A 42782-nucleotide genomic window follows, 5' to 3' on the forward strand; every position below is an offset into this window, starting at 1 on the left:
AGGCCGGCGCGGACAAGATCCAGGAGCTGCTCGGCTGGTGCGCCGAGACCGACGTCGAAGTCGTCACGCTCTGGATGCTCTCCACGGACAACCTGAACCGGCCCGAGGAGCAGCTCGTCCCGCTGCTCGGCATCATCGAGAACGCCGTGCGGGCGCTCGCCGCCGACGGCCGCTGGCGCGTCAACCACGTCGGCACGATGGACCTGCTGCCCGCACGTACGCAGTCGGTGCTCAAGGAGGCCGAGCAGGCCACCCACGACAACACGGGGATACTCGTGAACGTGGCCGTGGGCTACGGCGGCCGGCAGGAGATCGCCGACGCGGTCCGCTCGCTGCTCCTGGAGCACGCGGAGCGCGGCACGAGCTTCGAGGAGCTCGCCGAGATCGTCGACGTCGAGCACATCTCGGAGCACCTCTACACGCGCGGTCAGCCCGACCCGGACCTGGTGATCCGCACCAGCGGCGAGCAGCGGCTGTCCGGATTCATGCTGTGGCAGAGCGCCCATTCCGAGTACTACTTCTGTGAAGTGCACTGGCCGGCCTTCCGCAAGGTCGACTTCCTGCGGGCGCTGCGCGACTACGCCGCCCGGCACCGGCGTTACGGAACCTGATCCACGGCACCCCTCAGGGTCCCCGGAACACCCCGGGGACCCGATCGGAACCGATCACCTCGTGTTCACGAACACGTCGTCATATGCCATGGCATGGCAGAGCCTGTTCGAGGGCATATCCCTGGTGAAGTGAGCGGCACGGAGACCGCCACCCGGGAGGCCCCTTGCACCAGGACGACCGTGCGGGACACGCGCGGGAGAAGCGGAGGGCCGTGGTTCGGCCCGTGCACGGCGGCCCGAACCCGGTCCCATTCCGCAGCGACACCGGTTCCGTCGCACCCCGACCTCACAGGGGTCTTCCGAGGGGGTCTGTCCATCCGTGGTGACAAGCACGAAGCGCCGCCTTTCCGACCGGCGCACCTATGTTCTCGACACCAGCGTCCTGCTGGCCGACCCCAACGCCGTCTCCCGGTTCGAGGAGCACGAGGTCGTGCTCCCGATCGTCGTGGTGACCGAGCTTGAGGCCAAGCGGCACCATCCCGAACTCGGGTACTTCGCCCGGCAGGCCCTGCGCCTCCTGGACGACTTCCGGGTCCGGTACGGACGCCTGGACGCCCCGCTTCCCGTAGGGGACCTGGGCGGCACCCTGCGTGTCGAACTCAACCATTCCGACCCCGGCATCCTGCCCGCCGGTTACAGGTTGGGGGACAACGACTCACGGATCCTCGCGGTCGCGCGCAACCTCCAGGCGGAGGGGTACGACGTCACGGTCGTCTCCAAGGACCTGCCGCTGCGCATCAAGGCCTCGTCGGTCGGACTCCTCGCCGAGGAGTACCGCGCCGAACTGGCCATCACGGACGCCAACGGCTGGACCGGGATGTCCGAGCTGGCGCTCTCCGGCGAGCAGGTGGACCTGCTCTACGACCAGGAGTCGCTGTACGTGCCGGAGGCCGCCGAGCTTCCGGTCCACACGGGCCTGGTGCTCCAGTCCGAGCGCGGCAAGGCGCTCGGCCGGATCACCGCCGAGGGGAACGTACGGCTGGTCCGCGGCGACCGTGAGGCCTTCGGGCTCCGCGGCCGCAGCGCCGAGCAGCGGATCGCGCTGGACCTGCTCCTCGACCCGGACGTCGGCATCATCTCCATGGGCGGCCGGGCCGGCACCGGCAAGTCCGCGCTCGCGCTCTGCGCGGGCCTGGAGGCGGTCCTGGAGCGCCGTCAGCACCAGAAGGTGATGGTCTTCCGTCCCCTGTACGCGGTCGGCGGCCAGGAGCTCGGCTACCTGCCGGGCAGCGAGGCGGAGAAGATGAGCCCGTGGGCTCAGGCCGTCTTCGACACGCTGTCCTCGGTCGCGAGCCGTGAGGTGGTGGAGGAGGTCCTCGGCCGCGGGATGCTGGAGGTCCTGCCGCTCACCCACATCCGGGGCCGTTCGCTCCACGACGCGTTCGTCATCGTGGACGAGGCCCAGTCCCTCGAGCGGAACGTCCTCCTGACCGTTCTGTCCCGAATCGGGGCGAATTCGCGGGTCGTTCTGACCCACGATGTCGCCCAGCGGGACAACCTCAGGGTCGGCCGGTACGACGGAGTCGTCGCCGTGGTCGAGAAACTGAAGGGGCATCCGCTCTTCGCCCACGTCACCCTCACCCGCTCCGAGCGCTCCCAGATCGCGGCGCTCGTGACGGAGATGCTGGAGGACGGTCAGATCTGACCCGATTCGTACGCGTCCGTACCCGTACGGAAGTTGGCGCCGCCCGGCAGAGCGCAGGAGCTTAGCCGGGCGGCGCCCCCATGTCCCCCTCATCGTCGAAAACACCTGCCCCCGCCCAGGTGTGAGCTTTCACACGCAGCGCAGAATTGCCTTGCGGTGTAGCCGTCCGGCAGAGTCTTGCTTCCGTCAGGCCCCGCATACGGCACCCGTGCACCTTCAGGCGCACAAGCACCACATAACTCCACAGTCGTTCGCCGTATGCCGCCCACAGCACCACGGGCCCGTGTCTTCTGTGACCGAGTACGTCGAAGACCAGCGCCAGGGGCACGATTTCGGCCGCGTGGTCACCTGTGCGGGCGTGCTGGAAGGAAACCGTGTGAGCCGGATCTCGGTCCGGGGATTCGCGGTGGCTTCGGCCACTGCGGTCACCACCGTCGGCGCCGTCATGGGCGTTGCGTCGGGTAACGCCGCTCAGTCCTCGGACGACAACTTCGAGGCCACCGCGGCCGACACGACGCTGCTCGCGGACATTCCCGTGGGCGAGCAGGCCCAGGTACAGGTCTCGTCCCTCTCGGAGCAGGCCGATGTCCAGGCCGCCGCTGCCGACTCCGTCGCCAAGAAGTCCGCGGAGGAGACGGCTCGTCTCCGTGCCGCCAAGGACGCCGAGGCGAAGAAGGAGGCGGCCGACAAGGCCGCCGCCGAGGAGAAGGCCGAGAAGGAGCGCAAGGAGGCGGAGGAGGAGCGCGCCAGTCGTTCCGCCGTCCGCGACGCCTCGTCCTTCAGCGCGCAGGGCTCGTACTCCGTCTCCGAGGTCAAGGCGATCGCTCGCCAGATGGTCCCGGCCTCGCAGTTCCAGTGCTTCAGCAACATCGTGGACCACGAGTCCACCTGGAACTACAAGGCAGTCAACCCGGGTTCGGGCGCCTACGGTCTCGTCCAGGCGCTCCCGGGCAACAAGATGGCCAGCGCGGGCGCCGACTGGCAGACCAACCCGGCCACGCAGATCAAGTGGGGCCTCAACTACATGAACGAGCGCTACGGCAGCCCGTGTGGCGCCTGGTCGTTCTGGCTGTCCCACCGCTGGTACTAGTACGGCGTGCTCAACTTCGGGGAGCCCCTCACCGTCCTACGGTGAGGGGCTTCTTGCGTGTAGTTTCGAAGGTCCACGGCCTCCGGGGGGAACGGTGGGGAAACGGTGGGAAAGAGCGAGCGGGGGATGAGGAAAGCGATGTCGAGAGTGCCAGGGTGGCTGGGCCGGCTGGGCGAGAGTCTGAGCCGCATGGGTGAACGCCTCGACGAGCGCCGAGCCGAGGCGGAGCGCGTGGATCCGCTCGATCCGCTCGATCCGCCGTACGAGGACCCGCAGGAGCGGCATCCGGCCGACGCGGCCCCCGCCGCCCGGGACACGAGCGGAACCGGAAACGGAACCGCAGCCGGAGCCCGCACCGGAGCCGGTACCGGAGCCGGAGACGGCTCCCGTACCAGTACCGGAGCCGGGGCGGTCGCCGTCGCCGTGCCCGCCCGCCCCGACGTGGACCCGGACCTGGCCGCACCCCTCCCGGAGCAGGCCGCCGGCCCGGCCGGCGAGCCCGGCCGCTCCGTTCCCGCGCCCCCCTCGTACGCGCCGGCCGTCGCCGCCCGGCCCGACCCCGCCGCCGCGATCCCGTGGGGCATGCGGGTGGCCGCCGAGGCGAGTTGGCGCCTGCTCGTCTTCGCCGGCACCGTCTGGGTGCTGATGAAGGTGATCAGCTCCGTCCAGCTGGTCGTCCTCGCGTTCGTCGCCGCGCTCCTCATCACCGCCCTGCTCCAGCCCACCGTGGCCATGCTGCGCAGGAAGGGCCTGCCGCGCGGGCTCGCCACCGCCGTCACCGCCGTCTCCGGGTTCGTCGTGATGGGTCTGGTCGGCTGGTTCGTGGTCTGGCAGGTGATGGACAACATCGACAACCTGACCGACCGCGTCAAGGACGGCATCGAGGAGCTCAAGCGCTGGGCCCTCGACAGCCCGTTCCATGTGACCGAGCGCCAGATCAACGACATCGCGAAGAACCTCAGCGACACCATCGGCGCCAACGCCGAGCAGATCACCTCCGTCGGACTGCAGGGCGTCGCCGTCTTCGTCGAGGCGATGACCGGCATCCTGCTCGCCATGTTCTCGACGCTCTTCCTGCTGTACGACGGGAAGAAGGTGTGGGAGTGGACGCTCAAGCTGGTCCCCGCCCAGGCCCGGCCCGGTGTGGCGGGCGCGGGACCGCGCGCCTGGCGCACCCTCACCGCCTATGTGCGGGGCACGGTGCTGGTCGCCCTCATCGACGCGGTCTTCATCGGGCTCGGACTCTGGTTCCTCGAGGTGCCGATGGCCGTACCGCTCGCCGTCTTCATCTTCCTCTTCGCCTTCATCCCGCTCGTCGGCGCGGTCGTCTCCGGTGCGCTCGCGGTCGTCGTCGCCCTCGTCACCAACGGGCCGTTCACCGCGCTCATGGTGCTGGTCGTCGTCCTCGCGGTGCAGCAGATCGAGGGCCATGTGCTCCAGCCCTTCATCCTCGGACGCGCGGTACGGGTCCACCCGCTGGCCGTCGTCCTCGCGGTCGCGGCCGGCGGCCTGACCGCCGGCATCGGCGGCGCCGTGGTCGCGGTCCCCCTGGTCGCCGTCGTCAACACGGTGGTCGGCTACCTTCGGGCGTACAGCACGGAGCAGGCGCTGCGCAGCGCGCCGGAACCTCGTGGGGCGACCGCCTACGAGATCGCGCCGACCCCGGCCCCCGGCACGCTCGCAGCCAAGGGGGAGAACACATGATTTCGGAGCCGGAGCTCGACGGTGACACGTCGTACGAGACCACCGAGGTACTGACGGAGGAGCAGGCCCCGCGCCCGCCCAGGGCCCGCCGCCCCTGGCTGTGGGCGCTCGGCGGCGCGGTGGTGGCGTCGGCGGTGTGGGGCGGGGGGCTGTACGCGTTCGAGCAGCGGAAGGAGCCGGGCCCGGACCTCGGCGGGTACGCGACCCTGCCCGGCGAGCAGGAACTCTGCAAGGTCGCGAAGCTCAGGGCGCTGGGCGGGATCCTCGGCAAGCGGAACGTGGACGGATACGGGCCGTTCCTGGACGAGACGGCGATCAGCGAGTCCTCCTGCTCGGCCTCCTTCGGTCCGGAGCAGGCCAGTCAGGCCGTCGACGTGACGTACACGCTGCACAAGGCGATCGACCCCGCTCACGAGTTCGAGGCGAAGGCCCGGCAGGCCGGCCTCCTGCGGAAGATCGACGGCATCGGCGAGCAGGCCTGGTTCGACGACGCCGGCGGGCAGGGTGGAAACCTCTGGGTCCTCGACGGCCAGGCCGAGATCCACCTCCAGCTGTTCTGGTCGACTTCCGTCGACGAGAGCGGGAACCCGATCGAAGGCGCCGCCGAGCAGCCCGATCTCTCCGGGATCGACGTCCCGATGACCCAGGACGCGCTCGCCCTCATGGCGGCGCTCAAGAAGTGACGGACCGGCAGTCACGAAAGGGCCCCGGGGCGCGAAGCCCCGGGGCCCTTCTCGTACCGTGACGCCCTACTCGGCGGAGGCGAGGACCGCTTCCGCGTCGAGGGTGACGCCGACCGCCTGGATCACCGCGGCGATCTTGACGGCCTCCTGGATCGTGGCGCGGTCGACACCGGCCTGGCGCAGGACCTGCTCGTGCGAGTCGAGGCACTGGCCGCAGCCGTTGATCGCGGACACCGCCAGCGACCACAGCTCGAAGTCGACCTTCTCGACGCCCGGGTTGCCGATGACGTTCATCCGCAGACCGGCGCGCATCGTCCCGTACTCGGGGTCCGACAGCAGGTGCCGGGTCCGGTAGAAGACGTTGTTCATCGCCATGATCGCGGCGGCGGACTTGGCCGCCTGGTACGCCTCGGGCTTCAGGTTGGCCTGGGCCTCGGGCTCCAGCTCCTTGAGGACCTTCGGCGAGCGCGAGGCGATCGCGCAGGCGAGGACGGTGCCCCAGAGCTGCTGCTGGGGCAGCTCGCTGTTGCCGATGACCGAACCGAGGTTCAGCTTCAGGTCCTTGGCGAAGTCCGGTATGGCGGACTTCAGTTCGTCGAGAGCCATGTCAGATCACTCGCCCGACAGGAGCGCGGCGGCGTCGAGGGTGCCCTCGCCCTTGTTCCAGTTGCAGGGGCACAGCTCGTCGGTCTGCAGGGCGTCGAGGACCCGCAGGACCTCCTTGGGGTTACGGCCGACGGAGCCGGCGGTCACCATGGTGAACTGGATCTCGTTGTTCGGGTCCACGATGAAGACGGCACGCTGGGCGAAGCCGTCCTCGCCGCGCACGCCGCAGTCGCTCATGAGCTCGTGCTTGGAGTCGGCCAGCATCGGGAAGGGCAGGTCACGCAGGTCGGCGTGGTCCTTGCGCCAGGCGTGGTGCACGAACTCGGAGTCGCCCGAGACGCCGAGGATCTGGGCGTCGCGGTCCGCGAACTCGTCGTTCAGCTTGCCGAACGCGGCGATCTCGGTGGGGCAGACGAAGGTGAAGTCCTTCGGCCAGAAGAACACCACGCGCCACTTGCCCTCGTAGGCCTTGTGGTCGATCTGCTCGAACTCCTTGCCGCTCTCCAGCGACACGCAGGCGGTCAGGTCGTAGGTGGGGAACTTGTCACCGACAGTGAGCACGCGCTCTCCTTGCGAACGGGAAGGGCCCCTTTTGAGGTCTTCCGTGGGGGTTGGACGGCTCACAGCATGGCACGGAGTGCATTGATCAGTGAAATAGCTAGAGTGGGTCGTGTTGATCGAAGGTGGTTATCAGTGATCCCGGCACGACGTGTGAAACAGCCCAGCCTGTCCCAGCTCAGAGCATTCGCGGCGGTGGCGGAACATCTGCACTTCCGCGATGCGGCGGCCGCCATCGGCATGAGCCAGCCCGCACTCTCGGGCGCGGTTTCGGCACTCGAAGAGGCACTCGGTGTCCAGCTCCTCGAGCGTACGACGAGAAAGGTGCTGCTCTCGCCCGCGGGGGAGCGGCTCGCCGTCCGCGCCCGGGCGGTCCTCGACGCGGTGTCGGAACTGATGGAGGAGGCGGAGGCGGCCCAGGCCCCGTTCACCGGGGTGCTGCGGCTCGGGGTGATCCCGACGGTCGCCCCGTATCTGCTGCCCACGGTGCTGCGACTCGTCCACCGGCGCTACCCGGACCTCGACCTCCAGGTCCACGAGGAGCAGACCTCCTCCCTCCTGGAGGGGCTCGCGGCCGGGCGGCTCGACCTGCTGCTGCTCGCCGTGCCGCTCGGCGTGCCCGGCGTCACCGAACTGCCCCTCTTCGACGAGGACTTCGTCCTCGTCACTCCGCAGGGTCATCCGCTGGCGGGCCGGGACGACATTCCGCGCGAGGCCCTCAGAGAGCTGCGACTGCTCCTCCTCGACGAGGGGCACTGCCTGCGCGACCAGGCCCTCGACATCTGCCGGGAGGCCGGGCGCACGGACGGCGCCGAGGTCACCACCACCGCGGCGGGGCTCTCCACCCTGGTGCAGCTGGTCGCCGGCGGTCTCGGGGTGACGCTGCTGCCGCGTACCGCCGTCACGGTCGAGACCGCCCGGAACAACGCCCTGTGGACCGGGCTCTTCACCGAACCGGCCCCCGCCCGGCGGATCGCCCTCGCCATGCGGACGGGCGCGGCCCGGCACGCCGAATTCGAGGAACTGGCAGCCGAGTTGAGGGGTGCGATGCGAGGCCTTCCGGTACGGGTCCTCGACGCCGCCGCCTGAGCTCCACCGGTGACGTGGTGGGCGCGGGCTCCCGAGACCGCCGGCTCCTGAGACCGCCCGGTACGGCAGTGCGCGCCGGTTCCTGAGACCGCCCGGTACGGCAGTGGGTGGCGGTTCCTGAGACCCCCCGGTATCAGGAACCGCCGCCCATCTCCGTACATCCGCTCGGAGGGTTACTCCGTGCGCAGCCCGTCCGCCCGCATCAGGCGCCAGAGGACGGGCATGCTCAGCAGCGTCACGGCAGCGATCAGGCCGAGACCGATCCCGACGACGGGCAGGAAGGCCCACCAGTCCTGGACCCGCTGCCCGCCCATCTTCAGCAGGACGACGCCGAGGCCCGTCCCGCCCGCGACGGCGAGGACCAGACCGAGGACGATCGGCACCGCCGTCTGCCACAGCACCGACCAGCTCAGGGTGGAGCGCCGGGTGCCGAAGGCGACCAGCGAGGAGAGCAGCCGCTTGCGGTCCCTGAGCTGCTCCAGGGTCGCCACCAGGAGCGAGGCCGCCACCAGCAGCATCGTCAGGGTGGAGCCGACCAGGATGCCGGTGCGGACGCTGCTGAACGCGGCGTCCCGCTGGGTGTCCGCGAGCGTGCGGACCCACGACGTCGGCGAGATGGCCTCCGCCGTGTTCCGTACGAGGTCGGCGGCGTCCGGCACGGCGGGGTCGAGCCGGACCAGGGCCTGCGCGTCGGGATCGTCGAGCCGTGCGGCGTCGATCGCCGACGGGGTGGCGAGGACGCCGTACTGGTACATGCCCGTCGGGTCGGGGCGGGAGTCCACGATCCGGGCGCCGGCGGGGATGCGCCACTGCGGCAGCGGGCCGTCCTCGGCGCGCTTCGGCTCGTCCGGGTGCGGATACGGGTCGCGCAGGGCGACGGTGGCGCCGGGCCGTGCCGTCCTGGTGACGTACGTGTCGCCCGGGTTGCCCTGCGCGCCGTGGGCGAGGAAGACGAAGACGTCGCCGTCCTTGCAGGAGGGCAGGGTGGCGAACTCCGCGAGGGAGGCGCAGTCGCCGACCCGGAGCGAGGTCGTCGGGGCGAACTCCTCGCCGCCCTTCAGGGGGCCGGGACGCCACACGTGCGATTCGACGATGCCGGTGACGCCGGTGACGCCCTTGGTCCTCTCGAAACGGTCGATCATCCCGCGGGCCTCGTCGGCGGTACCGGCGTCGACGCCGACGGCGATCTGGGCGCGGGACACGTCCTGTCCCGTGAACTCGGTGAAGTCGTTCTCCATCGCCTGGAAGAGCATCTGGAGCGCGATCGCGCCCGTCGCCGCGACGACGATGCCGCTGACCGCGCGGGCCGCCGTGCCGCTGCTCAGCTGGAGCCGCCGGACGGCGAGCTGCCAGGCCACCGGGCCGGCGTGCAGCCGCTTCACCCCGGCTTCGACGAGCCAGGGCAGCAGCGTGGTCAGACCGATCAGAGCGAGGGTGGTGCCGGTCGCCACACCCACGGTGTCGATGCTCGTCCGGGTCACCTCGACCTCGCCCATGAGCGGGACGAGGAGGGCCACTCCCGCGGCGAGGAGCAGCAGGCGCCACCACAGCCGCCGGCGGCGGGGGGTGGAGGTCCGGACGACGCCGAGCGGTTCGATCACCACACCGCGCAGCGCGAAGAGGGTGACCACGACGGAGGAGACCGGCACGGTGACGAGGGCGAGCGCGGCGAGCGCGGGCATCGGCACGACGTCGGAGGGGTAGGCGTTGACGTCCCAGATGGTGAACGCCCCGGCGAACTGCCGGGCCACCGCGAAGAGTCCGAGCCCGACGAGGAGACCGAGCAGTGCGCCCGCGAGGGACTCGCCGGCCGCGATCCGCCGGGTCATGGCGGTGTCGGCGCCGACGAGGCGGAGCGCCGCGAGACGCCGGTCGCGCTGTTCGCCGCCGAAGCGGACTGCGGTGGCGATGAAGACGAGCACGGGCAGCAGCAGGACGACGCAGGCGACGACGACGAGGAGGATCAGGAACGCGTTCATCGGTTCCTCGGGTACCGACCAGCCGTAGCGCACGCCGCGCCCGTCGAGGTTGTCGGTGGTGAGGAAGCCGACGTGGGCGACGTACCGCAGGTCGGCGGGGCCGATGAGTCCCTCCGGCGAGATCGTCCCCGCGACCTTGTAGGGGAGGCGCTCCTTGAGGAGGGCCCCGTCGGGTGAGTCGAGCAGGTCCCGGAGCGCGGGGGAGACCAGCATCTCGCCTCGGGCGGGGAACGCCGCCGCGCCCGGCGGGACCGCAGGGCTGTCGCCCTCCGGGGTGAGCAGCAGGCCGCTGATGACGTCGTCCCGGTAGACGGTGGTCCTGCCGAGGTGGAGGAAGGAGTCGTCCCGGGGCGCGGTGATCTGCTCGCTGCCGTCGACGGCGCGGACGGACTCGCGCACCTCCCGCTGGAAGAGCATGTTCGGCAGGGAGGAGGCGAGCAGCAGCAGGGCCACGCCGAAGCCGACGCCGGTCGCGGTCAGCAGGGTGCGGAGGAGGCCCGACCGGCCTCCGGTGACCGCGAACCGGGCGCCGAGCGCCAGGTCGCGGATCCAGGTGCGGAGCGTCATGCGGCCCACTCCGCGTCGCGTACGGCTCCGTCGCGTACGACGATCTCGCGGTCGGAGTAGGCGGCGACGCGGGCCTCGTGGGTGACGAGGACGACGGCGGCGCCGGTGTCCCGGGAGGCGTCGGTGAGCAGGTGCATGACCCGCTCGCCGTTGAGGGAGTCGAGTGCGCCGGTCGGCTCGTCGGCGAAGATCACCCGCGGGGCGGTGACGAGCGCGCGGGCGACGGCGACGCGCTGGCCCTGGCCGCCGGATATCTCGCCGGGGCGCTTGTGCGCGGTGTCGTCGACCTCCAGGCGGGCCATCCACTCGGCGGCCCTGGTCTCGGCGGCCTTCCGCTTCTCGCCGTTGAGGCGGAGCGGGAGGGCCACGTTCTCGACGCAGGTCAGCTCGGGGACGAGCTGGCCGAACTGGAAGACGAAGCCGAAGTCGGCACGGCGAAGGGCGCTGCGCGCGGTGTCGGACATCGCGGTCAGGTCGCGTCCGTCGTAGGTGATCGTGCCCGCGTCGGGGCGCACGATGCCGGCCAGGCAGTGCAGCAGGGTCGACTTGCCGGAGCCGGAGGGTCCCATGACGGCGACGACCTCGCCGGCCCGGAGCGCGAAGGAGGCCTGGGCGAGCGCCGTGGTCGGGCCGTAGGTCTTGTCGAGGCCGGTGGCGGTCAGGAGGGGGGTGGAGCTCATCGGCGGATCTCCTCGGCGAGCCGGTCGAGGCGGGCGGCGGTCAGTTCCAGCCAGCGCAGGTCCGCTTCCAGGTGGAAGAGGGCGTGGTCGCAGATGAGCTGGTCGGCGAGGTCGCCGTCCTTCTTGCGGCGGGTGAGCTCACGCATCAGGCGCAGGTGCTCGGCGCGCTGGGTGTCGAGGAGCTCGGCGGCGCCGCGGCCGGTCAGCAGGGCCAGGACGACCTTGGTGTAGAGCGTGGACTGGAGGTACGGCTCGGGCTTCTCGGGAGTGGTGAGCCACTGGGCGACATCGGTGATGCCGGCCTCGGTGATGGCGTACCGCTTCCGCTCCGGGCCGCCGCCCGCCTCGATGCCGTCGACGACGACGAGGCCGTTCTTGAGGAGCCGGGACATGGTCGAGTAGACCTGGCCGTAGTGGAGCGGCCGGTCGTGGCCGAACTTCTCGTCGAAGGCGCGCTTGAGGTCGTAGCCGTGGCGCGGGCCGGACTCCAGGAGTCCCAGAAGGGTGTGACCGATGGACATGGCGGTCACTGTACACGGGGTGTATACCCACGATGTATAGCGCTCGGCGTGGGGTGGGGAAAGTCGGTCACGAAACGGAAGCAATCCCTCACGCAACCATCGGTCCTGCCCGAGCGTCGGTTCCTCTGGGCATGGGTGCTGATTCTCACGTCCGGAAAAGGCGTGATCGGTTGTCCTTTGTCTGCATCGTCGGTGTTAGCTGGCTAGCTGACCCGATCCGGCGCGGGGACACGGGCCGAGGCACGCCGGGACACACGACGAGCGGAGCGACAGGACACATGGGCCGACCGGACAAGAGCAAGGTGAAGAAACGCGGCCTGCGCCGCTTCTTCTCCTGGAAGAAGCTCCTGGGCACCTTCTTCGTGGTCTGCCTGCTCGCCATGGGCGCCCTGTACGTCGTCTACCTCCTGGTCCCGGTGCCGACGGCCAACGCCGAGGCGACGATGCAGAGCAACATCTACAAGTACGCCGACGGCAAGGTCCTCGCCCGCACCGGAGAGGTCAACCGCGAGATCGTCGGCCTCGACAAGATCCCCCTGAAGGTCCAGAAGGCGTTCGTCGCCGCGGAGAACAAGACCTTCTACAAGGACAACGGCGTCGACATCAAGGGCACCACCCGCGCCGCCTGGTCCACCATCACCGGCAAGGGCAAGCAGGGTGGTTCGACCATCACCCAGCAGTACGTCAAGAACTTCTACCTGAGCCAGGACCAGACCGCGACGCGCAAGCTCAAGGAGATGGTCATCGCCATCAAGGTCGACCAGCAGTCGACCAAGAGCGAGATCCTCGCCGGGTACATGAACACCAGCTACTACGGCCGCAGCGCCTACGGCATACAGGCCGCCGCCCGCTCGTACTACGGCGTCGACGCCACCCAGCTCACCACCGCCCAGGGCGCCTACCTCGCCTCGCTGCTCCAGGCGCCCAACCAGTACGACTGGACCTCCGCGAGCAGCACCGGCCGCAAGCTCGTCGAGGAGCGGTGGAACTACGTCCTCGACAACATGGTCGGCGAGGGCTGGCTCCCCGAGTCCGAGCGCGCCACCATGAAGTTCCCCGTCCCGCAGAAGCCCAAGCCCCTCCCCGGCATGGAGGGCCAGACCGGCTACATCGTCGAGGCCGCCAACCAGGAGCTGATGCGCCAGGGCGTCAGCGAGGAGGACATCAAGGCCGGCGGCTGGACGATCACCCTCTCCATCGACGAGAAGCGGCAGAAGGCCCTCGTCAAGGCCGTCGACCGGCAGCTGGAGGCCAAGCTCGACCGCAAGGGCGACAAGAAGGACGCCACCGTCCAGGCCGGCGCCACGTCCGTCGACCCGAAGACCGGCGAGGTCGTCGCGATGTACGGCGGCGTCGGCGCCACCGAGCACTGGACGTCCAACGCGACCCGCCGCGACTACCAGCCCGCCTCCACCTTCAAGCCGATCGTCCTCGCCTCCGCCCTCGACAACCGCTCGGTCACCCAGGACGGGCGGGAGATCGGCCTCGGCACGGTCTACGACGGCACCAGCAAGCGCAAGGTCGTCGGCAGCGACATCGCCTTCGCTCCCGAGAACGAGGACGACCGGAGCTACGGCCCCGTCAGCGTCCAGAAGGCCACCAACAGCTCCATCAACTCCGTCTACGCACAGATGATCGTGGACGTCGGCGCCGCCAGGACCAAGGAGACCGCCCTCGCCCTCGGCATGAAGGACGGCGCGGACTTCGGCACGACCCCCGCCATGTCCCTCGGCACCATGGGCGCCTCCACGATGGACATGGCCGGCGTCTACGCCACGCTCGACAACCACGGCAAGAAGGTCACCCCGACCCTCGTGAAGGCCGCCGCGCACAAGGACCGCACGCTCTCGCCCGCCAAGGGGATCGGCGGGCAGGTCATCAGCCGCGAGGCCGCCGACACCGTCACCCAGGCCATGACGGGCGTCGTGCAGAACGGCTCCGGCTTCCGCGCCGCGGGTGAGTACGAGGCCGCGGGCAAGACCGGCACCTCGGAGAACAACCGTTCCGCCTGGTTCGTGGGCTACACCCCCGAACTCGTCACCGCCGTCGGCCTCTTCGGCGAGGACGCCAAGGGCAACCAGGTCACCCTCACCAACACCATCAACGAGGGCCGCGCCAACGGTGGCCGTACCCCCGCCCAGATCTGGGGCGACTACACCACCCGCGCCCTCGACGGCGGCTCCGACGCCTCCTTCGACCTGGAGACCGACGGCTCGACCGGCTTCGACCCCGAGCCGACGTCCAGCGGCAGCACCGAGCCGACGGAGGAGCCGACGACCGAGGAGCCGACGCAGGAGCCGACCACGCGGTCCCCGGACCCGACGCCCCCGCCGACCTCCACGGCCACCACGCCGCCGGAGCCGACGCGTGACCCGGCCACCACGCCCCCGGAGCCCACGACCGCGCCGCCGGTCACCGACGAGCCGTCCCCGCCGCCGTCGATCGAGCCGCCGAACCCGGACGACAGCCAGGGCGGCACCGACCGCCCGCTGCGGTAGCGAGCGGCCGCCTCATCGGCGTGACGAAAGGGCCGGACCCCACCGGGGGTCCGGCCCTTCCCGCTCTCACCAGATCTCGCGACGTCCACGTCCGCGGCCTCGCCACGTCCGCGGCCTCGCCACGTCCGCGGCCTCGCCACGTCCGCGGCCTCGCCACGGCTACGACTGACTCGGCGTCGCCAGCTCGAACCAGACCACCTTGCCGCCCGACAGCCGGGTCGCCCCCCACCGCCGCGCCAGCCGGTTCACCAGGAACAGGCCGCGGCCGCCCTCGTCGGTGTCGCGCGCCCGCCGCTGCCGGGGCAGCTGCGGCGAGTCGTCGCCGACCTCGCAGCGCAGCACGTCCGTCCGCAGCAGCCGCAGCGTCACCGGCCGTTCCGCGTACCGCACGGCGTTGGTCACGACCTCGCTGATCAGCAGCTCGACCGAGTCCGTCAGCTCCTCCAGGTCCCAGCGGGCGAGCGCCCGCCGGGCGAGCCGCCGCGCCCGCCCCGGAGCCGCGTCCTCCGGGTCCAGGAACCAGTACGCCACGTCGCTCGGCGCGATGCCGTCGAACCGCGCCGCGAGCAGCGCGATGTCGTCGTCCCGGTCACCGGGACCCAGCATGTCCAGCACGTCGTCGCAGAGCGCCTCCAGGGGCGGCGAGTGGTCCGGCCCGGTCAGCTGCGCCGTCGCCGCGAGGCGCTCCCGCAGCTGCTCGATGCCGGTCCACACGTCCCGCAGCCGGGACTCGACCAGACCGTCCGTGTACAGCAGCAGCGTGGCACCGGCCGGAGCGTCCAGCTCGACCGCCTCGAAGTCCACGCCGCCGACGCCGATCGGGGCACCCGGGGGCACCCGCAGCACCTCGGCACGGCCGCCCAGGTGGAGGAGTATCGGCGGCGGATGGCCGGCGTTGGCCACGGTGATCCGGTGCGAGACCGGGTCGTACACCGCGTACATGCAGGTCGCCATCCGGTTCTCGCCGAGCCGCTGCGCCTGCTCGTCCAGATGGTGCAGGACCTCCTGCGGGGGCAGGTCGAGCCCGGCCAGGGTCTGCGCGGTCGTGCGCAGCTGGCCCATGATCGCCGCCGAGGTCATCGAGTGGCCCATGACGTCACCGACGACCAGCGCGACCCGGCTGCCGGGCAGCGGGATCGCGTCGTACCAGTCGCCGCCCACCCGGGCCGTCTCCGCCGCCGGCAGATAGCGCGAGGCCAGCTTGACGCCGGTCGGCTGCGGCAGCGAGTCCGGCAGCATCGTCCGCTGGAGCTCGTCCGCGATGTACGCCTCACGGCCGTACAGCACGGCCTTGTCGATGCCGAGCGCCGTGTGCGTGGCCAGCTGCGCCGCGACGAGCAGGTCGTTCGGCTCGAAGCCGGCCCGCTCGGGGCGCCGCAGGAACACGGCGGCGCCGATCACCCGGCGCCGGCCGCGCAGCGGCGCGAGAACGGCCCGCAGCCCGCCGGGCAGCGGATGCTCGGGGCCGAGGAGTTCGGTCAGCGCGGTCTTGGCGGCGGCGGAGTCGCCGAACACCGGCCGCACCCCGCGCAGGACCTCGGCCAGCGCCCCACCGGACCGCACCTCGCAGAGTTCGGCCGCGGGGGTCGGATCCGGATCGGGCACGAGGACGAGCTCCTCACCCTCCAGATCGCTTAACCGCAGCCGGTCCGTACGGCGCAGTCGCAACACGAACGGCGCGACCGGCCGCTCGTCGCCCACCGGCAACGGGTCGCGGAGGTAGACCAGGATCTCGTCGGAGAAGGTCGGCACGGTCGCCCGGCACAGACCGAGCACGATCTCGTCCAGGTCGATGCCGCGGGCGATGCGCCGCGTCGCCGCCCCGACGAACCGCAGCTTCTCGCCCTCGCGCCGCGCGACGGAGTCCCCGCCGCGGCCGCCGCCCTGGAGCTGCGCCGACACGGCGACCGCCATGGTTCCGGGGCCGCCGGGCGCCGTGGGCGGCAGGGGCGTGGGCGTGTCCGCGCCCGGGGAGGCGGCGGCCGCCGGGCCCGCCGGCCCGCCCGGCTGTGCGGGCACGTCGGAGGGCAGGCCGGCCGCTGCCTCCTGGCGAGGGCGCGCGCGTTCCTGCGACCGGGCAGCCAGGGGCTGCCGGCCTTCGTGGGAGGTGGGATGCTCCGTCACGCGTGGGATTCCGTCCGTCCGGGCCGGTGGTGCGATGCACTCGCTCTTCTCGCCGATGCCGCGCCTTCGGCGGGGCTAAACCCCTTGTGTGCGGTGGATGTGAAGGCTCCGCGAGCGGCGGCACCAGCGGGGGTCGGAACACCCGGGCAGACGTCCGGCACTGCTCTCCCCCTCGTGGATGACTTCTGGTCAGGTCCTGCGCTGAGTTCGGTCGTTGACGTGCTGCTCGGTCGGTCTGACGTGCCGTTCGGTCCGCCCCTGCCGCGCGGAGGACGATCCTACGTTTGAACCCCGGGGGCGCATCAAGGGTCTCACGGTGCCGTGTGCGCCGGAGTGCGGTCCCAGTCGGCCGGCAGCTCCGGAACCCGCCATGCCGGATCGGGCCGCCAGTTCTCCCAGCCGTCCGAGAACGGCGCCCCCCACTCCTTGATGCGTTCGACCGCCCGCTGCCCGGCGCCACGCACGCGTGCGGCCTGTTCCGGACCCATCAGGCCGGACCGCTGCGCCTGCGCGAACTCGTCCTCGTCCCGCCACAGCCAGCTGTGGTCGGGATAGACGGAGATGTCGAGGAAGTGGTCCTCGGAGTCGAAGCCGCCGGCCCAGCGGACCCGCGGCTCCTCCAGGTTCACGTACCAGCTGCGGAAGCGCCAGCCGCGTTCCCAGAACAGCCACACCGACCACGGGTCGCCGGGCCGCGCCAGCTTCAGGACGCCGCTGCCGGCCCACCGCGCGCGTTCCGTGGTGCGCGGCGCGGTGTAGCGGGTGGCGAGGGGCTCCTCGTGCACGGGAGTGCCGTCGGCGAGCACCGGGCGGACGCACTCCGTGCCGGGTGCCATCCAGACCGCGAGGAGGTCCGACGTGTCCTGGACGACCGTCACCGGTCGGCAGATGTGCACGTCTCCGGTGCCGTTGCCGCGGTAGCGCCAGAGGATGTGCTCCCCCGGCGCCCAATGCTGAGAGCCGACCGATCCTGTCATGCGCAGATCTTAGGGGCGCGCTCCCACGACCGCAGCGGCATGGATCACGGATGAGTCATACGCGTACGTCTGTCACGGTCGCGTCATCCGCAGGACGTCCAGCGCCTCGTCCAGCTGCTCGACCGTCAGGTCGCCGCGCTCCACGTACCCGGACTCCAGCACCACCTCGCGGATGGTCCTCCGCTCGGCCAGCGACCTCTTCGCGACCTTGGCGGCCTCCTCGTAGCCGATGTACTTGTTCAGCGGGGTGACCACGGACGGCGAGGACTCGGCGTACTCGCGGGCCCGCTCGACGTTGGCCGTGATCCCGTCGACCGTGCGGTCGGCGAGCAGCCGGGACGCGTTGGCCAGGAGGCGTACGGACTCCAGGAGGTTCTTGGCCATCACCGGCAGCATCACGTTGAGCTCGAAGTTCCCGGCCGCGCCCGCCACCGCCACCGTGGTGTCGTTTCCGGTCACCTGCGCGGCGACCATGAGGACCGCCTCGGGGATCACCGGGTTCACCTTGCCCGGCATGATCGACGAGCCGGGCTGGAGGTCGGGGAGGTTGATCTCGGCGAGGCCCGTACGGGGTCCGCTGGCCATCCAGCGCAGATCGTTGGCGATCTTGGTGAGGGAGACCGCGACGGTACGGAGCTGCCCGGACGCCTCCACCAGGGCGTCCCGGGCGCCCTGCGCCTCGAAGTGGTCGCGGGCCTCGGTCAGCGGCAGCCCGGTCGCGCGGGCGACCTCCGCGATGACGGCCGCCGAGAAGCCGGCCGGGGTGTTGATGCCGGTGCCCACCGCCGTACCGCCGAGGGGCAGTTCGGCGAGCCGGGGGAGGGCCGAGCGCAGCCGCTCCACGCCGTACCTCACCTGCGCCGCGTAGCCGCCGAACTCCTGGCCGAGGGTGACCGGGGTGGCGTCCATGAGGTGGGTACGGCCGGACTTCACCACCGACGCGAATTCGGCCGATTTTCGCTCAAGGGAGGCGGCCAGGTGATCGAGGGCGGGGATCAGGTCGCGGGTGACGGCGCCGGTGGCCGCGATGTGGATCGAGGACGGGAAGACGTCGTTGGAGGACTGCGAGGCGTTCACATGGTCGTTGGGGTGGACCTCGCGGCCCTCGGGGAGCCGCTCGGTGGCGAGGGTGGCGATCACCTCGTTGGTGTTCATGTTGGACGAGGTGCCGGAGCCGGTCTGGAAGACGTCCACCGGGAAGTGCTCGTCCCAGCGTCCTTCGGCGACCTCCTCCGCCGCCGAGGCGATGGCCTCGGCGCGGTCCCGGTCGATCACGCCGAGCTCCGCGTTGACCTGGGCGGCGGCGGCCTTGATCCGGGCGAGGGCCTCGATGTGGGCGCGCTCCAGGCGCTGCCCGGAGACCGGGAAGTTCTCCACGGCCCGCTGGGTCTGGGCCCGCCACTTGGCGTGTGAGGGGACCCGCACCTCGCCCATGGAGTCGTGCTCGATCCGGTAGCCGTCGGCCTGGTCGGTGTCGTTCATGTTCCTCAACCTCCTATAAAAGATGAGCACTTGTCTTGTTCGATGTATTCCCATCGGGCGTACCGGCCAGTAAAAACCGTGGGTAACCCCACTTCCAGGAGGCGCAATGACGCGCACCAGGTACAGACACCGCTGGCCCATCGCCGTCGTCGCCGCGGCCGCCGCCGCGCTCGGCACGATGACCGCCGCCGCCCCCGCCGGAGCGGCCGGCCCGGGCGCCGCCGCCGACACCACGGCCGGCACCGCCGCCACGGCGGTCACCGCCGCCGTCCCGCTGCCGCCCGAGCTGGAGGCGATCCGCGCCGCCGAGGCCACCACGATCTACGGCAGCCCCGAGGAGCGCCCGCTCGCCCAGCGCAGGACCGGCCTGATCTCGCTCGGCGACAGCGAGATCTCCGGCGAGGGCGTCGGCACCTACGAGTCGCCCACCAACGGTCCCACCAACTGGTGCCACCGCTCGCCCGACGCCGCCATCCACCGCACCGGAATCCCCGCGGACCTCACGTTCAACGTGTCCTGCTCCGGCGCGTACACCGGCAACATCAAGATCGGCGGCTCGAAGCAGTACGCCGACGAGCTCGTCCAGAGCGACAACCTGGCCGTCAAGGCGCGCAACACCCGGATCAAGATGATCACACTCGTCGCCGGGGCCAACGACGACCTGCAGTTCGGGCCCGTCATGACCGACTGCGTCACCCGCTACCTGCTGCTGCAGGGCGCCTGCGAGCCCAAGTACGCCCCCGGCTGGCAGGCCCGCGTCGACGCGCTCGTCCCCAAGGTCGAGCAGACCGTCCGCGACCTCAAGACCGTGATGCGCGACGCCGGTTACGCCGACGGCGACTACAAGCTCGTCGTGATGGGCTACCCCAGCCCCATCGGCCCGGACTTCCGTGACAACCCCGGCTTCCCCGGGAAGCTGATCTGCGGCGGCCTCGGCTACGACTCCGACACCGTCTGGGGCCGCAACACCGCCGTCCCCGCCTTCGAACGCGGGATGCGCGCGGCGGCCGCCTCCACCGGCGCCGTCTACCTCGACAACTCGCGGCTCTTCCACGGCCACGAGGTCTGCATGGAGGACGCCTGGGCCCGCGGTCTGTACATCGACCTCTCCAAGCCCGGGACCCCGGACGAGAACTCCGTACGGCAGTCCTTCCACCCCAACGCGCGCGGGCACGCCGCCTTCGCGTCCTGTCTCACCCAGATCTACAACTCGGGTGCGCGTGAGGCCGGTTGCGCCGACGTGAACTCCTCGGGCACCCCGACCCTCTTCCCGCTCGCCTGGGACGACGCGTACAAGCCGCTGAAGAACCAGGCGACCGGCAACTGTCTGGACGTCGACGCGGCCACCTCGGCCAACGGCACCGCCGTCCTGGGCTGGGACTGCCACGGCGGCCGCAACCAGGGCTGGTGGTACGACTCCACCCGCCGCACGGTCCACACCCAGCTGACCCAGGACCGCTGCCTGGACGTCCCCGCGTCCGGCTACCAGGCGGGCAAGGCGCTCGTCCTGTGGAACTGCCACGGCGGCGCCAACCAGAGGTTCGTCCGCGACGGCGCCACGATCCGTCCGGCCGACGCGACCGGCCTCTGCCTCACCCAGAGCGCGGCGAAGCAGCCGATCAGGCTCCAGACCTGCGACGGCTCGGCGAACCAGAAGTTCGCGTAGCCGACGTCCCCGGCCTCCGTACTCCGGTACGGAGGCCAGGGGGTGCGCTGTACCCCGTACGGAGGCCAGGGGCGTGCGCTGTACCCCGTACGGAGGCCAGGGGGTGCGCTGTACCCCCGTACGGAAGTCAGGCCGTGTGCTGAACCCGCGCGGGATCAGAGCGTCTTGAGCGTGGTCCTGGCCAGCTCGTAGGCCGGGAGCATCGCCCGGTGCTCCGCGGTGTCGAGTCCACCGAGGTGCACGATCACCGTCCCCTTCGGTGTCGAGACGGCGAACGCGCGCTCCTCCTTCGACTCCTCCATCAGCGTGTCGTGGACGGTGTACGTCACCTCGGTGACGGGGCCCGCGCCGGACCCGCTCTCCTTGTAGGCGACCTCGGAGGTGTTCTGCTCGGCCTTCACGAACCCTTCGAGGACCGTCCTGGCCGAGCCCTTCCCCGCCGTCCACACCCGCAGGTAGCCCACGTGCCCGGCCGGCTTGGCGTCGACCTCGCAGCGGACCGTGGCCGGACCCTGCTTGGTGAGCGCCGCGAACTCCGGGTCCTCGGGGTCCTCGATCGCCTCCGGCGTCCACTTCTCCGCCAGCCCGAAGGAGACGGGCAGGGTGGCGCAGGCCGTCCCCGGACCGCCGACCGTCGCGCGGGACGCGGCCGCCGCGGGCGCCCCGGTGGTGCCCGAGGACGTACCCGTCGCGGGCGCCGCCGTGGGCCGTGCGCCCTGCGTGACCTCGGGCGACGGCTCGACGTCGCCGCAGCCGGCGAGCAGCAGCCCCGCCGCCAGGGTGGCGGCGACCGGGGCCAGGGTCCGTATCGGGTGTCTCATGCGCGTCAGCGTAGTGGCGGCCCGATGTCCACCGGACGGGCGTACCCGGGGAGGCCGTCGCACAATGTGAAGCAGGTCCGAAGATCCCCGGGGGCTCCCCGCAGGAGGCAGGACATGTCCCACAGCTTCAGGAGGATCGGCGTGCTCGGGGTCACCGCCGTGGCCGCCGGTGCCTTCTCCGCCGTCGCCGCCGTCCCGGCTTCCGCCGCCGAAGGGTTCGAGTTCACGCTCTACGCGAAGGAGGTCCCGACCGGCCAGGGCGACGACACGACCGGCCCGCCGCCGAAGCTCGGGAGTTCGTTCGCCTTCGCCGACGACCTCTTCAGGGAGAAGGGCGGAGACACGGTCGGCCGCGACGGAGTGACCTGCACCGTGGTCCGCACCGGCAGCCCCAACGACCTGGTGTGCGTGGGCACCTTCGTGCTGAACGGCGGACCCGGCGGCCAGATCATGGGCCAGACCCTGCTGTCGGTCGACCCGGACGCCGAGGAACAGGCCGCGTTCGACATCGCCGTCACCGGTGGGACGGGTGACTTCGAGGACGCGCGCGGCACCATTCGCTCGACTCCGGACGGGGACTACTCACGGCTGGAGTTCCGCATCACCGGGTGAGCTCCCGGACGGAGTCCGGGCCCGGCCCACCGCGGTGTTCAGGACAGCTTGCCGCCGTAGTCCGGGAGCTTGAACGTGCGCTCGGCGTGGCCGCCGACCAGGTCGGTGGTGTTGTTGCCGATGTTCGCGATGATCGTGTAGCCCTTGGCCTCGATCTTGGCGCGCTGCTCCGTCTTGTACGCGCTGACCTCGGCGAACAGGTCGGGGAGCGAGCGCACGTACAGCCCGTCGACCGGGTAACCGACCTGCTTGAGGTTCCAGTCCGTGAGGGAGTGGATGATGCCCGGGCGGGCGGTGACGAAGAAGACGTCGACCCCGCGGTCGTGGGCCTCGCGGACGAGGGTGCGGACCTCGGAGATGGCCGGGGTCGGCAGCTCCCAGAAGGGGTGGAAGTCCGTCTCCAGCGAGCTGTTGTCGATGTCGAGGACGATCGCCTGCTTCTCGTCGCCGGCGTCCTCGGAACGCTTCTCGATGTACGGGCGGGCCTGCGCGATCACGGCGGCCACGTCACGGCGCCAGGTCGTGTAGTCGACGTCCTTGAAGGCGGCGGTCGACGTGCTGTGGCCGTCCGGGTCGGAGGCGGAGGCGGTGGGCGCGGGCCCGACGACGAGGAGGGCGGTCAGCGCGAGCGTGGCGGTGGTTCCGGCGGCGGCGCGCCTGCGGAGGGGCGTGACGGGCATGGGGGGCTCCTTGGTCGACCAGCTCAGGACTTTGGCATGCTCGCGCTCAATACTGGACAGTAGGCAACGAGATGGCTACCGGTCGGTAGCGACTTTCTGAGCGGACGGCGAAACCCCCCGGTCCGAGAGGACCGAGGGGCCTGCGCGCATGCCGGGTGATCAGCCGAGACCGGGACCCCGCACCGGGATGTGCGTGAACGTCGGCTCCGGGGCCGGATTCTGGAAGAAGTCGTTGCCCTTGTCGTCCACCACGATGAACGCCGGGAAGTCCTCGACCTCGATCTTCCAGACCGCCTCCATGCCGAGCTCCTCGTACTCGACGACCTCGACCTTCTTGATGCAGTCCTGCGCGAGCCGCGCCGCCGGGCCGCCGATCGAGCCGAGGTAGAAGCCGCCGTGGCTGCCGCAGGCGTTCGTGACCTGCTGCGAGCGGTTGCCCTTGGCCAGCATGACCTTCGAGCCGCCCGCGGCCTGGAACTGCTCCACGTACGAGTCCATCCGGCCGGCCGTCGTCGGACCGAAGGAACCGGAGGCGTACCCCTCGGGGGTCTTCGCCGGACCCGCGTAGTAGACCGGGTGGTCCTTCAGGTACTGCGGCATCTCCTCGCCCGCGTCCAGGCGCTCCTTGATCTTGGCGTGCGCGATGTCGCGCGCCACGACCAGCGGGCCGTTGAGGGAGAGGCGGGTCTTGACCGGGTACCTGGTCAGCTCGGCGAGGATGTCGTCCATCGGCTGGTTCAGGTCGATGGTGACGACGTCGCTCTCCTCGGAGAGGTGCTCGTCGGTGGTGTCCGGCAGGAAACGCGCCGGGTCCGTCTCCAGCTGCTCCAGGAAGACGCCCTCGGCGGTGATCTTCGCGACGGCCTGGCGGTCCGCCGAGCAGGAGACGGCGATCGCGACGGGCAGCGAGGCGCCGTGACGGGGGAGGCGGACGACGCGGACGTCGTGGCAGAAGTACTTGCCGCCGAACTGCGCGCCGATGCCGATCTTCTGCGTCAGCTCGAAGACCTTCTCCTCCAGCTCCTTGTCGCGGAAGCCGTGGCCGGTCTCGGCCGAGCCCTCGGAGGGCAGCTCGTCCAGGTAGTGCGCGGAGGCGTACTTCGCGGTCTTGAGCGCGAACTCGGCGGACGTGCCGCCGACGACGATCGCCAGGTGGTACGGCGGGCAGGCGGCCGTGCCGAGCGAGCGGATCTTCTCCTCCAGGAACTTCATCATGCTCGCCTCGTTGAGGACGGCCTTCGTCTCCTGGTAGAGGAAGGACTTGTTGGCGGAGCCGCCGCCCTTGGCCATGAAGAGGAACTTGTACGCGCCGCCGTCGGTCGCGTACAGCTCGATCTGCGCGGGCAGGTTCGAGCCGGTGTTCTTCTCCTCCCACATGGTGACCGGGGCCATCTGCGAGTACCGCAGGTTGAGCTTGGTGTACGCGTCGTAGATGCCCTTGGACAGGGCCTCCTCGTCGCGGCCGGAGGTCAGCACGTTCTGGCCGCGCTTGCCCATCACGATCGCGGTGCCCGTGTCCTGGCACATGGGCAGGACGCCGGCGGCGGCGATGTTCGCGTTCTTGAGGAGGTCGAGCGCGACGAACTTGTCGTTCGACGAGGCCTCGGGGTCGTCGATGATCCGGCGCAGCTGGGCCAGGTGCGCCGGACGCAGGAAGTGCTGGATGTCGCGGATCGCCTCGGCGGCCAGGGTGCGCAGCGCCTCCGGCTCGACCTTGAGGAACGTACGGCCGTCGGCCTCGAAGGTGGATACACCTTCGGAGGTCACCAGGCGGTAGGGCGTGGTGTCCTCTCCCAGGGGGAGCAGATCGGAGTACGCAAACTCTGGCATGGGGGCCATTCCTCACTCGGCAAGACGGCGCACCGCCTCCGTTGGCAGTGCGCCCTCCAGCGTAGAACGCGGGCCGGGGCGCAGTCCTGTGAGGTAAGGCTCACTTGGGACCGGGACCGTGCCGGAGTGGCGTGTTTCCGCGGGGCCGGCCGCTCTCGGGGGTCGGGGCGGGCCGTCGGGCGCAGGCCGCTCGGTTCGAGACGTCGTCCACAGGTCACGGCCCGCCCTCTGGTCGCGATCTATCGCGTTTCGCTAGGCTGGCGACGTGGACCTCGAAAAGAAGCCCGAACCCGAAAAGCAGCCGGAGCCGCAGCGGCAGGCCGCACCTGCCGAGCCCGCCCCCGCGGAGACCGTCTTCGCCGACCCGGAGGGCTCGTTGCGGGCCTCGGACGCGGACCGGGACCGGATCGCGGACATCCTCAGGGACGCCCTGGCCGAGGGGCGGATCGACGCCGAGGAGCACTCGGACCGGATCGACGCGGTGTACCGGGCGAAGACCGTCGGGGAGCTGGAGCCGATCGTCCGCGACCTGCCGGGCGCCCGGACGCGCCAGGAGCCCGCGCCGGACTACGGGTACGGCCCGGAGGACGCCGACGGCCCCCCGGCCAACCTCGTCGCGATCTTCTCCAGCACCACCCGCAAGGGGCGCTGGCGGGTGAGCCGCCGGACGAACGCGTTCGCGCTCTTCGGGAACATCGAGATCGACCTGACCGAGGCGATCTTCGCGCAGCGGCTGACCACCATCAACGCCACGTCGATCTTCGGCAACGTGGAGGTCCGGGTCCCGGAGAACATCAGCCTGCGGGGCAACGGCAGCGGGATCTTCGGCAACTTCGAGGTCGTGACCCTGGAGGGCGTCGACCCGCATGCCCCGGTCGTCGTCATCAACGGCTACTCGGTCTTCGGGAACGTCGAGGCGAGGCCCAAGCGCGGCAAGTGGATCACCGACCTCCAGGACAGGATGCGCAAGCACCTCGGCCACTGACGGGGCGTCGCGCGGGGTCCCGGCGCGAGGCGCGTGAGGCTCCGGCGACCGCGCTCCGGCAGCGGTCTCCGACACCGGTCTCCGACACCCCGCTCCGACCTGCGGTTCGGGCGGCGGTTCGAGCAGCGGTTCGGGGGTGACCGGAATTCGCCCTCGGGTATCCGCAGTGCGGAACGACGCGGCACGCAGTGCATAGGCGCGCGCACAGCGGGTAGGGCTGGTGCATCGCCGCTCGCTCGCGAAGCCGTCGTCAGGAGTAGACCGTGCTGCAACTGCCGCATCAGCCCCTCCAGGTCGCCGCCGTGCCCCCTCAGCGCGCCCCTGCACGGGAGGACGAGGCCGGTCCTTGGCACGCGGAGGCGGTGTGCCGCCGGGACGAGGCGGGACTGTTCTTCGCCCCCTCCAAGGAGCCGACCGCCGCGCGGCTCGCGCGTGAGGCGGCGGCCAAGCGGGTCTGCGGCCGCTGTCCCGTGATGGTCGAGTGCCGGGAGCACGCGCTCCTCCAGCCCGAGCCGTACGGGGTGTGGGGCGGGCTCACGGCAGCGGAGCGCCGCGTCGCCCTGGCCCGCCGCCGGCGGCGCGAGGTGGAGCTCCGGAAGGCGGCCGCGGCCGACCGCATCGCCCAGGCGGGCTGACCGGGACGCACAGCCTCCGCGGCTGACGAGCGCGGCCACCGCCGTCGTTCCGTACGGGAAGGGGCGCCCCCACCGCACATGGGGGCGCCCCTCTTCGTGCCGCTTCGTGGTGAAGCGGCGGTGCTCCTTCGGCCGTCGCGACTACTTCGCGCGGTCGAAGTCGATCTTGCTGTACGCGCGCAGCTTCGAGAGCCGGTGCGTGGAGTCGATCTGGCGGATCGTGCCGGACTTCGAGCGCATGACGAGCGACTGCGTGGTCGCCGTCTCGGCGCGGTAGCGCACCCCGCGGAGCAGCTCGCCGTCGGTGATGCCGGTCGCGACGAAGAAGACGTTGTCGCCGCCGACCAGGTCGTTCGTGGAGAGCACCCGGTCCAGGTCGTGACCCGCGTCGAGGGCCTTCTGGCGCTCGGCCTCGTCCTTCGGCCACAGCTTGCCCTGGATCACACCACCGAGGCACTTGATGGCGCAGGCGGAGATGATGCCCTCGGGGGTGCCGCCGATGCCCATGAGCATGTCGACGCCGGTGCCCTCGCGGACGGCCATGATCGAACCGGCGACGTCGCCGTCCGAGATGAACTTGATGCGGGCGCCGGTCTCGCGGATCTCCTTGACGATGCCCTCGTGACGCGGGCGGTCCAGGATGACGACCGTGATGTCCTCGGGGGAGGAGTTCTTCGCCTTGGCGACCCGGCGGATGTTGACCGAGACGGGGGCGTTGATGTCGACGAAGTCGGCGGCCTCGGGGCCGGTGACCAGCTTGTCCATGTAGAAGACCGCGGACGGGTCGAACATGGTGCCGCGGTCGGCGGCGGCCAGGACGGCGATCGCGTTCGGCATGCCCTTGGCGTTCAGCGTGGTGCCGTCGATCGGGTCGACGGCGATGTCGACCTCGGCGCCGGTGCCGTCGCCGACCCGCTCGCCGTTGAAGAGCATGGGGGCTTCGTCCTTCTCGCCCTCGCCGATGACGACCACGCCGTTCATCGAGACGGTGGAGATCAGGGTGCGCATGGCGTTGACCGCCGCGCCGTCCGCGCCGATCTTGTCGCCGCGGCCGACCCAGCGGCCGGCGGCCATGGCGGCGGCCTCGGTGACGCGGACCAGCTCAAGGGCGAGGTTGCGGTCGGGAGCCTCGGGGGAGACCACGAGCTCGGGCGGCAGATTCTGCTGCTCGGTCATCGGAACGCACCTTTCTGTACGGCGACGGCCGGTTAAGGGAGGGTGCTGCGACTCTATCGGTACGTCGACAAAATGAGCAGAGGGGCCCACGTATGAGCACGGACCCTTGATGCGACCATGGTGCGCGTGGCAGGTATGCGAGGCAGGCAGACGGTACGCGGGATGTTCCAGTCCCTCGGGGTGATCTTGGTCGCCGCGGGAGTGATGTATCTCTTCATTCCGCATGATGAGAGCGCCGAACCGGTCAAGGCGAAGGACTACCGGGTCGAGCTCCTGACGGCCCAGCGGGCGGCACCGTACCCGGTGCTGGCCCCCGAGGGCCTCGGCGAGGGCTGGAAGGCGACGGTCGTCTCGTACAAGCGCGAGGAGTCCGACGCCTGGCAGCTCGGGTTCCTCTCCCCGGACACCCAGTACGTGGCGATCCACCAGTCGACGGCGGCGCCGAAGACCTTCGTGCCGGACGTCACCCAGCGGGCGAAGAACACCGGGAGGACCGAGACGGTGGCCGGCCAGGTCTGGCAGCGCTGGGAGGGCCCGAAGTACGACGCGCTGGTCCGGGTGGACGGCGTGGCGACGACGGTGGTGACCGGCACGGCGTCGTTCGAGCGGCTCACCGAGATGGCGGGCTCGCTCCGGTCGAAGAAGGCCTGAACCGGCGAGAGCCCGAGCGAACGCGAGGAAGGCCCCGCACTCCACGAGTGCGGGGCCTTTCCGTGTCATCGCCGCGTCATCGGACTCAGACGGTGGTGACGACCTCGTCGAAGGAGAGGCGCGGGGAGCGCGGGAACCAGGCGTCCTCGCCCGGCTTGCCGATGTTGATGACCATCAGCGGGGTGTGGTCGGCGTCCAGGAACTCCTTCTGGAGGCCGGCGAAGTCCAGACCGGTCATCGGGCCCGCGGCCAGGCCGGCGGCGCGGACACCCACGATGAAGTACGCGGCCTGGAGGGCGGCGTTCAGGACGGCGGACTGCTCGCGGACCGGACGCTCGGCGAAGAACATGTCCTTGGCCTGCGGGAAGTGCGGAAGCAGGGCCGGGAGCTCCTCGTGGAACTCGTTGTCGGCGGAGAGGATCGCGACGAGCGGGGCGGTGGCGGTCTTGGGCCGGTTGCCCTCGGCCATGTGCTTGACCAGGCGCTCGCGGGCCTCGGGGGAGCGGACCAGGGTGATGCGCAGCGGGGTCTGGTTGAAGGCGGTCGGGCCGTACTTCACCAGGTCGTATATCGCCTGGACCTGCTCGTCGGTCACCGGCTCGTCGGTGAACGTGTTGGCGGTGCGGGCCTCGCGGAAAAGGAGATCCTGAGCGGCGGCGTCAAGGGCGAGAGACATGCTGCGTACCTTCCGGACTGCAAAGGGGGTTCGCTCGTAGGGGGTTCAAGCGATGTCCTCGACAGTACGCCCATGATTGGTGAAAGTTCAACTAACCCATCCGGATAGTGATCCGCTTCACTCGCCGGTGTACGCCGCGCCGACGAGCCGCCGCGGGCCGTCGGTCTGCGGGCCGTCGAACTACTCGTCCCCGTCGCCGCCCTCGGCCGCCTCCGCCGCGCGTTCGGCGGCGAGCGAGGCGTCCAGTCGGGCCCGCGCGCCCTCGAGGCGGCGCCGGCAGACCTTCGCCAGCTCCTCGCCACGCTCCCAGAGCGCGAGGGACTCCTCCAGGGACGTTCCGCCCGCTTCGAGCCGCCTCACGACCTCGATCAGCTCGTCCCGCGCCTGCTCGTACCCGAGCGCCGCCTCGTCCGTACCCGATCCCGCCGTACCCGTTCCCGCTGCCATGTCCCGCTCCACCCTCCGTAACCGATTCCTTGCGTTCCGCGTGGTCCCGCGTCGTCCTGTGCGGGCCTGCTCCGTGTCCCTGCCCAACGGTCCTGCCGCGTGGTCCTCCTGCTCAGGCGGGGTCGGCCACGCGCCGGACCGCGAACTCGCCCTCCGCGACCCGGGCCCGCAGCTCCTCGTCCGCCGCGACCTCCTCGGGGGAGCGGACCACCGAGCCGTCGGCCCGCTGCAGCACCGCGTACCCCCGCTCCATCGTCGCGGCGGGCGACAGCGCCCGGACCCGTGCCCGGGTGTGCGACAGCTCCGAGTCCGCCCGGTCCAGGAGGTGCCCGAGGACCCGACGGCTGCGCGCGAGCAGCGCGACGAGCTCGTCCTCGCGGCCCTCGACCATCCGCTGCGGATGCTCCATGACGGGCCGGGCGAGCGTGTGGGCCAGACCGCGCTCCTCCCGGTCGAGCAGCCCCCGTACGGTCCGCAGGGCCCGGTCGCGCAGCCCGCGCACCCGGTCCAGCTCCTCGCCGACGTCCGGGACGACCTTCTTGGCCGCGTCCGTCGGCGTCGAGGCGCGCAGGTCGGCCACGAGGTCGAGGAGGGGCGAGTCGGGCTCGTGGCCGATCGCCGACACCACCGGCGTACGGCAGTCGGCGACGACCCGGACGAGCTGCTCGTCCGAGAACGGCAGCAGGTCCTCGACGCTGCCGCCGCCCCGGGCGACGATGATCACGTCGACGTCCTCGTGGGAGTCGAGCTCCTTGACGGCCTGGACGACCTGGGGCACGGCCTTCACGCCCTGCACCGCCACGTTCCGCACCTCGAAGGCGACCGCGGGCCAGCGGCGGCGCGCGTTCTCCAGGACGTCCCGCTCCGCCGCGGAGGCGCGGCCGCAGACGAGGCCGATGCGGTGCGGCAGGAACGGCAGCGGCTTCTTCCGGTCGAGGGCGAAGAGCCCCTCGGAGGCCAGGCTCCGCTTCAGCTGTTCGAGGCGCGCGAGCAGCTCGCCGATCCCGACGGGCTTGATCTCCACCGCCCGCAGCGACAGCTGGCCGCGCGGCGCGTACCACTCGGGCTTGGCGCGTACGACGACCCGGGCACCCTCGGACACGACGTCCGCGACGGCGTCGAAGACCTGGCGGTAGCAGGTGACGCCGATGGAGATGTCGTGCGAGGGATCCCGCAGCGTCAGGAAGACGACCCCGGCGCCGGGGCGCCGGGACAGCTGCGTGATCTGCCCCTCGACCCAGATCGCCCCGAGCCGGTCGATCCACCCCCCGATCAGACGGGAGACCTCACCGACGGGAAGCGGTGCTTCGGCGGACGTAGTCAGAGCCATGGACCGAGCGTAACCGCGCGGTACGACAACGTCAGGGGCACGCGTACCCCGACCACGCAGGGGACCGCACGTGTGGGGCCTCGCGCGGCCGCACGCGACTGCCCCGCACGCGACTCCCGCGAGGCTCAGCGTCCCGCCGGTGTTCTCGACGCGCCCTGGACCGCCAGGACGATCAGACCCACGCCCAGCCACACCACGCCCACCACCTGCGCCGCCACCGAGGCCTCCACGATGACCGCGACGAGGATCGCGGCGCCGACCACGGGCAGGACGACGTGCTTCAGCCAGTGCGGCGGCCCCTCCGCCCTCTGCACCGCGAACCAGCCCACCACGCTCGCGTGCAGCAGGACGAAGGCCGTCAGGGCGCCCACGTCCACGACCGACACGAGGTGGTCGAGGCCGTCGTCCCGACGGGCCGCCCACACCGCCGCGATCATCGTCACCGTCGCCGACACCAGGAGCGCCACCCGCGGCACGCCCCCGTCCGTCCGGGCCAGCACGTGCGGCAGGCGCCGGTCGCGGCCCATGGCGAAGAGGAGCCGACTGCCGGCCGCCTGCCCCGCGAGCGCGGCGAAGGCCGCGCCGATCGCCTTCGACACGGCCACGAGGTCGTGCAGCCAGCCGCCGACCGCGCTCTCGACGGCGTCGTAGAAGGCCGACCCCTGCTTCCCCGGGTCGGCCGCGAGCTCGGCCGAGGAGACCGGTTCGAGCAGCGCCACCAGCCAGGTCTGCGCGATGAACAGGACGCCCGCGAGGGCCAGGCAGAACAGCAGCGCCCGCGCCACCTTCGCCGACCCGCCCGTGACCTCCTCCGCGAAGGAGGCGATCGCGTCGAAGCCCAGGTAGGACAGGACGGCCACGGACACCGCGCCGACGACGGCGGCCAGTGAGAACGACGCGTCACCGGTGAGCGGCGACCACCAGTCGCGCCGCGCCCCGTCCTGCGCGAGCGCCACGATCGCGGAGACGACGAAGACGAGCAGCACCACGATCTCCATCGCGAGCACCGCGAAGCCGACCCGGGCCGCCGCCCGTACGCCCCAGAGGTTGAGCAGGGTCGTGAGGACGACGGCGATCCCCGTCCACACCCATCGGTCGACCTCCGGGACCAGCGCCTCCATGGCGATGCCCGCGAAGAGATAGGCGACGGCCGGGATCAGCAGGTAGTCGAGCATCGCCATCCAGCCGGCGATGAAGCCCGGCCCGTCGCCGAGGCCCTTGCGCGCGTACGTGAAGACGGAGCCGGCCTGCGGGGCCACCCGCACCATCTGCGCGTAGCTGAAGGCCGTGAACGCCATGGCGACCGTGGCGACGACGTACACGAGCGCGACCGCGCCGCCGGACTTCGCGTCGAGGGTGCCGAAGACGCCGACGGGCGCCATCGGGGCGATGAAGAGCAGTCCGTAGACGACCAGGTCCCGGAACCCGAGGTTCCGTCGAAGTCCCGTGTGTTCCGCGTCTTCCCCGTGCGCCGCCACCTGCGATTCCTCGGCCATGGCCACAGTTTCGGCCACGGCACCGATCAAACCGCTCACCGACGCGGCCTTACGATGGGGCGCATGACTGCAACGCCCGCGTCGACGCCCGATTCCGCCTCCGCGACGAACCGCCCGAAGCGTGTCCTGCTCGCCGCTCCCCGCGGCTACTGCGCGGGCGTGGACCGTGCCGTGATCGCGGTGGAGAAGGCCCTGGAGCAGTACGGCGCCCCGATCTACGTCCGCCACGAGATCGTCCACAACAAGTACGTCGTCCAGACCCTGGAGCGGAAGGGCGCCGTCTTCGTCGACCAGGCGACCGAGGTGCCGCCGGGCAACATCGTGATGTTCTCCGCGCACGGCGTCGCCCCGACCGTCCACGAGGAGGCCCGCGAGGGCCGTCTCGCGACCATCGACGCCACCTGCCCGCTGGTCACCAAGGTCCACAAGGAAGCCGTCCGCTTCGCCAACGAGGACTTCGACATCCTCCTCATCGGCCACGAGGGCCACGAGGAGGTCATCGGCACCTCCGGCGAGGCCCCCGACCACATCCAGCTGGTCGACGGCCCCGGCGACGTCGCCAAGATCGAGGTCCGCGACCCGTCCCGCGTCGTCTGGCTCTCCCAGACCACGCTCTCCGTCGACGAGACGATGGAGACGGTCGACGCGCTGAAGGAGAAGTTCCCGCAGCTGATCTCCCCGCCGTCCGACGACATCTGCTACGCCACGCAGAACCGCCAGATCGCGATCAAGGAGCTGGCCGGCCAGGCCGAGCTCGTCATCGTCGTCGGCTCGAAGAACTCCTCGAACTCGATCCGCATGGTCGAGGTCGCCAAGCAGGCCGGCGTCCCCGCCGCGTACCTCGTCGACTTCGCGAGCGAGATCGACGAGGCCTGGCTGGAGGGCGTCACCAGCGTCGGCCTCTCCTCCGGCGCCTCCGTCCCGGACATCCTCGTGCAGGAGGTCCTGGAGTGGCTCTCCGCGCGCGGTTACGCGGACGTGGAGATCGTCAAGACGGCCGACGAGTCCCTCACCTTCTCGCTGCCCAAGGAGCTCCGCAACAAGGACCTGCGGGCCGTGGCCGAGAAGCTGGGCGCGGGCGCGCCCGCCCCGTCCGCCAAGGAGTAACCCGGCACCGCAGCCCGTACCGTGGATTCCATGAACGTCTTCGGAGTGGACATCGGCGGCTCGGGCATCAAGGGCGCCCCCGTGGACCTGGAGCGCGGAGCGCTCGCCGAGGAGCGCCACAAGGTACTGACCCCGCAGCCCGCCACACCCGACGGTGTGGCGGGCTGCGTCGCGGAGGTCGTGGCGCACTTCGGCTGGACGGGACCGGTGGGGGTGACCTTCCCGGGAGTGGTGACCGGCTCGACCATCCGCACGGCGGCGAACGTCGACGCGTCATGGATCGGCGTGGATGCGGGCACCCTGCTGAGCGACCGCCTGGGCGGCCTCCCGGTGACCGTCCTGAACGACGCCGACGCGGCCGGGATCGCCGAGATGACCTACGGCGCGGGGCGCGGCCGCAAGGGCACCGTGATCATGCTGACCCTCGGCACGGGCATCGGCTCGGCCCTCTTCGTCGACGGCCACCTCGTCCCGAACACGGAGCTGGGCCACCTGGAGCTCAAGGGCCACGACGCGGAGACCAGGGCGTCGACGAAGGCCAAGGAGGACGAGGACCTCAGCTGGGAACACTGGGCGACGCGCCGCGTGCGGAAGTACCTCGCGCACGTGGAGATGCTGTTCTCGCCGGAGCTGTTCATCATCGGCGGCGGCGTGAGCCGGAAGGCGGACAAGTTCCTGCCGCTCATCGAGGGCATCAGGGCGGAGATCGTTCCGGCGGAACTCCAGAACAACGCGGGGATCGTGGGCGCGGGCATGGCGGCGGGAGCGGCGTAGGGGGCTCTACGGCGCCGGGGCGGGCCGCCGGGGCGAGGCCGGTTGTCCCGGATGCCGTCGAGGCCGCCCAGACGAACAGGTCCGAACCCTTCGTCAGGCGACGGGGCGACGGCGAGGGGTCCGGCCGCCCGACGCGGGCCCCCTCCCAGCGGCCCCGGGCGCCTCACCGGCGACGGCGGAGGCTCCGGCCGAGGGGCCGGCGGTCGGGGCCGCCTGGGCGGCGGTACGCACGAGGTGCTGGCGCCGCCCCATCTCCCGCACCTTCCGGACGCTCGCGATGAGCCCGGCGACGAGGGTCCCGCCGTACAGCCAGCCGGCGTGCACGGCGAGAGCGGTCACGACGGCCATGGCCTGGCCGCCGAAGCCGCCCGTGCCGCCCGCGATGGGAACGACGCCGACGGCGAACGCGATGGGCACGCCGATGGGGGCGGTGACGAGGTCCGCCGCACGGACCCAGAGCGCGGTCAGGGCGCTGACCGGCAGGAACAGCAGCCCGTAGACGACGGGGGAGCCGTCGAGGAGCAGCCGGTCGAGGAAGCCGAGCGTCAGCATGACGGCGGAGGCGAAGAGCCCGGCGCCCAGCCCGGTGAGGCGGGGCTGGGGGAGGCGCCGCAGCGCGAGGACGACGGGCGGCACGGGCCGCCCCGTCGGCTTCCCGGCCGCCGCTCCCGGTTCCCCGGCGCGCTGGACGCGTGGGCCGCCGGGGCCCCGTCGGGTCCGGCCGGTCACCCGGTACACGGCCGCGCCCTCCACGAGCGCGGGGGGCGGGGTGACGGGCGGCGTGACGGGGTTTTGCGGCCGTCGGCGGCCTTGCGGCTGACTTGTCCTGTGCTGCTCCACTCCACCAACGTAGGTCGGAAAGGGGCGGGAACCGGGTCCGGGACACGCCCTTTGGGTGACCTTGCCCCCGAGAACGACCGAAGGTCGGCGTCACTGGCCGGTTCGGCCCGCCCGTAAACTGGGGGATCGGCCCCCCGTCCACACTTCAGGAAGTCGCCACCGTGTCGCTCACGATCGGAATCGTCGGTCTGCCGAATGTCGGCAAGTCGACCCTGTTCAACGCCCTGACCAAGAACGACGTGCTGGCGGCCAACTACCCGTTCGCCACGATCGAGCCCAACGTCGGAGTCGTGGGTGTCCCCGACGCCCGTCTGACCAAGCTCGCGGAGATCTTCTCCTCGCAGCGCATCCTCCCGGCGACGGTCGACTTCGTCGACATCGCGGGCATCGTGCGCGGCGCGAGCGAGGGCGAGGGCCTCGGCAACAAGTTCCTGGCGAACATCCGCGAGTCGGATGCGATCTGCCAGGTCATCCGCGCCTTCAAGGACGAGAACGTCGTCCACGTCGACGGCAAGGTCTCGCCGAAGGACGACATCGAGACGATCAACACGGAGCTGATCCTCGCGGACCTCCAGACGATCGAGAAGGTCCTTCCGCGCCTCCAGAAGGAGATGCGGATCAAGAAGGACACGGCGCCCAAGGTCGCCGCGGTCGAGGCCGCGCAGGCGATCCTGGAGAAGGGCGACACCCTCTTCTCGCAGGGCATCGTGCAGGGCTCGGAGAAGGCGGAGCTCCTCCACGACCTGCACCTCCTCACCACCAAGCCGTTCCTCTACGTCTTCAACGTGGACGAGGACGAGCTGACGGACGACGCCTTCAAGGCCGAGCAGAGCGCGCTGGTCGCCCCGGCCGAGGCGATCTTCCTGAACGCGAAGCTGGAGCAGGACCTGGCGGAGCTGGACGAGGAGGACGCCATGGAGCTCCTCCAGTCCGTCGGCGCCGAGGAGCCGGGCCTGGCGACCCTCGCCCGCGTGGGCTTCGCGACCCTGGGCCTCCAGACCTACCTGACGGCCGGCCCCAAGGAATCCCGCGCCTGGACGATCAAGCAGGGCGCGACGGCCCCCGAGGCGGCCGGTGTGATCCACACCGACTTCCAGAAGGGCTTCATCAAGGCCGAGGTCATCTCCTTCGCCGACCTGGTGGCAACCGGCTCGGTGGCCGAAGCCCGCTCGGCCGGCAAGGCCCGCATGGAGGGCAAGGAGTACGTCATGCAGGACGGCGACGTGGTGGAGTTCCGCTTCAATGTGTGACGGGTGATGTAACACCACGTCGCTGATCTGGCAAACGTGCAGGTCAGATGGGGTCCGACTCTTCGGAGTCGGGCCCTTTGTTCTTTCCCGTGCTGGGATGGTGCTGGGATAGCTGATCCCTCGTCACCTGTCGTCATCCCTGGTCATCCGTACCGTGCTGGGATCGTGTTGGGATGGGATGGGATGGGATGGGGGTGCCCGTGCTGGGATTTGTGTGAGCGGGGCGCTGACCGAGCTGTGAAGGTAGTGCGGACGTGGCGCTTTTCCTACTCGTTTGACACAATCGGGGACATGGCTGAGGCGACGTACAGCATCGGGGAAGGGCCAGCGACGCGGGTGAGCTTGTCGCTGCCGGAGGGGACCGCGGAGGCGATCCGGGCTCGGGTGGGCAAGCGGGAGTTCTCCGCGTTCATCGCCGAGGCGGTCGAGCGTGAGCTGCGCGGGCAGGTCCTGGACGAGTACCTGGCGGACTACGAGAGCCGCAAGGGGCCGGTCTCCGAGCCGGCTCGTCAGCGGGCGCGGCAGGTCTTCGACGAGGTGTTCGCCGAGGAGGCCGAGTGGCCCGCCGCAGGCTGAGTCACGAGGGGACGCTCGTCCTCGACAGCGAGGGACTCTCGAAGCTGCTCGCTGACGAAGAACAGGTGGTGGCTCTGATCGCTGAGGCGCGCTCGCGTGGCATGGAGGTCGTGATCAGTGCGCTCACCATCATCGAGGCCGTCCACGCCCGTACGAACAAGTCACGCCTGAACTGGGTGCTTTCCGGGCTGCGGGTCGTCCCGGTCGGTGACGAGGAGGCGAGGGCTGCCTCGAAGTTGCTGATGAATGCCGGGTTGCACGGACACAAGTACGCGATCGATGCGGCCGTCGCCGAGGCCGCGCTGCGACAGCACCGCCCCGTGGTCATGCTGACTTCCGATATTGACGACATGGCCAAGCTGTGCGGCGAGCGGGTCCGGCTCGTGGCGGTGTGATTTCCCTTGGTCCGGCTCAGTAGGAGCGGGGTCCGTAGGGGCTCCAGTGACCGAGGAAGGGCTTGAGGTCGTCGCCGCTGGGTTTCGGCGGCGTGGGCAGTTTCGGCGCTGAGGCCGATTCGGTGAGGTTTTGGAGGTGCGCGTCCGCGAACGCGAGCCACGCCTCGACCTCGGCCCGCTCCTGCCCGGGCGGAAGTGTTGTGGCATGGACGCCTACTGTTGCGACGTATTCAGTCAGGCGCCTGGCCTGGTACCAGGTGTCTGCCTGTTTTCCGAGTTGTTTGACACAGTAGGCGTGGGCGTAGGCGGCGTGGGCTTCCTGCATGGCGGCTTCCCAGCGCTTTTGCTGTACCTCTCTGGCTTGCTGGTCTGCAAGGCGTTTGCGTTCTGCGGCTTCGCCGCGGAGTCCGACCTCCTGCACGATCTCGGCGAGTTGTTCTTCCAGAGGCCGGTCGGGGAGATCTGCCCATTCGCTTGCACGGTGCGGGCTGCCGCCGCGGAGTATGAAGAGTAGGCGGCTGGAGGGGGTGTAGTCGAAGCGGGGGATGCGCATCCATGAGTGCTTCTTGGCGTCGGCGAGTTCCTTGTCTGTGGGGACGTGTTCGCTGCGGTCCTGTTCTTGGAGGACGAGGAATCCGACACTTTCGCCGTGGGCGGTGATGGAGAAGTGCGGTGGTGCCTTGCGGCGCCGATGGGGCGGGGGCGCGCCCTCTGTGGTTCCGAGCGATGCCTTGTGGCCTTGGGCTGTGGTGGCGGCGATGAGGGTTTGGATGATGCGCAGGGCTCGGCCCTGGAGGGGTTTGGTCAGGCCCATGGGCTGCGGCTGCTTTTGGAGGGTGGTCCCGGCGCCAGAAGGTGGGCAGCCACCAGCAGAGCACCGAGTGGTCGTCGGGCCACGGGGCGCGGTCCTCGGCTGCCCAGTCCTCGAAGGAGTCGCGTGTCAGGTCGACGGGGCGCCAGGCGGGGTCGAGCGGCTCGTCCTCGGCCGGCGGGCGGACGTACCGTCGGCCGTGCTCGTCGCAGGCGCCGAAGTCCTGGTAGTTCCGCTGGGCCTCGATCAGGGAGATCTTGTTCGCCCCGCCTGCCATGGTCGGCCATCGGAACTGGACCCCGTCGTCCTCCCAGAAGCAGACGGGGCAGATCTCGTACGAGCCGGGCATCGCGTCCAGTACGCAGTGCCCGCAGCACGGGCAGGGGTAGGAGTCGCTCACCTGCGCAGTCTGGTTGCAGGTCCCGCCGGGGTGCCATGGATTTCTCTGTCTCGGGGTGCCCAGGCAGTCCGCAGCCAGTCGGCAGGACACCCGTAAACGGCCGCCGGGAGCCGGCGTCAGGTGTCGTCAACGGTGGAGCGGTGGCTGACCCGGACGAACCGGACGGCCAGATCTCCGTTGTCGATCGTGTAGACGACGCGGTGACGCGGTAGTCGCCGACCCGTAGCCGCCGGCGGTCTGGCTGGGACACGAGTGCGGTCGTGTTGAAGCCGAAGGGATCGCTCTCACCGCACCGCGCCGCGCCGGGACCGGTCCGCGGTGGTGTCCGACGGCGGGCATACTTTCAGCCGGAATCGTTGCGACGGAGGTGCGGGGTCTTGAAGCTTGCCGAGGCGTTGGTGTTGCGGGCGGATGCCGCGCGGCGGGTCGAGCAGCTGCGGGCCCGGGTGGTCGGCAGCGCCCGGTACCAGGAGGGTGAGGAGCCTGCCGAGGACGCGGCCGCCCTGCTGGCCGAGACCGGCGAGGTCCTCTCCGAGCTGGAGGGGCTGATCCGGCGGATCAACCGGACCAACGCCCAGGCCGTCGTCGAGGGCGGCGGCACGCTCACCGACGCGCTGGCGCGGCGCGATGTGCTGCGGCTGCGGCACTCCGTCGTCACGGCGGCCGCCGACGCCGCCGCCGGGCGGGACCAGCACGGCATGGTGCGCCAGTTGCGGTCCGAACTGAAGATGCTGTCGGCGTTCCCCGTGGCGCCGCTGCGGGCCCAGGCCGATGTGCTGGCGCGGGAGATCCGTGAGGTCGACGTGCTGATCCAGCGGTCGAACTGGGAGGTCGATCTGCTGGACTGAGCGAGTCGCTCGACGTGGAGCAGGTAGTCGTACCGAAGGCGTGCACAAGCCGAGGACCGGCGGTCGATCCGGTCCACTCTGGTGCGTGGAGAGCAGCGCGGGGGTTCGATTCCCCTTTTACACAGCCGCTCAGCACAGCGCACGGGTAACGGTGCACAGCGCACAGTTCATCACCATGTGCAGATTCGGACGGCGAGGGCGGGGTCGGGGATCTCCACGTCGCAGTCGGCCCTCCCACCCCACGTATCCTCGACAGCTGGGGAACGGGGGAGAAGGATCGCGGAGGTGTACTGGTGGAGTTCCGGCTGCTCGGCTCCGTTGCGCTGGTGACGGAGGACGGGGACGTAGCCCTGGGGCCCGCCAAACGGTCCAGTCTTCTCGTCATGCTGCTGTTGCGGCCCAACAGCGCGGTGAACGTCGGTCAGCTGATCGACGCCCTCTGGGAGGAGGAGCCGCCCACCCACGCCAAGACCGTGCTGCAGGGGCACGTCTCGCGGCTGCGGGCGCTGCTCGCCGAGCACGGGGCGGAGGCGTACGGCGTCGAACTGGCCACGCAGGGGTCGGCGTACGTGCTGCGGATGCCGGAGTCCCTGGTGGACGCGCACCGCTTCGAGGAACTCGTGGCGCTCGCCGGGGTGCAGCGGCGCCCCGCCGACGCGGTACGGATGCTGCGGGAGGCCCTGTCGTACTGGCAGGGGCCCGCGCTGACCGGGACCGTGCACAGCCGGCCGCTCGAGGCCGCCGCCGGAGGCCTCGAGGAGCTGCGGCTCGCCTCCGTCGAGTCGCTCGCGGAGGCGTACGGAAAGCTCGGCGAACACGCCAGGGCCGCCGCCGTGCTGCGTACCGAGGCCGTCGCGCACCCGCTGCGGGAGTCCCTCGCGGCCGCGCTGATGCTGGCCCTGGGCCGTTCGGGCCGGCAGTCGGACGCGATCGACTGGTACCACCGCACCCGGCGGCTGCTCGCCGAGGAGCTGGGCGTCGACCCCGGCGAGACGCTCAGCGAGGCGTACGCGACGCTGCTCCGCTCCGCCGAGCCCGTGACCGTGGTCCGCCCGGCCGCTCCCGTCACCGCCCCGGCGCCCGAGGGTCTGCCGCGCGCCCCGCGCGGGTTCACCGGACGCGGCGTCGAACTCGCCGCCCTCGACCGGGCCGTACGAGGCGGTGACGGACCCGTCTGCCTGGTCACCGGGCCCGCCGGCGTCGGCAAGACGGCCTTCGCCGTCCACTGGGCGTACGAGCGCCGCGCCGACTTCCCCGACGGGCGGCTCTTCGCCGACCTGCGCGGCTTCAGCAACACCCCCGCGCCCGAGACCGCCGGTGTCCTCCGGGAGTTCCTCCTCGCGCTCGGCGTGCAGCCGCAGCGGATCCCGGAGGCCGTCGAGGCGCGCGGCGCGCTGTTCCGTTCCCTGACCGCCGGCCGCCGGCTGCTCGTCCTCCTCGACAACGCCCGCTCCTCCGAACAGGTCCGGCCCCTGCTGCCCGGCGGCGACCACTGCACCACCCTGGTCACCAGCCGCGACCGGCTGGGCGGTCTCATCGCCTCCGACGCGGCCCGGCCGGTGCCGCTCGGCCATCTCCCCCCGGCCGACTCCGCGGCGCTGCTCACCACCGTCCTCGGCGAGACGCGCGTCGCCGCGGAACCCGCCGCCGCCGCACGGCTCGCGGGACTCTGCGACGGCCTCCCGCTCGCCCTGCGCGTGACGGCCGCCCGGCTCGCCGAGCGCCCCGGGTGGACCCTCGACGCGATGGTCGGCGAACTCGCCGACGAGCAGAACCGGTTGATGCTCCTCGACGTCGAGGACCGGGGCGTCTCCGCCGCGCTGCACCTCACCGTGCAGCAGCTGCCCGACTCCGCGGCCCGGCTGTTCCGCGCGATCGGCCTGCACACCGGCTCCGACCTGGACCGGTTCGCGGCCGGCGCGCTCGTCGGCACGTCGCCGGTGCAGGCCTCCGCCGACCTGGACCGGCTGGCCGCCGCCCATCTGCTCACCGAGCCCGTTCCCGGCCGCTGGATGCCGCACGACCTGGTACGCCTCTACGCCCGGCACCTCGCCGAGGGCGCCGACCCCGAGGGCCTGCGCCGTCTCTTCGACCACTACCTGTACACGGGGCTCGCGGCCGACGCGGCGGCCGAGCCGGGCTCCCAGCCCTGCTACTCGCTGCCCGCCGACGCCCGCCGGCCCGCCGCGACCCTCGAGTTCGAGGACCGTACGGCGGCCCTCGACTGGTACGTGGCCGAGCGCGCCGCCCTGGAGGGCGCCGTCACCACCGCGGCCGCCCTCGGCCTGCACGACCGGGCCTGGCGGCTCGCGCTGGTGCAGTGGCCGCTGATGCTCATGCGGATCGGGGACGGCTGGACGCCGCTCCTGGAGGCCGGACTCGCCTCGGCCGAGCACGTGGGCGACTTCGACGCGCAGTCGCGGACCAGGGCGCTGCTCGGCTGGATCCTGCACGAGGAGGGCCGGAACGCCGAGGCCCTCGTCCATCTGGAGAAGGCACCCGGCCTGGCCGCCCGGGCCGGCGACATGATCAGCGAGGCGATCGCGTACGTCAACCACGCCGCCGTCCTGGACGTGACGGGGGAGCACGAGCGGGCCGGGCTGCTCATGGTGCACGCCGTCTCGCTCGCCGACCGCACGGGGCATCCGTCCACCCAGGTGCTCACCCTCCACCATCTGGCGGGGCACTGCATGAAGGCGGGGGACTACGAGGCGGCGCTCGCGCACACGCTTCGCGCCGGGGAACTCGTCGCACCCGACGCGGTGGTCGTCCAGGCCCAGCTGCAGATCGTCAAGGGCGAGGCGCTGGCCGGTATCGGCCGTGTCGAAGAGGCCGCCGACCAGCTCGAACGCGCGATCGCGGCGTCCGACGCGGCCGGTTTCACCGAGGGTTCGGTACGGGCGGCGGCGGGGCTCTCACGCCTGTCAGCGGATCGTTAGCGGTACGCAAGCGGGACGGCAGCGCGGGGACGGAAGCTGGATACAGCACCGAGGACATGACGTACTCGGCGCCCTGACGCCGGGGCGGTCGCCCCGGCGTATCCACACCGACCGAACGCTTCACGGGGGAGAACCACCATGCGCAACCACCACAAGTCCACCGTCCTGGCCGCCGCCGCCATCGCCGCCCTCTCGCTCGGCCTGACGGCCTGCGGCGGCGGCACGGACACCGGTGCGAAGGACGCGGGCAGCGCGAACTCCTCCGCGTCGGCCGAGGGCGCCACCGACAAGGGAACGGGCGCCGCCGACCAGACCGCCGCGAAGAGCGGCTCCGGTTCCACCGGCGGTTCGACGGCGACGGGCGGCACGTCCGGCGGCAACGGTACGAAGGCGACCACGGCGGGGTCCACGACGGGATCCTCGACCGGCGGCAAGACGTCCGCCACGGCGCCCGCCTGCGCCTACGGCGACATCAAGATCACGGCGGCGAAGGCCGACGAGGTCCCGACCGAGCACATCGTCCTCACCGCCACGAACACCTCCGGCAGCGCCTGCACCCTGCTCCAGTACCCGCTGATCGCCTTCGGTCCGATCCAGACCGCCAAGGACGTCCCGGCCGTCGCGAAGAGCAAGCCGGGCGCCCCGGTCGTCCTGAAGCCCGGCGCGCCCGCGTACGCGAACGTGCGCATCGCGCTCGGCGGCGCCCACGAGGACACCAAGGTCGTGAAGAGCTTCAACGTGAACCTCTTCGCCGCCGGCGGCCCGGCCGAGGGCAGCATCGTCGTCAAGGCCCCCGCGGGCGGCCTGGCCGTCGACGAGGCCGTCGCGAAGACGGGCTACTGGACCGAGCAGCTCCGCAACGGCGCCGACGAGTTCTGAGCGGCCACGGCCTCGCCCCGGACGTCCGCCCGGCCGTCCTGGCGAGTCACTGCGCCGGTCCGGTCTTCGACCCGGCCCCGCACGGCGGGACGACGGTGAGACCGGGTCACTGCGCCGGTCCGGTCTTCGACCCGGCCCCGCACG

Annotated in this window: 38 protein-coding genes and 2 pseudogenes (1 of these 40 only partly in view); 20 read left to right on the forward strand and 20 right to left on the reverse strand. The window is 71.2% G+C overall.

Annotation, left to right across the window (positions count from 1 at the left end):
• The 5 genes from ACZ4XX_RS09840 to ACZ4XX_RS09860 form a co-directional block, all read left to right on the forward strand.
• Positions 1-611, forward strand: the 3' portion of a protein-coding gene (locus tag ACZ4XX_RS09840; RefSeq protein WP_030320536.1) for an isoprenyl transferase. Its footprint begins 151 nt before the window's first position; 611 of the gene's 762 nt are visible here — the last part of the coding sequence; the start codon falls outside the window, past its left edge; its stop codon occupies positions 609-611.
• Between the two features lie 319 nt (positions 612-930).
• Positions 931-2256, forward strand: a complete 1326-nt coding sequence (locus tag ACZ4XX_RS09845; RefSeq protein WP_468507430.1) for a PhoH family protein — start codon at positions 931-933, stop codon at positions 2254-2256.
• A gap of 376 nt (positions 2257-2632) precedes the next feature.
• Positions 2633-3346 carry an aggregation-promoting factor C-terminal-like domain-containing protein gene (locus tag ACZ4XX_RS09850; protein ID WP_468507431.1) on the forward strand — a complete coding sequence of 238 codons (714 nt, stop codon included), beginning with the start codon at positions 2633-2635 and terminating at the stop codon, positions 3344-3346.
• A gap of 138 nt (positions 3347-3484) precedes the next feature.
• The gene (locus ACZ4XX_RS09855) at positions 3485-5050 is read left to right on the forward strand and encodes an AI-2E family transporter (RefSeq protein WP_468507432.1); all 1566 of its coding nucleotides are present in this window, start codon (positions 3485-3487) and stop codon (positions 5048-5050) included.
• Positions 5047-5733 carry a hypothetical protein gene (locus tag ACZ4XX_RS09860; protein ID WP_468507433.1) on the forward strand — a complete coding sequence of 229 codons (687 nt, stop codon included), beginning with the start codon at positions 5047-5049 and terminating at the stop codon, positions 5731-5733. The genes ACZ4XX_RS09855 and ACZ4XX_RS09860 overlap by 4 nt, the downstream gene beginning before the upstream one ends.
• A gap of 66 nt (positions 5734-5799) precedes the next feature.
• Here ACZ4XX_RS09860 and ACZ4XX_RS09865 read toward each other — a convergent pair whose 3' ends face one another.
• Both ACZ4XX_RS09865 and ACZ4XX_RS09870 read right to left on the reverse strand, forming a co-directional pair.
• Entirely contained in the window at positions 5800-6339 is a 540-nt protein-coding gene (locus ACZ4XX_RS09865; RefSeq protein WP_015035886.1) for an alkyl hydroperoxide reductase, read from the reverse strand.
• 6 nt (positions 6340-6345) lie between these two features.
• A complete protein-coding gene (locus ACZ4XX_RS09870) occupies positions 6346-6900 on the reverse strand; it encodes a peroxiredoxin (RefSeq protein ID WP_024758658.1) in 555 nt (184 codons plus the stop codon).
• 132 nt (positions 6901-7032) lie between these two features.
• Between ACZ4XX_RS09870 and ACZ4XX_RS09875 the strand changes: the two genes are divergently transcribed.
• Positions 7033-7986: a LysR substrate-binding domain-containing protein gene (locus tag ACZ4XX_RS09875; RefSeq protein WP_468507434.1), complete on the forward strand. Its 954-nt coding sequence runs from the start codon at positions 7033-7035 to the stop codon at positions 7984-7986.
• A 173-nt stretch (positions 7987-8159) separates the two neighbouring features.
• Here the strand turns inward: ACZ4XX_RS09875 and ACZ4XX_RS09880 are convergent, their stop codons facing one another.
• The 3 genes from ACZ4XX_RS09880 to ACZ4XX_RS09890 are packed head-to-tail and all read right to left on the reverse strand — an operon-like array spanning position 8160 to position 11733.
• Positions 8160-10532, reverse strand: coding sequence for an FtsX-like permease family protein (locus ACZ4XX_RS09880; RefSeq protein WP_468507435.1), 2373 nt, complete (start codon positions 10530-10532; stop codon positions 8160-8162).
• The gene (locus ACZ4XX_RS09885) at positions 10529-11212 is read right to left on the reverse strand and encodes an ABC transporter ATP-binding protein (RefSeq protein ID WP_468507436.1); all 684 of its coding nucleotides are present in this window, start codon (positions 11210-11212) and stop codon (positions 10529-10531) included. Before ACZ4XX_RS09885 ends, ACZ4XX_RS09880 begins: the two co-directional genes overlap by 4 nt.
• Positions 11209-11733 (reverse strand): PadR family transcriptional regulator, encoded by a 525-nt coding sequence (locus tag ACZ4XX_RS09890; protein ID WP_017239865.1) that lies wholly within the window; start codon positions 11731-11733, stop codon positions 11209-11211. Before ACZ4XX_RS09890 ends, ACZ4XX_RS09885 begins: the two co-directional genes overlap by 4 nt.
• Before the next feature lie 278 nt (positions 11734-12011).
• On the opposite strand from ACZ4XX_RS09890, the gene ACZ4XX_RS09895 reads away from it, so the two are divergent.
• Positions 12012-14231: a transglycosylase domain-containing protein gene (locus ACZ4XX_RS09895; protein WP_468507437.1), complete on the forward strand. Its 2220-nt coding sequence runs from the start codon at positions 12012-12014 to the stop codon at positions 14229-14231.
• Positions 14232-14390: 159 nt separating this feature from the next.
• Here the strand turns inward: ACZ4XX_RS09895 and ACZ4XX_RS09900 are convergent, their stop codons facing one another.
• From ACZ4XX_RS09900 to ACZ4XX_RS09910, 3 genes are all read right to left on the reverse strand, one after another.
• The gene (locus ACZ4XX_RS09900; protein WP_468507438.1) at positions 14391-16355 is read right to left on the reverse strand and encodes a SpoIIE family protein phosphatase; all 1965 of its coding nucleotides are present in this window, start codon (positions 16353-16355) and stop codon (positions 14391-14393) included.
• 311 nt (positions 16356-16666) lie between these two features.
• A complete protein-coding gene (fomD, locus tag ACZ4XX_RS09905) occupies positions 16667-17332 on the reverse strand; it encodes a cytidylyl-2-hydroxypropylphosphonate hydrolase (RefSeq protein WP_468507439.1) in 666 nt (221 codons plus the stop codon).
• 72 nt (positions 17333-17404) lie between these two features.
• Positions 17405-18814 carry a class II fumarate hydratase gene (locus tag ACZ4XX_RS09910; protein WP_468507440.1) on the reverse strand — a complete coding sequence of 470 codons (1410 nt, stop codon included), beginning with the start codon at positions 18812-18814 and terminating at the stop codon, positions 17405-17407.
• A gap of 106 nt (positions 18815-18920) precedes the next feature.
• Here ACZ4XX_RS09910 and ACZ4XX_RS09915 point away from each other — a divergent pair, with 106 nt between their 5' ends.
• Positions 18921-20480 carry a ricin-type beta-trefoil lectin domain protein gene (locus ACZ4XX_RS09915; RefSeq protein WP_468507441.1) on the forward strand — a complete coding sequence of 520 codons (1560 nt, stop codon included), beginning with the start codon at positions 18921-18923 and terminating at the stop codon, positions 20478-20480.
• Between the two features lie 155 nt (positions 20481-20635).
• On the opposite strand, the gene ACZ4XX_RS09920 is transcribed toward ACZ4XX_RS09915, so the two are convergent.
• Positions 20636-21301, reverse strand: coding sequence for a lipoprotein (locus ACZ4XX_RS09920; protein WP_468507442.1), 666 nt, complete (start codon positions 21299-21301; stop codon positions 20636-20638).
• A gap of 114 nt (positions 21302-21415) precedes the next feature.
• Between ACZ4XX_RS09920 and ACZ4XX_RS09925 the strand changes: the two genes are divergently transcribed.
• Positions 21416-21913 (forward strand): hypothetical protein, encoded by a 498-nt coding sequence (locus ACZ4XX_RS09925; RefSeq protein ID WP_468507443.1) that lies wholly within the window; start codon positions 21416-21418, stop codon positions 21911-21913.
• Positions 21914-21951: 38 nt separating this feature from the next.
• Here ACZ4XX_RS09925 and ACZ4XX_RS09930 read toward each other — a convergent pair whose 3' ends face one another.
• On the reverse strand, positions 21952-22593 hold the full coding sequence (locus ACZ4XX_RS09930; RefSeq protein ID WP_468507444.1) for an HAD family acid phosphatase: 642 nt from the start codon (positions 22591-22593) through the stop codon (positions 21952-21954).
• A gap of 159 nt (positions 22594-22752) precedes the next feature.
• Positions 22753-24423, reverse strand: a complete 1671-nt coding sequence (locus ACZ4XX_RS09935) for a fumarate hydratase (protein ID WP_468507445.1) — start codon at positions 24421-24423, stop codon at positions 22753-22755.
• Positions 24424-24688: 265 nt separating this feature from the next.
• Between ACZ4XX_RS09935 and ACZ4XX_RS09940 the strand changes: the two genes are divergently transcribed.
• Together ACZ4XX_RS09940 and ACZ4XX_RS09945 are read left to right on the forward strand one after the other, a co-directional pair.
• A complete protein-coding gene (locus ACZ4XX_RS09940) occupies positions 24689-25408 on the forward strand; it encodes a DUF1707 SHOCT-like domain-containing protein (RefSeq protein WP_468507446.1) in 720 nt (239 codons plus the stop codon).
• Between the two features lie 263 nt (positions 25409-25671).
• Complete coding sequence (locus ACZ4XX_RS09945) at positions 25672-26043, forward strand: WhiB family transcriptional regulator (RefSeq protein WP_073909733.1); 372 nt, start codon at positions 25672-25674, stop codon at positions 26041-26043.
• A 141-nt stretch (positions 26044-26184) separates the two neighbouring features.
• Here ACZ4XX_RS09945 and glpX read toward each other — a convergent pair whose 3' ends face one another.
• Entirely contained in the window at positions 26185-27219 is a 1035-nt protein-coding gene (gene glpX / locus ACZ4XX_RS09950) for a class II fructose-bisphosphatase (protein WP_355961961.1), read from the reverse strand.
• 117 nt (positions 27220-27336) lie between these two features.
• Here glpX and ACZ4XX_RS09955 point away from each other — a divergent pair, with 117 nt between their 5' ends.
• Positions 27337-27870, forward strand: coding sequence for a DUF4245 domain-containing protein (locus ACZ4XX_RS09955; RefSeq protein WP_468507447.1), 534 nt, complete (start codon positions 27337-27339; stop codon positions 27868-27870).
• Between the two features lie 85 nt (positions 27871-27955).
• Here ACZ4XX_RS09955 and ACZ4XX_RS09960 read toward each other — a convergent pair whose 3' ends face one another.
• The 4 genes from ACZ4XX_RS09960 to ACZ4XX_RS09975 all read right to left on the reverse strand — a co-directional run bounded on the left by ACZ4XX_RS09960 (position 27956) and on the right by ACZ4XX_RS09975 (position 31819).
• Positions 27956-28546 carry a malonic semialdehyde reductase gene (locus ACZ4XX_RS09960; protein ID WP_468507448.1) on the reverse strand — a complete coding sequence of 197 codons (591 nt, stop codon included), beginning with the start codon at positions 28544-28546 and terminating at the stop codon, positions 27956-27958.
• Between the two features lie 180 nt (positions 28547-28726).
• A complete protein-coding gene (locus ACZ4XX_RS09965; RefSeq protein WP_468507449.1) occupies positions 28727-28993 on the reverse strand; it encodes an exodeoxyribonuclease VII small subunit in 267 nt (88 codons plus the stop codon).
• Positions 28994-29105: 112 nt separating this feature from the next.
• Positions 29106-30323 (reverse strand): exodeoxyribonuclease VII large subunit, encoded by a 1218-nt coding sequence (gene xseA / locus ACZ4XX_RS09970; RefSeq protein ID WP_468507450.1) that lies wholly within the window; start codon positions 30321-30323, stop codon positions 29106-29108.
• Positions 30324-30448: 125 nt separating this feature from the next.
• Positions 30449-31819, reverse strand: a complete 1371-nt coding sequence (locus ACZ4XX_RS09975) for an APC family permease (protein ID WP_468507451.1) — start codon at positions 31817-31819, stop codon at positions 30449-30451.
• Between the two features lie 54 nt (positions 31820-31873).
• Here ACZ4XX_RS09975 and ACZ4XX_RS09980 point away from each other — a divergent pair, with 54 nt between their 5' ends.
• Together ACZ4XX_RS09980 and ppgK are read left to right on the forward strand one after the other, a co-directional pair.
• Positions 31874-32926 carry a 4-hydroxy-3-methylbut-2-enyl diphosphate reductase gene (locus ACZ4XX_RS09980; protein WP_468507452.1) on the forward strand — a complete coding sequence of 351 codons (1053 nt, stop codon included), beginning with the start codon at positions 31874-31876 and terminating at the stop codon, positions 32924-32926.
• Between the two features lie 30 nt (positions 32927-32956).
• Entirely contained in the window at positions 32957-33700 is a 744-nt protein-coding gene (gene ppgK, locus ACZ4XX_RS09985) for a polyphosphate--glucose phosphotransferase (protein WP_468507453.1), read from the forward strand.
• Between the two features lie 93 nt (positions 33701-33793).
• Here ppgK and ACZ4XX_RS09990 read toward each other — a convergent pair whose 3' ends face one another.
• Positions 33794-34438, reverse strand: a complete 645-nt coding sequence (locus ACZ4XX_RS09990; protein WP_468507454.1) for a DUF6542 domain-containing protein — start codon at positions 34436-34438, stop codon at positions 33794-33796.
• 263 nt (positions 34439-34701) lie between these two features.
• Here ACZ4XX_RS09990 and ychF point away from each other — a divergent pair, with 263 nt between their 5' ends.
• The 3 genes from ychF to ACZ4XX_RS10005 all read left to right on the forward strand — a co-directional run bounded on the left by ychF (position 34702) and on the right by ACZ4XX_RS10005 (position 36761).
• Positions 34702-35790, forward strand: coding sequence for a redox-regulated ATPase YchF (gene ychF, locus ACZ4XX_RS09995; RefSeq protein ID WP_468507455.1), 1089 nt, complete (start codon positions 34702-34704; stop codon positions 35788-35790).
• Between the two features lie 291 nt (positions 35791-36081).
• Positions 36082-36366 (forward strand): hypothetical protein, encoded by a 285-nt coding sequence (locus ACZ4XX_RS10000; protein ID WP_028438980.1) that lies wholly within the window; start codon positions 36082-36084, stop codon positions 36364-36366.
• Positions 36348-36761 carry a PIN domain-containing protein gene (locus ACZ4XX_RS10005; protein WP_037661709.1) on the forward strand — a complete coding sequence of 138 codons (414 nt, stop codon included), beginning with the start codon at positions 36348-36350 and terminating at the stop codon, positions 36759-36761. The genes ACZ4XX_RS10000 and ACZ4XX_RS10005 overlap by 19 nt, the downstream gene beginning before the upstream one ends.
• Positions 36762-36777: 16 nt before the next feature.
• Here the strand turns inward: ACZ4XX_RS10005 and ACZ4XX_RS10010 are convergent, their stop codons facing one another.
• From ACZ4XX_RS10010 to ACZ4XX_RS10020, 3 genes and pseudogenes are all read right to left on the reverse strand, one after another.
• Positions 36778-37575 carry a hypothetical protein gene (locus tag ACZ4XX_RS10010; RefSeq protein WP_468507456.1) on the reverse strand — a complete coding sequence of 266 codons (798 nt, stop codon included), beginning with the start codon at positions 37573-37575 and terminating at the stop codon, positions 36778-36780.
• A gap of 172 nt (positions 37576-37747) precedes the next feature.
• Positions 37748-38062: pseudogene (locus tag ACZ4XX_RS10015) on the reverse strand (CPCC family cysteine-rich protein); the annotation flags it as partial.
• Between the two features lie 26 nt (positions 38063-38088).
• A pseudogene (locus ACZ4XX_RS10020) lies at positions 38089-38258 on the reverse strand (type II toxin-antitoxin system RelE family toxin); the annotation flags it as partial.
• Between the two features lie 91 nt (positions 38259-38349).
• Between ACZ4XX_RS10020 and ACZ4XX_RS10025 the strand changes: the two are divergent.
• From ACZ4XX_RS10025 to ACZ4XX_RS10035, 3 genes are all read left to right on the forward strand, one after another.
• On the forward strand, positions 38350-38820 hold the full coding sequence (locus ACZ4XX_RS10025) for a DIP1984 family protein (protein ID WP_468507457.1): 471 nt from the start codon (positions 38350-38352) through the stop codon (positions 38818-38820).
• 293 nt (positions 38821-39113) lie between these two features.
• The gene (locus ACZ4XX_RS10030) at positions 39114-41759 is read left to right on the forward strand and encodes an AfsR/SARP family transcriptional regulator (RefSeq protein ID WP_468507458.1); all 2646 of its coding nucleotides are present in this window, start codon (positions 39114-39116) and stop codon (positions 41757-41759) included.
• A 138-nt stretch (positions 41760-41897) separates the two neighbouring features.
• Complete coding sequence (locus tag ACZ4XX_RS10035) at positions 41898-42638, forward strand: DUF4232 domain-containing protein (RefSeq protein ID WP_468507459.1); 741 nt, start codon at positions 41898-41900, stop codon at positions 42636-42638.
• Positions 42639-42782 lie beyond the last annotated feature (144 nt).

It is taken from the genome of Streptomyces sp. NPDC029956 (assembly GCF_055574655.1).

Excerpts from the sequence above, each read along its gene's own strand:
- ACZ4XX_RS09855 (WP_468507432.1), top strand. The coding sequence starts at position 3,485 with ATGTCGAGAGTGCCAGGGTGGCTGGGCCGGCTGGGCGAGAGTCTGAGC.
- ACZ4XX_RS09860 (WP_468507433.1), top strand. The coding sequence starts at position 5,047 with ATGATTTCGGAGCCGGAGCTCGACGGTGACACGTCGTACGAGACCACC.
- ACZ4XX_RS09865 (WP_015035886.1), bottom strand. The coding sequence starts at position 6,339 with ATGGCTCTCGACGAACTGAAGTCCGCCATACCGGACTTCGCCAAGGAC.
- ACZ4XX_RS09880 (WP_468507435.1), bottom strand. The coding sequence starts at position 10,532 with ATGACGCTCCGCACCTGGATCCGCGACCTGGCGCTCGGCGCCCGGTTC.
- ACZ4XX_RS09885 (WP_468507436.1), bottom strand. The coding sequence starts at position 11,212 with ATGAGCTCCACCCCCCTCCTGACCGCCACCGGCCTCGACAAGACCTAC.
- ACZ4XX_RS09890 (WP_017239865.1), bottom strand. The coding sequence starts at position 11,733 with ATGTCCATCGGTCACACCCTTCTGGGACTCCTGGAGTCCGGCCCGCGC.
- ACZ4XX_RS09895 (WP_468507437.1), top strand. The coding sequence starts at position 12,012 with ATGGGCCGACCGGACAAGAGCAAGGTGAAGAAACGCGGCCTGCGCCGC.
- fomD (WP_468507439.1), bottom strand. The coding sequence starts at position 17,332 with ATGACAGGATCGGTCGGCTCTCAGCATTGGGCGCCGGGGGAGCACATC.
- ACZ4XX_RS09910 (WP_468507440.1), bottom strand. The coding sequence starts at position 18,814 with ATGAACGACACCGACCAGGCCGACGGCTACCGGATCGAGCACGACTCC.
- ACZ4XX_RS09915 (WP_468507441.1), top strand. The coding sequence starts at position 18,921 with ATGACGCGCACCAGGTACAGACACCGCTGGCCCATCGCCGTCGTCGCC.
- ACZ4XX_RS09920 (WP_468507442.1), bottom strand. The coding sequence starts at position 21,301 with ATGAGACACCCGATACGGACCCTGGCCCCGGTCGCCGCCACCCTGGCG.
- ACZ4XX_RS09925 (WP_468507443.1), top strand. The coding sequence starts at position 21,416 with ATGTCCCACAGCTTCAGGAGGATCGGCGTGCTCGGGGTCACCGCCGTG.
- ACZ4XX_RS09930 (WP_468507444.1), bottom strand. The coding sequence starts at position 22,593 with ATGCCCGTCACGCCCCTCCGCAGGCGCGCCGCCGCCGGAACCACCGCC.
- ACZ4XX_RS09935 (WP_468507445.1), bottom strand. The coding sequence starts at position 24,423 with ATGCCAGAGTTTGCGTACTCCGATCTGCTCCCCCTGGGAGAGGACACC.
- glpX (WP_355961961.1), bottom strand. The coding sequence starts at position 27,219 with ATGACCGAGCAGCAGAATCTGCCGCCCGAGCTCGTGGTCTCCCCCGAG.
- ACZ4XX_RS09955 (WP_468507447.1), top strand. The coding sequence starts at position 27,337 with ATGGTGCGCGTGGCAGGTATGCGAGGCAGGCAGACGGTACGCGGGATG.
- ACZ4XX_RS09960 (WP_468507448.1), bottom strand. The coding sequence starts at position 28,546 with ATGTCTCTCGCCCTTGACGCCGCCGCTCAGGATCTCCTTTTCCGCGAG.
- ACZ4XX_RS09965 (WP_468507449.1), bottom strand. The coding sequence starts at position 28,993 with ATGGCAGCGGGAACGGGTACGGCGGGATCGGGTACGGACGAGGCGGCG.
- xseA (WP_468507450.1), bottom strand. The coding sequence starts at position 30,323 with ATGGCTCTGACTACGTCCGCCGAAGCACCGCTTCCCGTCGGTGAGGTC.
- ACZ4XX_RS09975 (WP_468507451.1), bottom strand. The coding sequence starts at position 31,819 with ATGGCCGAGGAATCGCAGGTGGCGGCGCACGGGGAAGACGCGGAACAC.
- ACZ4XX_RS09980 (WP_468507452.1), top strand. The coding sequence starts at position 31,874 with ATGGGGCGCATGACTGCAACGCCCGCGTCGACGCCCGATTCCGCCTCC.
- ppgK (WP_468507453.1), top strand. The coding sequence starts at position 32,957 with ATGAACGTCTTCGGAGTGGACATCGGCGGCTCGGGCATCAAGGGCGCC.
- ACZ4XX_RS10000 (WP_028438980.1), top strand. The coding sequence starts at position 36,082 with ATGGCTGAGGCGACGTACAGCATCGGGGAAGGGCCAGCGACGCGGGTG.
- ACZ4XX_RS10010 (WP_468507456.1), bottom strand. The coding sequence starts at position 37,575 with ATGGGCCTGACCAAACCCCTCCAGGGCCGAGCCCTGCGCATCATCCAA.
- ACZ4XX_RS10035 (WP_468507459.1), top strand. The coding sequence starts at position 41,898 with ATGCGCAACCACCACAAGTCCACCGTCCTGGCCGCCGCCGCCATCGCC.